Annotated in this window: 55 protein-coding genes and 2 pseudogenes (1 of these 57 only partly in view); 28 read left to right on the top strand and 29 right to left on the bottom strand. The window is 64.5% G+C overall.

The features are described 5' to 3' along the window. Positions 1 to 435: the 5' portion of a PLP-dependent aminotransferase family protein gene (locus tag DIE17_RS32810; protein ID WP_124921673.1), read on the bottom strand. It extends 765 nt beyond the left edge of the window; only the first 435 of its 1,200 coding nucleotides appear in the window; its start codon is at positions 433 to 435; its stop codon lies off the left edge, out of view. 698 nt (positions 436 to 1,133) lie between these two features. Beyond that, complete coding sequence (locus DIE17_RS32805; RefSeq protein WP_124921672.1) at positions 1,134 to 1,322, bottom strand: hypothetical protein; 189 nt, start codon at positions 1,320 to 1,322, stop codon at positions 1,134 to 1,136. Between the two features lie 201 nt (positions 1,323 to 1,523). Here DIE17_RS32805 and DIE17_RS32800 point away from each other — a divergent pair, with 201 nt between their 5' ends. The 6 genes from DIE17_RS32800 (at position 1,524) to DIE17_RS32775 (ending at position 6,848) form a co-directional block, all read left to right on the top strand. Then, positions 1,524 to 2,870 carry an MFS transporter gene (locus tag DIE17_RS32800; protein WP_044849019.1) on the top strand — a complete coding sequence of 449 codons (1,347 nt, stop codon included), beginning with the start codon at positions 1,524 to 1,526 and terminating at the stop codon, positions 2,868 to 2,870. Positions 2,871 to 2,926: 56 nt separating this feature from the next. Continuing rightward, complete coding sequence (locus tag DIE17_RS32795; protein ID WP_124489282.1) at positions 2,927 to 3,898, top strand: dipeptidase; 972 nt, start codon at positions 2,927 to 2,929, stop codon at positions 3,896 to 3,898. A gap of 32 nt (positions 3,899 to 3,930) precedes the next feature. After that, positions 3,931 to 4,455 (top strand): DUF5943 domain-containing protein, encoded by a 525-nt coding sequence (locus tag DIE17_RS32790; protein ID WP_124921671.1) that lies wholly within the window; start codon positions 3,931 to 3,933, stop codon positions 4,453 to 4,455. Positions 4,456 to 4,543: 88 nt separating this feature from the next. Next, positions 4,544 to 5,116, top strand: coding sequence for a PAS and helix-turn-helix domain-containing protein (locus DIE17_RS32785; RefSeq protein ID WP_124921670.1), 573 nt, complete (start codon positions 4,544 to 4,546; stop codon positions 5,114 to 5,116). Between the two features lie 279 nt (positions 5,117 to 5,395). Beyond that, a complete protein-coding gene (locus tag DIE17_RS32780) occupies positions 5,396 to 5,692 on the top strand; it encodes a hypothetical protein (RefSeq protein ID WP_124921669.1) in 297 nt (98 codons plus the stop codon). A gap of 658 nt (positions 5,693 to 6,350) precedes the next feature. After that, positions 6,351 to 6,848, top strand: coding sequence for a hypothetical protein (locus tag DIE17_RS32775; protein ID WP_124668197.1), 498 nt, complete (start codon positions 6,351 to 6,353; stop codon positions 6,846 to 6,848). 106 nt (positions 6,849 to 6,954) lie between these two features. On the opposite strand, the gene DIE17_RS37630 is transcribed toward DIE17_RS32775, so the two are convergent. Beyond that, complete coding sequence (locus tag DIE17_RS37630) at positions 6,955 to 7,125, bottom strand: hypothetical protein (RefSeq protein ID WP_185735414.1); 171 nt, start codon at positions 7,123 to 7,125, stop codon at positions 6,955 to 6,957. A 107-nt stretch (positions 7,126 to 7,232) separates the two neighbouring features. After that, positions 7,233 to 7,463, bottom strand: a complete 231-nt coding sequence (locus DIE17_RS32770; RefSeq protein ID WP_124668196.1) for a hypothetical protein — start codon at positions 7,461 to 7,463, stop codon at positions 7,233 to 7,235. A gap of 926 nt (positions 7,464 to 8,389) precedes the next feature. On the opposite strand from DIE17_RS32770, the pseudogene DIE17_RS32765 reads away from it, so the two are divergent. Then, positions 8,390 to 8,699, top strand: a pseudogene (locus DIE17_RS32765) (transposase family protein); the annotation flags it as partial. Positions 8,700 to 8,815: 116 nt separating this feature from the next. Here the strand turns inward: DIE17_RS32765 and DIE17_RS32760 are convergent. The 4 genes from DIE17_RS32760 to DIE17_RS32745 form a co-directional block, all read right to left on the bottom strand. Continuing rightward, positions 8,816 to 9,988: an FAD-binding oxidoreductase gene (locus tag DIE17_RS32760; protein ID WP_124668195.1), complete on the bottom strand. Its 1,173-nt coding sequence runs from the start codon at positions 9,986 to 9,988 to the stop codon at positions 8,816 to 8,818. 208 nt (positions 9,989 to 10,196) lie between these two features. Further along, positions 10,197 to 11,348, bottom strand: coding sequence for a branched-chain amino acid ABC transporter substrate-binding protein (locus DIE17_RS32755; RefSeq protein WP_124668194.1), 1,152 nt, complete (start codon positions 11,346 to 11,348; stop codon positions 10,197 to 10,199). A 429-nt stretch (positions 11,349 to 11,777) separates the two neighbouring features. Continuing rightward, complete coding sequence (locus DIE17_RS32750) at positions 11,778 to 11,969, bottom strand: CsbD family protein (RefSeq protein WP_124530190.1); 192 nt, start codon at positions 11,967 to 11,969, stop codon at positions 11,778 to 11,780. A 155-nt stretch (positions 11,970 to 12,124) separates the two neighbouring features. Next, a complete protein-coding gene (locus tag DIE17_RS32745) occupies positions 12,125 to 13,660 on the bottom strand; it encodes a helix-turn-helix transcriptional regulator (RefSeq protein ID WP_124668193.1) in 1,536 nt (511 codons plus the stop codon). A 403-nt stretch (positions 13,661 to 14,063) separates the two neighbouring features. Here DIE17_RS32745 and DIE17_RS37625 point away from each other — a divergent pair, with 403 nt between their 5' ends. The 3 genes from DIE17_RS37625 to DIE17_RS32735 are packed head-to-tail and all read left to right on the top strand — an operon-like array spanning position 14,064 to position 14,885. After that, positions 14,064 to 14,228, top strand: coding sequence for a hypothetical protein (locus tag DIE17_RS37625; RefSeq protein ID WP_167357956.1), 165 nt, complete (start codon positions 14,064 to 14,066; stop codon positions 14,226 to 14,228). A 59-nt stretch (positions 14,229 to 14,287) separates the two neighbouring features. Next, positions 14,288 to 14,632 carry a BON domain-containing protein gene (locus DIE17_RS32740; RefSeq protein ID WP_124668192.1) on the top strand — a complete coding sequence of 115 codons (345 nt, stop codon included), beginning with the start codon at positions 14,288 to 14,290 and terminating at the stop codon, positions 14,630 to 14,632. Between the two features lie 55 nt (positions 14,633 to 14,687). Then, positions 14,688 to 14,885 (top strand): CsbD family protein, encoded by a 198-nt coding sequence (locus tag DIE17_RS32735; RefSeq protein ID WP_044849025.1) that lies wholly within the window; start codon positions 14,688 to 14,690, stop codon positions 14,883 to 14,885. A 227-nt stretch (positions 14,886 to 15,112) separates the two neighbouring features. On the opposite strand, the gene DIE17_RS32730 is transcribed toward DIE17_RS32735, so the two are convergent. Further along, the gene (locus tag DIE17_RS32730) at positions 15,113 to 16,141 is read right to left on the bottom strand and encodes a DUF1338 domain-containing protein (RefSeq protein ID WP_124489273.1); all 1,029 of its coding nucleotides are present in this window, start codon (positions 16,139 to 16,141) and stop codon (positions 15,113 to 15,115) included. A gap of 227 nt (positions 16,142 to 16,368) precedes the next feature. Here DIE17_RS32730 and DIE17_RS32725 point away from each other — a divergent pair, with 227 nt between their 5' ends. From DIE17_RS32725 to DIE17_RS32715, 3 genes are all read left to right on the top strand, one after another. Then, the gene (locus DIE17_RS32725; protein ID WP_044848360.1) at positions 16,369 to 17,322 is read left to right on the top strand and encodes a LysR family transcriptional regulator; all 954 of its coding nucleotides are present in this window, start codon (positions 16,369 to 16,371) and stop codon (positions 17,320 to 17,322) included. A gap of 463 nt (positions 17,323 to 17,785) precedes the next feature. Continuing rightward, complete coding sequence (locus DIE17_RS32720) at positions 17,786 to 19,414, top strand: NADP-dependent glyceraldehyde-3-phosphate dehydrogenase (RefSeq protein ID WP_124489272.1); 1,629 nt, start codon at positions 17,786 to 17,788, stop codon at positions 19,412 to 19,414. Between the two features lie 514 nt (positions 19,415 to 19,928). Then, positions 19,929 to 20,252 carry a DNA-binding protein gene (locus tag DIE17_RS32715; RefSeq protein WP_124489271.1) on the top strand — a complete coding sequence of 108 codons (324 nt, stop codon included), beginning with the start codon at positions 19,929 to 19,931 and terminating at the stop codon, positions 20,250 to 20,252. A 36-nt stretch (positions 20,253 to 20,288) separates the two neighbouring features. Here the strand turns inward: DIE17_RS32715 and DIE17_RS32710 are convergent, their stop codons facing one another. After that, entirely contained in the window at positions 20,289 to 21,524 is a 1,236-nt protein-coding gene (locus DIE17_RS32710; protein WP_124668191.1) for an NADH:flavin oxidoreductase/NADH oxidase family protein, read from the bottom strand. A gap of 78 nt (positions 21,525 to 21,602) precedes the next feature. Between DIE17_RS32710 and DIE17_RS32705 the strand changes: the two genes are divergently transcribed. Together DIE17_RS32705 and DIE17_RS32700 are read left to right on the top strand one after the other, a co-directional pair. Continuing rightward, positions 21,603 to 22,070, top strand: a complete 468-nt coding sequence (locus DIE17_RS32705; protein ID WP_124571429.1) for a MerR family transcriptional regulator — start codon at positions 21,603 to 21,605, stop codon at positions 22,068 to 22,070. 190 nt (positions 22,071 to 22,260) lie between these two features. Then, on the top strand, positions 22,261 to 22,581 hold the full coding sequence (locus tag DIE17_RS32700) for a DUF1330 domain-containing protein (RefSeq protein WP_124489268.1): 321 nt from the start codon (positions 22,261 to 22,263) through the stop codon (positions 22,579 to 22,581). Positions 22,582 to 22,605: 24 nt separating this feature from the next. Here the strand turns inward: DIE17_RS32700 and DIE17_RS32695 are convergent, their stop codons facing one another. Continuing rightward, positions 22,606 to 23,442 (bottom strand): NAD-dependent epimerase/dehydratase family protein, encoded by an 837-nt coding sequence (locus DIE17_RS32695; protein WP_124668190.1) that lies wholly within the window; start codon positions 23,440 to 23,442, stop codon positions 22,606 to 22,608. A gap of 113 nt (positions 23,443 to 23,555) precedes the next feature. On the opposite strand from DIE17_RS32695, the gene DIE17_RS32690 reads away from it, so the two are divergent. Continuing rightward, on the top strand, positions 23,556 to 24,659 hold the full coding sequence (locus DIE17_RS32690; protein WP_124668189.1) for a LacI family DNA-binding transcriptional regulator: 1,104 nt from the start codon (positions 23,556 to 23,558) through the stop codon (positions 24,657 to 24,659). 211 nt (positions 24,660 to 24,870) lie between these two features. On the opposite strand, the gene DIE17_RS32680 is transcribed toward DIE17_RS32690, so the two are convergent. Next, on the bottom strand, positions 24,871 to 26,163 hold the full coding sequence (locus tag DIE17_RS32680; protein ID WP_124668187.1) for an MFS transporter: 1,293 nt from the start codon (positions 26,161 to 26,163) through the stop codon (positions 24,871 to 24,873). Between the two features lie 342 nt (positions 26,164 to 26,505). Here DIE17_RS32680 and DIE17_RS32675 point away from each other — a divergent pair, with 342 nt between their 5' ends. Together DIE17_RS32675 and DIE17_RS32670 are read left to right on the top strand one after the other, a co-directional pair. Continuing rightward, positions 26,506 to 27,978: a DNA-3-methyladenine glycosylase 2 family protein gene (locus DIE17_RS32675; protein ID WP_124668186.1), complete on the top strand. Its 1,473-nt coding sequence runs from the start codon at positions 26,506 to 26,508 to the stop codon at positions 27,976 to 27,978. Next, complete coding sequence (locus DIE17_RS32670; RefSeq protein ID WP_124668185.1) at positions 27,975 to 28,508, top strand: methylated-DNA--[protein]-cysteine S-methyltransferase; 534 nt, start codon at positions 27,975 to 27,977, stop codon at positions 28,506 to 28,508. The genes DIE17_RS32675 and DIE17_RS32670 overlap by 4 nt, the downstream gene beginning before the upstream one ends. A gap of 28 nt (positions 28,509 to 28,536) precedes the next feature. Here DIE17_RS32670 and DIE17_RS32665 read toward each other — a convergent pair whose 3' ends face one another. Further along, a complete protein-coding gene (locus DIE17_RS32665) occupies positions 28,537 to 29,355 on the bottom strand; it encodes a helix-turn-helix domain-containing protein (protein WP_124668184.1) in 819 nt (272 codons plus the stop codon). 77 nt (positions 29,356 to 29,432) lie between these two features. On the opposite strand from DIE17_RS32665, the gene panB reads away from it, so the two are divergent. Next, positions 29,433 to 30,284, top strand: a complete 852-nt coding sequence (gene panB / locus DIE17_RS32660; protein ID WP_044848348.1) for a 3-methyl-2-oxobutanoate hydroxymethyltransferase — start codon at positions 29,433 to 29,435, stop codon at positions 30,282 to 30,284. Between the two features lie 19 nt (positions 30,285 to 30,303). Here the strand turns inward: panB and DIE17_RS32655 are convergent, their stop codons facing one another. Continuing rightward, the gene (locus tag DIE17_RS32655; protein ID WP_124668183.1) at positions 30,304 to 30,795 is read right to left on the bottom strand and encodes an Lrp/AsnC family transcriptional regulator; all 492 of its coding nucleotides are present in this window, start codon (positions 30,793 to 30,795) and stop codon (positions 30,304 to 30,306) included. 156 nt (positions 30,796 to 30,951) lie between these two features. Between DIE17_RS32655 and glmS the strand changes: the two genes are divergently transcribed. After that, entirely contained in the window at positions 30,952 to 32,781 is a 1,830-nt protein-coding gene (gene glmS, locus DIE17_RS32650) for a glutamine--fructose-6-phosphate transaminase (isomerizing) (protein ID WP_124668182.1), read from the top strand. Positions 32,782 to 33,046: 265 nt separating this feature from the next. On the opposite strand, the gene DIE17_RS32645 is transcribed toward glmS, so the two are convergent. From DIE17_RS32645 to DIE17_RS32635, 3 genes are read right to left on the bottom strand one after another with little or no spacing between them, the layout of a single operon-like run. Beyond that, positions 33,047 to 33,544, bottom strand: a complete 498-nt coding sequence (locus tag DIE17_RS32645; RefSeq protein WP_124523338.1) for a TPM domain-containing protein — start codon at positions 33,542 to 33,544, stop codon at positions 33,047 to 33,049. A 2-nt stretch (positions 33,545 to 33,546) separates the two neighbouring features. Next, positions 33,547 to 34,401 carry a YgcG family protein gene (locus DIE17_RS32640; RefSeq protein ID WP_124668181.1) on the bottom strand — a complete coding sequence of 285 codons (855 nt, stop codon included), beginning with the start codon at positions 34,399 to 34,401 and terminating at the stop codon, positions 33,547 to 33,549. Beyond that, positions 34,398 to 35,045: a LemA family protein gene (locus DIE17_RS32635; RefSeq protein ID WP_409362715.1), complete on the bottom strand. Its 648-nt coding sequence runs from the start codon at positions 35,043 to 35,045 to the stop codon at positions 34,398 to 34,400. Before DIE17_RS32635 ends, DIE17_RS32640 begins: the two co-directional genes overlap by 4 nt. Before the next feature lie 297 nt (positions 35,046 to 35,342). Here DIE17_RS32635 and DIE17_RS38150 point away from each other — a divergent pair, with 297 nt between their 5' ends. From DIE17_RS38150 to DIE17_RS32615, 4 genes are all read left to right on the top strand, one after another. Continuing rightward, positions 35,343 to 35,768 (top strand): hypothetical protein, encoded by a 426-nt coding sequence (locus tag DIE17_RS38150; protein WP_124668179.1) that lies wholly within the window; start codon positions 35,343 to 35,345, stop codon positions 35,766 to 35,768. 24 nt (positions 35,769 to 35,792) lie between these two features. Next, positions 35,793 to 36,047, top strand: a complete 255-nt coding sequence (locus DIE17_RS32625; RefSeq protein WP_124668178.1) for a DUF2933 domain-containing protein — start codon at positions 35,793 to 35,795, stop codon at positions 36,045 to 36,047. Then, positions 36,031 to 36,687 carry an isoprenylcysteine carboxylmethyltransferase family protein gene (locus DIE17_RS32620; protein ID WP_124523331.1) on the top strand — a complete coding sequence of 219 codons (657 nt, stop codon included), beginning with the start codon at positions 36,031 to 36,033 and terminating at the stop codon, positions 36,685 to 36,687. Before DIE17_RS32625 ends, DIE17_RS32620 begins: the two co-directional genes overlap by 17 nt. A 350-nt stretch (positions 36,688 to 37,037) precedes the next feature. Continuing rightward, a complete protein-coding gene (locus DIE17_RS32615) occupies positions 37,038 to 39,485 on the top strand; it encodes a heavy metal translocating P-type ATPase (protein ID WP_260439283.1) in 2,448 nt (815 codons plus the stop codon). Positions 39,486 to 39,539: 54 nt separating this feature from the next. On the opposite strand, the gene DIE17_RS32610 is transcribed toward DIE17_RS32615, so the two are convergent. Then, positions 39,540 to 40,352, bottom strand: coding sequence for a hypothetical protein (locus DIE17_RS32610; protein WP_124523329.1), 813 nt, complete (start codon positions 40,350 to 40,352; stop codon positions 39,540 to 39,542). A gap of 158 nt (positions 40,353 to 40,510) precedes the next feature. Continuing rightward, a complete protein-coding gene (locus DIE17_RS32605) occupies positions 40,511 to 41,326 on the bottom strand; it encodes a helix-turn-helix domain-containing protein (RefSeq protein WP_124523328.1) in 816 nt (271 codons plus the stop codon). 120 nt (positions 41,327 to 41,446) lie between these two features. On the opposite strand from DIE17_RS32605, the gene DIE17_RS32600 reads away from it, so the two are divergent. Next, a complete protein-coding gene (locus DIE17_RS32600) occupies positions 41,447 to 42,106 on the top strand; it encodes a glutathione S-transferase family protein (protein WP_124921667.1) in 660 nt (219 codons plus the stop codon). A gap of 45 nt (positions 42,107 to 42,151) precedes the next feature. Here DIE17_RS32600 and DIE17_RS32595 read toward each other — a convergent pair whose 3' ends face one another. The 10 genes from DIE17_RS32595 to DIE17_RS32550 form a co-directional block, all read right to left on the bottom strand. Beyond that, complete coding sequence (locus tag DIE17_RS32595; protein ID WP_124668176.1) at positions 42,152 to 43,240, bottom strand: porin; 1,089 nt, start codon at positions 43,238 to 43,240, stop codon at positions 42,152 to 42,154. Between the two features lie 214 nt (positions 43,241 to 43,454). After that, positions 43,455 to 43,790, bottom strand: a complete 336-nt coding sequence (locus tag DIE17_RS32590; RefSeq protein WP_124571446.1) for a Rieske 2Fe-2S domain-containing protein — start codon at positions 43,788 to 43,790, stop codon at positions 43,455 to 43,457. Between the two features lie 3 nt (positions 43,791 to 43,793). After that, complete coding sequence (locus DIE17_RS32585; RefSeq protein WP_044848341.1) at positions 43,794 to 44,105, bottom strand: YciI family protein; 312 nt, start codon at positions 44,103 to 44,105, stop codon at positions 43,794 to 43,796. A 5-nt stretch (positions 44,106 to 44,110) separates the two neighbouring features. Further along, entirely contained in the window at positions 44,111 to 44,986 is an 876-nt protein-coding gene (locus tag DIE17_RS32580) for an intradiol ring-cleavage dioxygenase (RefSeq protein ID WP_124489254.1), read from the bottom strand. Between the two features lie 29 nt (positions 44,987 to 45,015). Continuing rightward, positions 45,016 to 46,083 (bottom strand): maleylacetate reductase, encoded by a 1,068-nt coding sequence (locus DIE17_RS32575; RefSeq protein WP_044848340.1) that lies wholly within the window; start codon positions 46,081 to 46,083, stop codon positions 45,016 to 45,018. A 7-nt stretch (positions 46,084 to 46,090) separates the two neighbouring features. Continuing rightward, entirely contained in the window at positions 46,091 to 47,557 is a 1,467-nt protein-coding gene (locus tag DIE17_RS32570; protein ID WP_124489252.1) for an aldehyde dehydrogenase family protein, read from the bottom strand. 40 nt (positions 47,558 to 47,597) lie between these two features. Further along, the gene (locus tag DIE17_RS32565; protein WP_124489251.1) at positions 47,598 to 48,617 is read right to left on the bottom strand and encodes a hydroxyquinol 1,2-dioxygenase; all 1,020 of its coding nucleotides are present in this window, start codon (positions 48,615 to 48,617) and stop codon (positions 47,598 to 47,600) included. A gap of 42 nt (positions 48,618 to 48,659) precedes the next feature. Then, positions 48,660 to 49,154 carry a hydroxyquinol 1,2-dioxygenase gene (locus DIE17_RS32560; RefSeq protein WP_124523322.1) on the bottom strand — a complete coding sequence of 165 codons (495 nt, stop codon included), beginning with the start codon at positions 49,152 to 49,154 and terminating at the stop codon, positions 48,660 to 48,662. Positions 49,155 to 49,268: 114 nt separating this feature from the next. Further along, the gene (locus tag DIE17_RS32555; protein ID WP_044848336.1) at positions 49,269 to 50,198 is read right to left on the bottom strand and encodes a LysR family transcriptional regulator; all 930 of its coding nucleotides are present in this window, start codon (positions 50,196 to 50,198) and stop codon (positions 49,269 to 49,271) included. Positions 50,199 to 50,329: 131 nt separating this feature from the next. Continuing rightward, positions 50,330 to 51,580 (bottom strand): MFS transporter, encoded by a 1,251-nt coding sequence (locus DIE17_RS32550; RefSeq protein ID WP_124489249.1) that lies wholly within the window; start codon positions 51,578 to 51,580, stop codon positions 50,330 to 50,332. 273 nt (positions 51,581 to 51,853) lie between these two features. On the opposite strand from DIE17_RS32550, the gene DIE17_RS32545 reads away from it, so the two are divergent. The 3 genes and pseudogenes from DIE17_RS32545 to DIE17_RS32535 form a co-directional block, all read left to right on the top strand. Then, positions 51,854 to 52,408 (top strand): hypothetical protein, encoded by a 555-nt coding sequence (locus DIE17_RS32545; protein ID WP_124489248.1) that lies wholly within the window; start codon positions 51,854 to 51,856, stop codon positions 52,406 to 52,408. A 21-nt stretch (positions 52,409 to 52,429) separates the two neighbouring features. Then, the gene (locus DIE17_RS32540; protein ID WP_124489247.1) at positions 52,430 to 55,198 is read left to right on the top strand and encodes a type VI secretion system Vgr family protein; all 2,769 of its coding nucleotides are present in this window, start codon (positions 52,430 to 52,432) and stop codon (positions 55,196 to 55,198) included. An 18-nt stretch (positions 55,199 to 55,216) separates the two neighbouring features. After that, positions 55,217 to 55,875, top strand: a pseudogene (locus tag DIE17_RS32535) (hypothetical protein); the annotation flags it as partial.

The raw sequence follows: 55,875 nt of genomic DNA, 5'->3' as shown, positions 1-55,875 counted from the left end.
TTCGCCGTCGACGGGGATCGTGACGATGCGCGCCTGTTGCAGACGCATCGCCGACAGCGTCGCCGGGTACGCCGGCTGTTCGGTCAGCACGACGTCGCCGGGGCCGACCATCACGCGCAATAGCAGATCGAGGCCCTGCTGCGAGCCGGTCGTGACGAGCAGTTCGGCGGGCGTGCACGTCACGTTGCGGCGCGCCATCAACGCGATCAGTTGCTGCTTCAGTTCGGCGAGGCCGTCGGTCGGGCCGTATTGCAGGCAGCGGACCGGCTGGGCGTATGCGCGTTCGGCGGCGGCGTTCAGGCCGTCGACGTCGAACAGGTCGCTGGCCGGGTAACCGCCGGCGAACGAAATCATCCCCGGCTCGGAGAGGTATTTGAACAGCTCGCGGATCGGCGAACCGGCAGGATTCTGGAATGAAGGCGTGAACGCGTACATGTCGTCGTGAGCTGGATGGCGGCGACGGCCGGGATAGCCGACGGGTGCCGCCCGCCAAGGCGCTTCAGGCGCCAACGGCGGGAATTCGAGCCACGATTGTCGATAGTCATTAACGCTGCGGCAAACGATATCTATGCACTAGGTCTTGCGGTTTGGTCATCAAATGGGCGGCGCTCGCCGTGTTGCTCGGTGGCCCGCATCAACTCCCTTTCCCGCGCTCTCCAGGCAATTCCGAGCGCCCGATCACTTCTCTTCCATTGTCGGCCGTGCCCGTATCCGAGAAGCCGGCGGCTTCAATCACCGATCCCCGAGGCACAAATTGCCATCCGCGATTTTGTATCCCCTGGGATACAAAAATTGATGAAACAGGCACCGATGTAGCCCAATGGCTACAAGATTGCTCAAAGCGATCGATATCGGCAACCGATACCCATATGCATCATGTCTTGCGGTTTGATCATCGATTGAGGGACGTGATGCGGCCGTGCCGCGCGGATAAATAGAGTACGTTCGACGGTTTTCGACCGGTACGTGCTGGCGCTTCACGGCGGCTCGCGGCCGTGGCAGTTGTCACAGGTGACTACAGGTGTGCCGCTACATGCGTTGATGGCCGCACGGAAGCGACGCCGCACCTAGCCCAAGATGCGCGCAACCCGAGGCATCTTCCGTCATCGAGCCCTCGCCGCGAAACTCCCCCATCAGCGGCACACAATATCGACCGCCAGAATCTCATATCCCGGATCGGCGTTCTCGGTCGCCACCTTTTTCGCTTCTTCATACGAAAGAAAGGACATCGCTTCCTCGATCTCCGGTGCCATGCCGATGTCGCCGTCCTCGCCGGTACAGAGGAACTGAAGCCCGGTCTTCACGACATAGATGGTCGTCATGTCTCCCTCCATGGTGTGCATGGGGAACTTCCAGTCTAGCCTCCGCGCTCCCTTATTCAACTCCGGCAACGCCGCCCGGCAGGCGGCCCCCCCGCCACGCCCCCGATTACCTAGGTAATTGACACGTATGGACCTAGGTAATTGGCGTCCCTACGATGTTTTCGACGCGAACCGAACCACACCTACGAAGAGGACACGACCATGACCACCCAGGACGTCGATACCAGCACGCTACGACGCGTGATCGCCGCAGCCTCGATCGGCAATTTCGTCGAGTGGTTCGATTTCGCCGCATACGGCTTTCTCGCCACCATCCTGACGCGCGAATTCTTTCCGAGCGGCGATCCCACGGTCGGTCTCCTGAAGACCTTCGCCGTCTTCGCGGTGGCCTTCGCATTCCGCCCGCTGGGCGGCCTGGTCTTCGGCGTCATCGGCGACCGGATCGGCCGCAAGCGCACGCTTGCGCTGACGATCCTGATGATGGCCGGCTCGACCACATTGATCGGCCTGCTCCCGACCTACGCGAGCATCGGTTATTGGGCGCCGTTGCTGCTCACGATCATCCGCTGCGTCCAGGGGTTTTCGGCAGGCGGCGAATACGCCGGCGCATGCGCGTACGTGATGGAACACGCACCGCGCCGCCGCCGCGCATTCTTCGGCAGCTTCGTGCCGGTGTCGACCTTCTCGTCGTTCGCCTGCGCGGCCGTGGTCGCCTATCTGCTCGAATCGTCGCTGTCGTCGCAGGCAATGGTCGAATGGGGCTGGCGCGTGCCGTTCCTGATCGCGGCACCCGTCGGCCTCATCGGCGTGTACCTGCGCGTGAACCTGAATGAAACGCCCGCGTTCCAGGCACTCGAAGGCAAGCACGACATCGCGCATGCGCCGCTGATGGAAACGCTGCGTTCGCAGTCGCTGAATATCCTGAAGCTCGGCGCGTTCGTGTCCGTGACGGCGCTGTCGTTCTACACGTTCACGACCTATTTCGCGACGTATCTTCAAGTGGCCGGGCACCTGTCTCGCGGCACGTCGCTCCTGGTGACGGTGCTCGCCCTCTTCTTCGCCGCGGCCCTGTGCCCGGTCGCCGGCTTCTTCTCCGACCTCGTCGGCCGCCGCGCGACGATCGCCACGACCGGCCTCTTCATCATCGTGTCGGTGTATCCGGCGTTCTCGCTGGGCGGCTCGGGCGTGCTGTCGCAATCGCTGGCCGGCGTCGCACTGCTGGCCATCGGCGCGGTGTTCTCGGGCGTCGTGACGGCACCGCTGATGTCGGAAGTGTTCGCGACGAAAACGCGCTATACCGCATCGGCGATCACGTACAACCTCGCGTACACGATCTTCGGCGGCACGGCGCCGCTCGTCGCCACGTGGCTGATCTCGGCGACCGGGACCAACCTGTCGCCCGCTTATTACCTGATCGCCGTGTCGATCCTGGCGATGATCGGCGGCCTGTCCCTGCCGGAAACGTCGAAGACGGCGCTCGAAGACGCAGGTCCGGCAACCGCGAGAACCGGCCAGTCCGCCAAGCGCGGCGTCGAAGGCGCGGTTTGAGTACACGCCCCGCTCGTGCAAACGGGGCCGACTAAACCAACGCATGGAGAAACACCATGACGAGCCTTCACGACGCCAGCATCATCATTGACGGCCTGAACATCTCCCGCTTCGAGCGATCGGTGTTCGAAGACATGCGCAAGGGCGGCGTCACGGCCGTCAACTGCACGGTCTCCGTGTGGGAAGACTTCCAGAAGACGATCGACAACATCGCGGAGATGAAGCAGCAGATCCGCGAATACAGTGAAATCCTCACGCTGGTGCGCACGACGGACGACATCCTGCGCGCGAAGAAGGAGAACAAGACCGGCATCATCCTCGGCTTCCAGAACTCATATGCGTTCGAGGACAACCTCGGCTACATCGAAGTGTTCAAGGAACTCGGCGTGAATGTGGTGCAGCTCTGCTACAACACGCAGAACCTCGTCGGCACGGGTTCCTATGAACCGGATGGCGGGTTGTCCGGCTACGGCCGCGAAGTGATCCAGGAGATGAACCGCGTCGGCATCATGGTGGATCTCTCGCACGTCGGCGCGAAAACCTCGTCCGACGCGATCGCCTGTTCGAAGAAGCCGGTCACGTACTCGCACTGCTGCCCGTCCGCGCTGAAGGAACATCCGCGCAACAAGACGGACGAGCAACTGCGCGAGATCGCGGAAGCGAACGGCTTCGTGGGCGTCACGATGTTCATGCCGTTCCTGCGACGCGGCGCCGATGCAACCATCGACGATTACCTCGAAGCGATCGAATACGTGATCGACGTGATCGGCGAGGACAAGGTCGGAATCGGCACGGACTTCACGCAGGGCTACAGCACCGAGTTCTTCGACTGGATCACCCACGACAAGGGCCGCTATCGCCGCCTGACGGACTTCGGCAAGGTCGTCAATCCGGAAGGCATCCGCACGATCGGCGAATTCCCGAACCTGACGGCCGCGATGCAACGCGCCGGCTGGAGCGAGTCGCGCATCAGGAAGGTGATGGGCGAGAACTGGCTGCGGGTGTTCGGCGAAGTCTGGAACGGTTGAATCACACGACACGAACGCACCACGCACCCGCCATGCAGCCACAATTGCCGATCGACGTCGATCCGGACACCGGTGTCTGGACCACCGACGCGCTGCCGATGCTGTACGTGCCGCGCCATTTCTTCACGAACAATCATGTCGCCGTGGAAGAGGCGCTCGGCCGCGAAGCCTACGCGTCGATTCTCTACAAGGCCGGCTACAAGTCGGCCTATCACTGGTGCGACAAGGAGGCGAAGCAGCACGGCATCGCCGGCATGGCCGTGTTCGAACATTATCTGAAGCGTCTGTCGCAGCGCGGCTGGGGCGTGTTCAGCATTGTCGAAGCCGATCCGGCGACGTCGCACGCGCGCATCCATCTGCATCACTCGTCCTTCGTGCTGGCCCAGCCCGACAAGCACGGCAAGCTCTGCTACATGTTCGCGGGCTGGTTCGCCGGCGCAATGGACTGGGTCAACGACACCGCGCCCGACACGGCGAGCAGGGGCCCGCGTGCGCATTCGGCCGAACTCCGGTGCGCGGGCGAAGGGCACGACTGCTGTGTCTTTCACGTCGGTTGAATGTGCCGCAAGCGCTACGGCTACAATCCGACAGGAGCGAACCTGCCCGATAGCCGGGGTCCGAACACGGTTCGGACCCGCCGACCCGATGCCGAACATGACCGACACGATGCCAAGCCTCGACTACGAAGATCTCTTCAGGCATCTTCCCGTCGCCGCGATCGTGGCGAAAGAGCGCATCATGATCGACTGCAACGAGAAGGCGCTGCAATTGTTCAGGGCGACCCGCGACGACATCATCGACCAGTCGTTCGCGAAGCTGTATCCGCAGCAGAAGGACTTCGCGACGACCGGCCGTCGCCTCGCGCCGCTGCTCGCGAAGCGTGCGGGGTTCAGCGACGATCGCATCATGCGCCGCATCGACGGCAGCCATTTCTGGGTCACCGTGTGCGGCTTCGGCTACAACCCGAAGCGGCCTTTCGAGCTGGCCGTCTGGACCTTCACCGACCTGTCGGGCGATGCGAAGCATCCCGACGTCGCCAGCACGTTGACCGAACGCGAGCGCGACGTCGCGGCATTCCTGGTTCACGGGCTCACCAGCAAGGAAATCGGCAAGGAGCTGAACATCAGCCCGCGCACGGTCGATATTCATCGTGCGAGCTTGCTGCGGAAGTACGAGGTGCGCACGACGCACGATCTGATCGCTTGCTTGCTGGCCTGAGTCGCTCGCGCCGGAACGACGCGTCCGGCCTCCCGCTCCGATAAAAAAAGATTCATCGCAGGAAACCGTGTCGCCTTGCATACAGGTGTCGCCCGCACAAAATGCCAAGATCGTTGCCGACTTGCGTCAGTGGCTGGAACGAACTCTACACCGTCACCGTACTAAACGCGGGGAGCAGGTCGCCACACCAAACGAATGAACGCGACGAAGCCACGCGCTGTACGTCGACGCCTGACGAAAGCACAACTTCTCCCGCTACCGACTCGGGATGTGCAGCGCTTGTCGCTCAAGCATCACCGGGCACTAGCTACGCTCCTAACGCGTCGTACCGACGTCGATTCGATAGCGACGTTATTGAATGTGGTGTATCTCGCCTTCTTTCCTCGAGATCCAGACGACGTCGATCTGTCTCGCTATCGTGAAGCAGGAGATGTTCTGAACGCCATCGTCGCTCGCATGCAAAGGAGGAAGTGTGGGCGACCGAGCGAGCATGAGCGGATCGCGCTTGAGCGGGTTGTGATCGAGCACGATGCACAAATGGCGGCCTTAGCGAAATCCCGATTGGTCGACGCATGATCGCGGCTGACACACGTCATTAAGCTCGGCAGCGCCTCTCCGATCCCCGTTGCTGAATAGCGCGACCTCACTTTCAGACTCGTTCAAGCCGGTAGCCATCGGCATAGATGGACGAAGGCCGATAGTCATCAGCGTCCGGGCCATTGGCCCTACGTGGCTGGTTGCAGAACCGCAGTCCTTCACCTTTTCATATGTACCAGCGCGGCATTGCAGCGTGTATCAACGTCGAAATCGATTGAGCTTGTGCTCGACGAGGGAGCTATTGTGAAATGTCAAGGATTGCAAAGTACCCGTCGATTTCATTGCACCTATCTTACGTAGTGCTATACCTTATCAAAGAGAGGGTGCCGCGAATTACCCTCTTTCATTTTAGAAATAACAACTTCTTAATTCGAATTTGGGGCGGACAATTTCTTTCTTACTGCCATGGCGTTAGATCTGTCGTACCGGCGATGAAGTTGATGTCGGTCGACGATTCGTCGATCGAGAATAATAATTATGGGAGTCCACATGCAAAATGGCTGGGGCCGATACTATCCAGGGGTCTAATACCCCGACGTTCGATCAAATTGTCGTTCGTATTTTCATGCAACCGTCTGGTGCAAGACAAATTTCACTTCCATTATGATGGTTGAATGAACCATTCAGGGTCAAATATATGAAAACGTTGATTTCGCTTTTTGCAATTTCAATTCTGGCAAGCACCACAGCCTGTACGCAAATGCCGTCAAGCAGCGGTAATCAAATGGATAAATTTTCACCGAGCTATGTCAGGCAACACATTGTTGTAGGAAAAACCACGAAGGCCGATGTGGTTGCGCTATATGGAGATTCAAATTCCAAGCAAACGAAAGATGATGGCAGGGAAACTTGGTATTACAATGAAAGTACCGCATCGACTCCAAATGTAATGGAACGCATGGGAGGGATGCTTAGTGGAATTACTTCCGGTTTATCTCAAATGGGTTTATCTACGGCTCAAAATACAGTGGGCGCCGTTAGTGATCAAGTTAATGGCGCAAATAGAAGGGTTAACGGTGCCAAAACGATCGCGACTTCCGCTCAGGATGGGAAGGCAGCGAAAGAAAATGGATATGCGCGCCAGTTGTTCATTGACTTTAGCAATAAAGGCATTGTTACTCATTGGTGGAATTAAAATCCATTAACGATGGTCTAAAAATCTCCACCAAACAAAGGGCGACAGAGGAAATCTGATGAGGCCTGCCGATTGTTGACGATAGCCAGATGCCGACTGACCGGTTTTATGCCTCATCTGTGGTGTAGATGTTGTAGCTGATCGGAAGACATCGGATCATCAAATGCAACGCCATCGGAACCAGCACTCCGTCGCCCACAATTCCGACGAATGGAACCGCGAAATTGAAAGGGTTGGCCGCGTACAACGCGACCAAAGCGACGGCGGGAAGCAACATGGAACTGTTCGCTCACGCGGGTAAGTTCGCATTACTGCAAAGCCGTCGCAGGGAAATGCCTGTCCGCATCAAGACAAGTCTGATGCTAAACGCACATGCATCATGCGTTACTTGGCGGCCGCGGAATTCGGCTGCATACTAGCCGAACATTTCTTGGCAGTTATCGCAGGAACCTGCTGATCCAATCCATCCTTGTCGATTCGACGGATGACCGTCGAGCAAGCACGACGCTCAGTGTCCAGAAACACGTCATAGTCCTGCCCGGCAACCGGCGTAAATGTTACCGGCGGCACTTTGCAGCCAATCGTTCCACCATACTGACCCGTGTAGATACTCATCGCCAGTGCCAACGTAATTGGCCTATCAGCGGGTACGACATACTCCCGAATTTGGTCCCGGCCAAAGAGACTTTCAACGCGCATTCCCTTGCGGGGGCTCGGGGGCATCCCAATTACGACGCTACGCGACGAATAGTTCCACGACGATACGAAACCGTCATTGGCTTTCACCGCGCCCTGATCGGATGAGGGTTCGTCGCAGTCTCCTTGCCAGAACGTAACACTCTTTTCCGGGCCGTTCGCCGAGAGGACCCTCATTCTCGCCGACGTTGCGGGATCGTACGTGGGATTTTCCGTATCGACGTTGTGATGCGGCGGTATTACGTAGGCGCACGCGCTCAGAAGCAAAGCGCAGGGTATCGCGCGTACGGTGCTTCGTGCAATCGCTTTATACATTGGGGATCCCGCAAGAATAGTCTTTGAGCTAGCTCGCCGCTTATAAGTGGACGGGCATCGTGCAGTACAACAGATTACTAAAATGAGACTGCACGAGCAGCGTCAGATAGGCAAGCCTTCGATCCGTGATTTTGCATTGATTTACAAGCCTTTCCGACCGGCTGTCGTTTCACCATGCTCTACTGGCCATTCAAGCGGCGTCATACGTCTCGTGATAGCCTGCCGCCGCCGCTGCTGATGACGACGCGCTCGCGGCCGACGCGGTCACGCGTGAGATCAGCGGGTCTGCGTTCAGCGTGATTGGCGCAGCGATACCGCGCGTTTGGGCGTATGCGATGGGGATTTCAACTCATCGGCTACAGTGCAGACGGTGCTGGAGAAAGTTCTAATCTCTAGACACGTGTTCGTGTCTCGCGGCAAGCGAGGTGACTTGCTGAGGTGCTTATATTTGGTTCATCGCAGGAAACCGTGGAGGGTTTTCGAGCGATTGCATAATCTGACACCTGATTTTGAGGAAGTCGGAGGAAGAATTGCTCGATCGCAAGGCACTGCAAGCACTGGGCTGCTGGACAGCTATCGGCTATATCGAGTGGAGTGGCCGCAAGGCGATAGCCGCACGCTGTCGCTCTACCTGAAGCCGGTCAGCAAGGTCATGTACTGCGAGCAGTCGGGTGCACATTACCAGCAGATTCATGAAACGACCGTACGGCGGGTACGTGATCTGCCGTTGTTCGAGTACCGGGTGGTGCTGCACGTGCCCCGACGCCGGGTCTGGTGCGAACGCTGCGGTGGCCGACGCTGGAGAAGCTTGACTGGCCGGGCCGCTACCAGCGGGTGACAGAGCACGGTGGCCGCTTGCTCTGCGATGAACCCAAAAAAAGCCCGGCAAAGCCGGGCCAATCAGATTGAGACACAAGGAGAATCCCGCCCACCACACACCGGGCGGTCACGCCGCGCTACACGACGTTCTTTTCGACGATCGGCCGGTTTTCGAGCACACGCTCCCAGCCGAGCGACGACAGGTCGAGCGATTCGTATCGCCCGCCCAGGATCAGCTCGCTCACTCCACGCCCGGTCGCGGGCCCTTGCTGCAGCCCGTGCCCGCTATACCCGTTCGCGAACACGACGTTGTCGAGCTCGGGGTGATACCCGATGATCGCGTTGTGATCGAACACGTTGTACTCGTAGTACCCGGACCAGCAGTTCTCCACGCGCAGCGCCTCGAACGCCGGCACGCGATTCGCGAGCGTCGGCCAGATCACCTCGTCGAACAGGTCGTGATCGACCTCGTCGAGCGGCAGGTCGTCGGGGTCGCGATCGGGGCTCGGCGACGTCCCGCAGATGTACGTGCGTCCTTCCGGCCGGAAATACACACCGGTCGGATCGATCAGCAGCGGGCAATCGGTGAGCTTCGCCGGCGACGACACGTTGAAGATGCTGCGACGCCGCGCGTACACGGGAATGTCGATGCCCATCATCGACGACAGCGTGCGCGTCCACGCACCGGCCGCGTTGACGAGCGTGTCGCATGCGTAGCGCTCGCCGTCGTTCGTCACCACGTGCGTGATCTTGCGACCATCGCGCACGACGCCGGTCACATCGGCCGGCACATACCGCGCGCCGAGCGCCTGCGCCTTCTTGCGCAGCGCCTGCACGAGCCCGTACCCGTCGAACCACCCTTCGCCGCTCGCGCCATAGGCGCCCGACACGAGATCGTCGACGTTCAGCCAGGGAAACTTCGCGCGCAGCGCGTCGCAATCCATCAACCGGATATCGGCGCCGAGCTTCGTCTGCAGCGCGTGGTTCTCGCGCAGCGTCGCGTCACCAGCCGGCGTCGCGAGAAACAGGTAGCCGCCTTCATGCAGATCGATCGACGGCCGCGTGCCGTCGACTTCGAGCCGCTCGCCGATCGTGCGCAGGAAGTCGATCCCGAACAGCGACATCTCGATCGACAGCGGCGTCGAGAACTGCTGGCGAATCGACGCGGCCGACAGCGCCGACGACGATTTCGCATAGGTGGGATCGCGTTCGATGACGGTGACGGACACCGTCGGATCGGTAGCGCGCAGGAAATAGGCGATCGAGCTGCCGATCACACCACCGCCGACGATGACGACTTGAGAACTCACGACTGACTCCAGTTGCACGTGAAAGGCGCGGCCGGCCGGCCGCGCCCGAAGGTTGTTCGTGCCGCGTCGCGCGCGGCGCCGTGCGCGGCAGACCGTGCCCCCGGCGAGTCGCCCCGACATGCGCCGCGATCGGATCCGATCGCTGTGGCTATTTCAGCACGTCCGGGCTCGCCGCGAAAGTCCGCGCGCATTCGGGTAATTCGGGTACTCAGTCCGCCGTTTGCGTGGTGACGGGCTGCCATGCGGCGTTCTTCACTTCATACAGCGTCGAGCTCGGGTTCTTCAGGTCACCCGTGTTCGTGAACGCGATCGTGCCGGTGATGCCGTCGTACCGCGTGCCCTTCAGCGCGCCGTTGAAATCGGCCGGCTTCGTCGAGTTCGCCTTCTGCATCGCGTTGATCGCGATCCACGTCGCGTCGTACGCGAACGGCGCATACGCGAGCATGTCGACGCCGTACTTCTGCTTGAATTTCGTTTCGAACTGCTTGCCCTTCGCGAGACGCGACAGCGGCTGTCCGTACTCCCACACCGACGCGCCTTCGGCCGCATTGCCCGCGAGCCTGATGAAGTTCGCGTTCATCACGCCGCCGCCGGCCAGGAACTGCGCGCGGATGCCGAGCTGGCGCATGCGCTTGACCAGCATCGCGGACTGCGCGTCGAGGCCGCCGAAGAACACCAGGTCGGCATTCGTGCTCTTGATCTTCGTGAGCTGCGCGCTGAAGTCGACGGCCTTGTCGTTCGTGAATTCGCGTGCGACGATCGTGCCGCCGTTCGACTTCGCGGCCTTCTCGAATTCGTCGGCTTCGCCCTGTCCGAACGCGGTGCGGTCGTCGATGATCGCGATGCGCTTCGCCTTGGTCACGCTCGCCGCATACGCACCGGCATTGCCGGCGTTCTGCGCGTCGGTCGCGATCACGCGGTACACGGTGCCGAGCCCGGCGCGCGTGATGTCGGGATTGGTCGCCGACGGCGTGATCATCGGAATGCCGGCCTTCGCGTAGATCTTCGACGCGGGCAGCGTCGTGCCCGAGTTGAAGTGGCCGATGACGACGGCCACCTGCGCGTCGGTCAGCTGCTGCGCGGCCTGCACGCCGATGCGAGGATCGCTCTGGTCGTCCTGCGACGCGACGACGAATTTCACCGGCTTGCCGCCGATCGTCGGGTGCGCGGCGTTCGCCTCGTCGACGGCCATGCGCACGCCGTTCTCGATGTCCTTGCCGTACGCGGCGCCGCCGCCGGTCAGCGGCACGGCAACGCCGACCTTGACGACGGTTTCCTGCGCATGGGCCGCGCCCGTCTGGAACGCGAGAATCGCAGCGGTCAATGCAATGCCGGAAAGCGAACGAATGCGGAACGTCATCGGCCAATCCTTCTTCTGTGGGTCGGGATGCGACGCGCGACCATCGCGCGCCGGCGACCTCCCGCGTGCCGGTGATTTTTTCTGTCGCCGGGGGCATCGCTCATGGCGCATCGCCTGCCGGTCGATCACCGCGGTTCCGTCTCCGGGGAACCTGTCAGCGCGAAAGAGGTGAACCGATTGTGGGTAGCCAATACGCGTGCAGCAAACGAAATATCGGAACTATGTTGTGAGGAATTGTCATCAAGTGCCCGTGCCACCGATCCGCGGCCCACGCGACGGCGGCCTGGAAGCGAACGCATCGAGCGGAATGGGCGCACGTACCGTTGCCCCAAGGCCGCGCCGGGTCATGCCGATGGAGAATCATCGCCGTGCCGCACGGCGGCAACGCAGCGCACCTCGCGCGATTCGATCAATGGCGCCCGGTGCCGCTCAATGCCGGTCGGTGCCCGTCTGCTTGCGCACCGCATCGGCCGCCTCGCCGGCCTGCTCCTGACGCTTGCCGGCCTGCTGCTCCGCCACGCCTTCCGCTTCCGTCTCGCGGTCGCCCGTCACCTTGCCGAGCGCTTCCTTGACCGAACCCTTCACCTGTTTGAGCTTGCCTTCGATGCGATTCCTGTCCATGGTCGTCTCCTGCGATGAGTTGGGGAGAGAGACAGCGGCACGGCAGCCCGCGCCGCACCGCCGAGTGGACAGGATCGCAGCCGCGCGCCGCGCGCGGCAGATGCGGATGCACCAGCCTGCATGGTGCATTCGCACCGATGGCCCGACGGCCGGCGTCAGTTCTTGCCGTCCTTGTCGGCAGCTTTCTCGCCTCGCGCACCGTTCGTGTCGGACGTGCCGACAATCCCGCGCTCGCGCGCCCACACGATCGCCTCGCCGCGGCTATGCACGTCGAGCTTCGCGTAGATCGTCGCGACGTGATTGCGGACCGTGTTCGGCGCGAGCCCGAGACGGCCGGCGATCTCCTTGTCGGCGAGGCCGTGACACAGCAGGTCGAACACGTCGCGCTCGCGCGCGGTAAGGTCCGACAGCTGCGCGCCCGCGTCCGGCGCATTCGCGCGCCGCACGTTCGCCAGTTTTTCGATCAGCGTGCGGCTGAACCACGACGCATCCTGCATCGCGGTCTCGATCGCATAGACGAGTTCCATCTCGGTGCGCTTGCGATCGCTGATGTCGAGCAGCGCGATCAGCAGGCAATCCTGCCCGTGAATCGCGACCGGCTCGGCCGACACGACGCAATCGCGCACGTCGCCGTCGCGCGTCCGGATCTGCACATCTGCATTGCGCACGTTGCCGTCGCGCGCGAGTTGCGTGTCGATGCACTGCCGTGCGCCGCGTTCGGCCCACAGGCCGATCTCGTCCGCGGACTTGCCGAGCAGGTCGTCGCGCGCATGGCCGGCCATCCCGACGAACGCATCGTTCACGTCGAGCAGCACGAAACCGTCGGCCGTGACGATCGCGGTCGCGACCGGCGCCATCCGGAACGCCTTCGCGAAGCGCTCCTCGCTCTGCCGCAGCGCGAGCTCGGCCTGCTTGCGCGGCTCGAGATCCATGAACGTGAACAGCATGCACGGCTCGCCGTTCATGTCGATCGGCTGCCCGGCGACCACCACCGCCTTCGTGCCGCCGTCCGCGCGCTTGAGCACGGCCTCCATCTGCGGGATCGTCGCGCCCTCGCCCAGCCGCTCGATCGCGAGTTCGCGCCGCTCGGCCTGTTCGAGCACGTCGAGTTCGTAGACGGAGCGGCCGAGCACGTCGTCGCGCGCATGGCCCGTCATCTCGAGGAAGCCTTGATTGACCTTCACGTAGCGCAGGTCGTCGAGCCGGCAGATCACGGCCGGCGCCGGGTTCGCGTTGAACGTGCGCTCGAAGCGGTCCTCGGCGCTCGCCCATTCGGTCGCATCGTGCAGCACGAGCGCGAGACAGTCGGGCTCGCCGGCCGCGTTCGTCAGCACGAGGCTGCGGATCCGGTGAACCCAGCTCACGTTCTCGTCGGCCGCCGATTCGACTTCGACCGTCACGTCGCTGAACTCTTCGCCCGCGATCACGCGGTCCATCGGATAGTGGCCGTCGCGCACCGGACGGTTGTTCCGGTAGCGCAGCCGGAAGCGCTCGCGATACTCGGTGACGTCCGCGCCGAGCGCGTCGAGCTCGGTCACGCCGTGCATCGCGAGCGCGGCCTCGTTCGCCCATACGATGCGCTGGTCGGGTTCGATGAGGATCACGCCCTCGGTGAGCCCCGCGATGATCTGATGCAGCTGGCGCCGGTCGGTATGCGACTTGAGCACCTGTTCGTTGACTCGTTCGTCCATTGATCGGTGGTCCACGTGGTCGATATTGTTGCCGGGCGGGTCGCCGCCGCGCCGATAAGCGCCGACATGTGCGGCCGGCGCGCGCCGCGATGATCGCGTGCGGTCGACGCGGTCGACGCGGTCGAGAGGCACGGATGTACCCTGCGCAATAGTACATTCGCATGCCGCGCCGCCTGCGTGCGCCGTCCCGCCAAGCGGCGCGCGGCGCGCCTCCCGCGTCTGTCGTCCCGCATCGCGCGTGTCACGACGCATTTCCCGTTCCCGCTTCCCCGTTCCGTCCCCGTGCAAACGCACTAGCCGATCCGGTGAATTTGCGCGATGCCCGCGTGCGTTCGCGCCGGTACGCTGGTACTGCATCGGCGCTCACGCGCTGCCCTTCCATACCGCAGAGGAGGACCAACTGATGAAGCTGCATCAGACACCCGATCCGACGCGGCCCGAGCCGGCTCCGGACAATCCGCCCGAACCGTCGCCCGGCACCGATCCGCCGGTGCCGCTGCCGCCCGACGTGCCGCGCCCGGACATGCCGCCGCGCGAGCCCGGCTACGACACGCCGATCGCGCGATGACGCGCGGCGCGCCTGCACCGACTCGCCCATCCATCACGTCAATCGAAGGAGCACATCCCATGAACAAGACCTCGAACCTGTCGGCGTTGCTCGCCGTCAGCGCGGCGTTCCTGCTTTGCGCCGCCCCGCTCACGAACGCACAGGCGTCGTCGTCCGACGACGGCGTGAAGACGGAATCGAACCAGCCCGTGACTGACACGTGGATCACGACCAAGGTGAAGAGCGAACTCGCGACCACCGAGGGCGTGAAGAGTACGCACATCAGCGTGAAGACGGTCGACGGCGTCGTCACGCTGACGGGCGTACTGCCGTCGCGGGTCGCGGTGAAGAAGGCCATCGCCGCGACGCGCTCGATCAAGGGCGTGAAGCACGTCGACGCAGCCGGCCTGAAGGCGAAGGCCTGAGCTATCACGCGGCCGCGTGCCGCACTTTTTTCTCCCCTTATGACAGGAGCGCATCATGAACGAGGACAAGATCAAGGGTCAATGGAAGCAGCTGACCGGCAAGATGAAGGCGAAGTGGGGCAAGCTGACCGACGATGACCTGAAGGTCGCCGAAGGCAACCGCGACTACCTCTCCGGCAGGATCCAGGAGCGTTACGGGATTGCGCGCGACGAAGCCGAGAAGCAGTTGAAGGAATTCGATCGCGAGCTGTAACGCGCCGGTCGTCTCACCCCGCCGCGGCGCATCCCGCGTCGCGGCCATGAAGAGGACAACGACATGGGCAAGTATCTGATCGCCTGGCTGCTCGGCGTACCGATCGGCGTGCTGCTGCTGTTCTATCTGGTGACGCACCTGTTCTGACGATCGCGGCGCCCATTCAACGCAAACGGGCCGGTGGCTATGCTCAGCCACCGGCCCGTTTTTTTCGCGCGGCGTCGCGCTTACTTCGCCGCGTTCGCCGTCATCTTGAAGATGCCCTGCGCGTTGCCCGCATCGAAACGCAGGTCGGTCACCCAGCGGCGCGCCGCCTGGTCGAACGTGCGACGGCGCGTGATGAACTCGTAGAACGAGCCCGGCACGTTGCGCTTCACCGTGCCGCCGTCGCGCGTGCGGAACTCGCGCTCGACGATGTCCGCGCGATACGCGGTCTGGAACACACGGCCCGAACGCGAGCGCTCGACTTCCGGCTTCATCGGCCGCCCCTTCGCCTTCTCGTCGTCGGACAGCTTGAACACGTCGGCCACGCGATCGGTCGCATGGTTGAACGCGTTGCCTTCGGTCGCGATCCACGCCATCTCGGCCGATTCGAGCAGCAGCGTTTCGTAGTCGAGTTCGTTCGGCAGGTCGTGCTGGCGCGCGAACGCACCGACGATCTCGGGCAGCAGCGCATGCGCGGCGTCGAGCGACAGCCAGCCTTCGCGCTCGATCTCCCACAGGAGCGCGACGGCCGCCGGCGACAGCGGATCGCGCGACGAACTCACGACGTTCGTCACGGCCTGCTGGAATTCCTTCGAGAAGCGCTCCGGATGCAGTTCGCTGACGAAGAACTGCGCGATCTCGTCCGGCGCGTCTTCGTGCGCATACGCGCGGCCGGTCATGCCGAGCTTGTCGAGCGGATAGCGGCCGTTCAGGCGGAAGCCGAGCGGACGCAGGATGCGCGTGAACGCGGCTTCGCCCGGCGGCAGCGCGCCCGTGTGCGGCCAGCGCACCGTGCGCAGCGCGCCGTGGTCGAAGTAGACCGAGCCGCCGTTTTCGATGGCATCGGCCGTATATGCGCGGCCGTTCGCCGAACGTTCGAGCAGCCCTTCGAACAGCGCCATGTTCATCGCCTGCGCGATTTCCGCGCGCGTGACGACGTCGGTTTCCCATTCGTCGAGGATGGCCGGCATGTTCAGGGTCGCGAACAGGGCGTCGGTCTTCGCCTGTCCCAGCAGCTTCGTCAGCAAGCTCTCGATATTCGGATTGCGCATCAGGATTCTCGTGTTCGGGGGACCGCCGGCAAACGTGCCGGCAACTCGATTGGCCGGCCGCCCAGCGGGCGCCTGGCCTTGCGTGGGATGCATTATTCAAAGGGTTGCAGCGGGGCGTAAAGCGAGATTAAATTGACACGTGATGAGTTTTTGGAATTATTCGTGGTCCCCACACGCGTCCGACGGCCCGCCGCGGGCCGGTCCGTTCGTCAGACAAAACGAGCATCATGCGCAAATTCAAGATCCCCAACATGGGTGCGCTCGTGGCTTTCGAAGCCGCGGCGCGCCACGAGAGCTTCACGCACGCGGCCAAGGAGCTGTTCCTGACCGAAAGCGCGGTATCGCGGCAGATCGCGACGCTCGAGGCGAGCCTCGGCGTGCGACTGTTCGCGCGCGTGAAGCAGCGCGTCGTCCTGACGCGCGCCGGCAAGCTGTACGGCACGCAGGTGCGGCGCGCGCTGGAGGCGCTCGACCGCGACACGCTGTCGATCATCGCGCACGGCAGCGGCGGCGGCTACCTGGAACTCGCGGTGCTGCCGACCTTCGCGTCGCACTGGCTGATTCCGCGCATCAAGAGCTTCTACGACCGCACGCCGGACGTGCGCGTGAACATGGGCAGCCGCACCGACCTGTTCTCGTTCGAGGACACGCACTTCGAGGCCGCGATCCACTACGGCAAGCCGACCTGGCCCGGCACGTCGTCCGACTACCTGTTCGGCGAGGAAGTCGTGCCGATCTGCTCGCCGGCGCTGCTCGACGGGCCGGTCGAACGCGTGGAGGACCTGCTCGCGTATCCGCTGCTGCACTCGACCACGCGTCCCGGCGCGTGGGCGCAGTGGTTCGAGACGCACGGCGTCGAGGACATCCGCACGATGCAGGGCGTGCGCTACGAGCTGCACACGATGCTGATCAGCGCGGCCGCGGCCGGGCTCGGCGTCGCGCTGGTGCCGAAGTTCTTCGTCGAGGAACAGTTGCAGCAGCTCGGCCTCGTCGTGCCGTGCGACGCAGCGACGGTCGGCGATTCGGCGTACTACCTCGTGTATCCGACGGAGTTCAGCCACAGCAAGCCGCTGGAATCGTTTCGGGCGTGGCTGCTGGAACAGGCGAGCGCGTATGCGGCGCCGGGGCGGGACAGGGAGGACGATGACATGGATGCGGAGGACGACGAAGACGTCGAGTGATCGCGTCGCGTCACCGGAGGTCCGGTGCGCGCCGAGCCGGGCAACCCCGACCCGGCGCTCCGGGCAGCCGACCTCGCTTCGGCAACGCGGCGGACCTTCTCTCTTTTCTTCACTGCGTCTGTTTTCTCTCAGGTTCCGGGCAATTTTTTCTTCGTCGCGCCGGGTCATTATCCGCTCAATGCGGCCGAAGTGAAACGTTTGCGTATGCACCGAGCGGCTTATACCCGCCATTCGGACACAATCCTTCAAATTGTTTACGCGTGGTGCGACAGCATTCGGCAAATCTTGCAATCAGCTCGGCGTTCCTTTTTAATGGAACTGGTTCCATTCCGCGTTTCGGCCATGCCGACGCGTGACGTCCCGTCGTCCGCGCGTCATCATGCCGATTCAGGATCGAGGATCGTTCAGCTCAGGATTCCGCATCGCCCGTCCTTACCGGACACCCCCGTCAAACGAGACCGTCATGCCCGATTCCGCTTCCCTGCAGCAGCTGTTTCCCGCCTATCAGGACATCCCCGCCGAGTTCCGGCTCGCAGCACCGATCCACCAGCGCGTGTCGCTGGTCGACGGCGAGCTGCGTCCGTGGGACGGCACGACCAAGACCGTGCTGTCGCCCGTGTGCGTGCGCCAGCCGGACGGCAGCGTCGCGCAGATGGAGATCGGCAGCTATCCGGTGATGGGCGAGACGGAAAGCGACGCGGCGCTCGACGCCGCGGTGCGCGCGTACGACTCGGGCCGCGGCGAGTGGCCGACGATGAAGGTCGAGCAGCGCATCGCCTGCATGCAGGACTTCATCAAGCGGATGGTCGCGCAGCGCGAGCTGGTCGTGAACCTGATCATGTGGGAGATCGGCAAGAGCCTCGCCGATTCGCAGAAGGAGTTCGACCGCACCGTCACGTACATGACGCAGACGATCGACGCGCTGAAGGAGCTCGACAACGCGAACTCGCGCTTCGTGATCGCGGAAGGCACGATCGGCCAGATCCGCCGCACGCCGCTCGGCGTCGTGCTGTGCATGGGCCCGTACAACTATCCGCTGAACGAGACCTTCGCGACGCTGATCCCCGCGCTGCTGATGGGCAACACCGTGGTGTTCAAGCCGCCGCAGTACGGCACGCTGCTGTTCGAGCCGCTGCTCGAGGCGTTCCGCGACGCGTTCCCGAAAGGCGTGATCAACACGATCTACGCGCCGGGCGCGGTGGTCGTGCCGCACATGCTCGCGTCGGGCAAGATCAACGTGCTCGCGCTGATCGGTTCGAGCAAGGTCGCCGATCACCTGAAGAAGCAGCACCCGAAGTCGCACCGGCTGCGCGCGATCCTCGGCCTCGACGCGAAGAACGCGGCGATCGTGCTGCCCGACGCCGATCTCGACCTCACCGTGAAGGAGTGCCTGCTCGGCGCGCTGTCGTTCAACGGCCAGCGCTGTACCGCGCTGAAGATGCTGCTCGTGCACCGCTCGATCGTCGACGAATTCCTGAAACGCTTCACCGCCGCGCTCGAACAGCTGAAGATCGGCATGCCGTGGGAGAAAGGCGTGAGCATCACGCCGCTGCCGGGCATGCATCGCACCGCGTACATGACCGACGCGATCGACGACGCGAAGGCCAAGGGCGCGCAGGTCGTCAACCACTCGGGCGGCGAGTTCAGCAAGACGCTGTTCTACCCGGCCGTCGTGTATCCGGTGTCCGAAGGGATGAAGCTGTATCGCGAGGAGCAGTTCGGGCCGATCATTCCGGTCGCGACGTTCGACGACGTGGAAACCGCGCTCGATTACGTGACGACCTCGGAGCACGGCCAGCAGGTCAGCATCTTCGGTTCCGATCCGGCGCAGATCGGCGCGCTCGTCGATCCGCTCGTGAACCAGGTGTGCCGCGTGAACATCAACTGCCAGTGCCAGCGCGGGCCGGACGTGTTCCCGTTCGCCGGGCGCAAGGATTCGGCGGAAGGCACGCTGTCGGTGAGCGACGCGCTGCGCGCGTTCTCGATCCGCTCGATGGTCGCGGCGAAGCAGACCGACGGCAGCAAGCAGCTGCTCGATTCGATCGTGTCCGACCACTACTCGAAGTTCATCAACACCGGCTTCATCTTCTGAAGCGCTGAAGCCGGGACGGCGCGTCCGGCGGGCCGCGAAAAAAACGTCTCGGATATGAAACATCCGGCGCATGCGGCGCGCGCCTTCAACGCGCGGCGGGTGGCGTCGCGGCTCGCCGCACGAGACCGTCCCGAGGCCGCGGGGACGCCGCCGACGCCCATGCTCCGCGACCTTGCAGCGCTTCGTCGATCGACACACTCGACCGTTTTCAACCCGGCGTTACGTTACATCGCTGAAGCATTTCGTCCGTCCGGCCCCTGTCGCGCGGCCGACCGCGATCGCGCGCGGCGGATGGGCGCCCTGCCCGATTTTCCGTGCAAGCCAGTCCCGGCGGGACGCGATGACCGTTGCCGCGCCCCGCGTCAACAGTGCTCAACAATCGGATCGAGGGCTGGTACGGAACCTGCATTCGCATTGCAGTGACAGCCGCGCCGACGATCGGCGCGAACACGAACCCGGATCGGGACGTCCCCCGGATACGCCCGAACGATCCACGCAAGCTGCGAGGCACATCATGGATGCGCTGCCCAATTCGTCCGATACGTCGTTCCAGATCTTCCTCGCGAAACTGCTCGAACAGCCGCAGCCCGAATGGACGGAAAAGCAGCAGATGGAACTCGAGATGGCGCGCACGCTGTCGACCCGGATGGTCAGCTACGCGGAAGCCATGCGCGGCGGCAGCGCGGATCTCGCGCACTGCCTCGTACTGCTGCGCTACGCGAAGGTCCTCGACTTCATGCTGACGTCGCTCGCCGCGCACCGCGACATTCATCCGCAGACGCTGCGCACGCTGTTCCGGCTCGCGAACCTGAAGGTCGACGACGCGTATCCGGTGTGAGCGAGCCTCGGGCAGCCCGACGCGCCGCGTGCGCGGCTAGCGCGCCGCCCGCCCCGCCATCCACTTGCGGTACCGCCGCGTCTGGCACTGCGCGGCGAGTTGCTGCGACACCAGCGCGCGCAGCGGCGACACGCCCGGATGCGTACGCCGCCCGACGCTCAACCGTGCGAGCTGGAACTTCACGACGGCCATGTTCGCCAGCGCGCCCAGCGCCTTGTTCTTCCATCGGATCGGCTGCAGCGCCGGCGCGCTGTCCTTGCCGGCCTGCCAGTCGCGCGGCAGGTTCGGCTCGATCGACAGCGCGGTCGCGATGCCGACCATCGCCACGCCGCTCGCGACCACCTGCTCGGCCACCGCGCGACGCCGGATCCCGCCCGTGACCATCAGCGGCATCGCCGCGACCGCCGTGATGTCCCGTGCGAATTCGAGGAAATACGCTTCGCGGGCCAGCGTGCGTCCGTCGCGCGCCTCGCCCTGCATCGCCGGCACTTCGTAGCTGCCGCCTGACAGTTCGACGAGATCGACGCCCAGCGGATTCAGCAGTTCGACGACGCGCTTCGCATCGTCCGCACTGAAGCCGCCGCGCTGGAAATCGGCCGAATTCAGCTTGACCGACACGACGAACGCCGGCGATACCGTCGCACGCACCGCGCGCACGATGTCGAGCAGCAGCCGCGCGCGGTGCTCGATGCTGCCGCCCCACGCATCCTGCCGGCGGTTCGTCAGCGGCGAAAGGAACTGGCTCAGCAGGTAACCGTGCGCCGCGTGGATCTGCACGCCGGTGAAGCCGCTTTGCTCGGCAAGCTGCGCGGCGCGCACGAAGCGCTGCTGCACGTCGGCGATGTCGGCTTCCGTCATCTCCTTAGGCACCGGAAACTGCTTCGACAGCGCGCCGAGCGCGAGCGGCACGGCCGACGGCGCGAGCGTCGTCTGGCCGAGCGCCGCCTGCATCTGGCGCCCCGGATGGTTGATCTGCATCCACACGTGCGCGCCGCCGGAGCGCGCGACCTGCGCCCATCGCCGGAAGCGGTCGAGATGCGCGTCGCTGTCGAGCACGACGCCGTTCGGCCCCGTCATCGCGCGGCCGTCCACCATCACGTTGCCGGTCAGGATCAGGCCCGCCCGGCCGTCGGCCCACGCCTGGTACAGGCGCAGCAACGCGTCGGACGGCGCGTGATCCGCATCGGCCATGTTCTCTTCCATCGCGGCCTTGGCGAGCCGGTTCGGGATCACCGCGCCATTGGGCAGCGTGAGGGGCACAAACAGGTTCATGGTGGACTTCCTCGATTGACGATGCCCAACCATAACTTTAAAGTCAGCTTCAAGGTCAAGCCCCTCTGGAGCACGAGCATGAAAATCGGCGAGCTGGCGCGCACCAGCGGCATCGCGGCGTCGCGCATCCGGTTCTACGAAGCGAGCGGCCTGCTCGAACCGGCGCGCCGGCAGGCGAACGGCTATCGCGAATACGGGCCGGAAGCGCTGACGCGGCTCGCGATCATCGACCGCGCGCAGCGCGCGGGCTTTGCGCTCGACGAGATCCGCGCGGTGCTGCCGCCCGATCTCGGCGCGTGGCCGCGCGACGAACTGCTGGCGGCGTTGCGGCACAAGGTCGACGAAATCGCGCTGCTCGAGCAGCGGCTCGCGCAGAACCGGCGCAACCTGCAGACGCTGATCGACGAGATCGCGAACAAGCCCGCCGGCGAGGATTGCGCGGGCGCCGCACAACGCATGCTCGACAAGCTGTGCAAGGAGGAAGCCGAGTCGGTGCCGGCGCCTGCGCCGATGGCGCACGCTCGGCCGATGCGCAAGCGCGCGTAGGCGCGGCGAGCGCACGCGTGCGCCGGGTCTTGCGGTGTGGTTCACGCGGGGCGGCCCGCGCGCACGGCTGCGCGGATTTGCTTACGTCGCAGGTAATCGACGCGCGCCGCGTGCGCATGGATCATGGCTTCACCGATCAACGACGAACGATCGACGATCGACGCATCGCATCGACACCCCGGAGCCTGCCATGACCGCCTACGCCATCGCCCACCTGCACGACGTTCACATGTGCGACGACATCGTCGAATACCTCGAACGCATCGACGGCACGCTCGCGCCGTTCGACGGCCGTTTCGTCATTCACGGCGCGCGGCCCGACGTGCGCGAAGGCGAGTGGCGCGGCGACCTGATCGCGATCGCGTTTCCCGATCTCGATACGGCGCGCGCGTGGTACGAATCGGACGCGTACCGGCAGATCCAGCCGCTGCGCGCGCGGCACGCGAGCGGCCCGTTGATCCTGATCGACGGCGTGGACGAGCGGCACAAGGCGACGGACATCCTGCGCTGATCGACGTGCGCGAGCCCGCCTCGCTTACTTCGCGTTGCGCTCCATCGGCTCGCCGACGACGAACCCGCCGCCCTGGAAGCGTTGCGCGGGATCGTCGTACTCGGCGCTCGGCGCCGTCACCGGGAACAGCCCGGCGAACTGCTCGGAACTGTCCTGCGGCCGGAAGCCGAGGAAGCCGGCCTTCGTGTTGTCCCACCACTTCACCGGGTTGTCCGACACGCCGTAGACGATCGCGTGGCCGACGCGGTTCGTCAGCAGCGAGCAGCGCACGAGCTCGATGAAGTCGCGATAGCTGAGGAACGTCACGAGCATGCGCGGGTTCTTCGGCACTTCGAACGACGAGCCGATCCGCAGGCACACCGTCTCGATCCCGAAGCGGTCGAAGTAGTAGCGCGACAGCGACTCGCCGAAGCACTTCGTCACGCCATACAGGCTGTCCGGACGCTGCGGCGAATCGGCATCGAGCACTTCCGTGACCGGATGGAACCCGATCGCATGATTCGAGCTCGCGAACACGACGCGCTTCACGCCGTGCTTGCGCGCGGCTTCGTACAGGTTGTACGTGCCGGTGATGTTCGCATCGACGAGATCGTCGAACGGCGCGTCGACCGAAATGCCGCCGAGGTGGACGATCGCGTCGACGCCGTCGACGAGTTCCATCACAGCCGGCCGGTCGGCCAGGTCGACGACCCGGATTTCTTCGTGCGGGGCGGCGTCGCCCAGCGCGGCGATGTCGCTCACGCGCACGACGTCGGCCCAGTTCGCCAGCGCGCCGCGCACCTGACGGCCGAGATTGCCGGCCGCGCCGGTCAGCAGCAGGCGCCCGAACGGCTTGCGTGCGCCGGTGGATGTGGCGTTCATCGAATCTCCTTGAATCTGTTCTGAGGTGTCCTGGACGTTGCCCGAAACCGACGGAGCCGGCAAACGATCGGAAAACGTTTTCCAACTATACGCGGGGAAAAAGCCGAACGTCAATGGTTGAAGCTGTTCGCACCCATCCGCACTTTCCCGATATCGTCCGGCGGCCGGACGCCGGCTTTTTCTGCCACAATCCGGTGCAATCGAACGAAAACGTTACCCTTCCGATGAAAAAAGTTTCCCCGACGATCCGCGACGTGGCCGCGGAAGCCGGCGTGTCGGTCGCGACGGTCTCCAAGTACGTGAACGGCACGCAGCGCTTTTCGCCGACCGTCGAAGCGCGGCTCAAGGAAGCGATCGAACGGCTCGGCTACCGTTCGAACCCGCTCGCGCGCTCGATGATCACCGGGCGCACGCGCACCATCGGCCTCGTGATCCTCGACATCAGCAACCCGCACTTCACGAACGTCGTCAAGGGCGCGAACCGCGTCGCGCTCCAGCACGACTACACGCTGCTGCTCGTCGATACCGAGGAGAACCAGGCGCGCGAACGCTCGCTGATCGAGGCGCTCGCGCAGCGCGTCGACGGGCTGATCGTCAGCACGCGGATGCCCGACGACCAGGCCGGCTGGATGCTCGACCTGCACAAGCCGCTCGTGCTGCTGCGGCGCAGCCCCGGCCTGCCGATTCCGAGCGTCGGCATCGACAACCGGCTCGCCACCTACATGCTTGCGCGTCACCTGCTCAATCTCGGCCATACGCGCATCGCGTACCTCGGCTTCGGGCCCGCGCGCGTGAACGACGAACGGATCCAGGGCGCGCGCGACTGTCTCGCGGAAGCGGGGCTCACGCTCGACGTGCACGACGCGCACGCGCCGACCGCCGAAGCCGGCGAGCGCGCATGCTCGCGCGTGATGCTCGGGCCGCAGCGTCCGCAGGCCGTGATCTGCTACAACGACCTGATCGCGCTCGGCTTCATGAAGGAAGCGGCGTCGCTCGGGTTCCGGCTGCCGCAGGACGTGTCGGTTGCCGGCGTCGACAACGTGCCGTACGGCGCATACGCGGCGCCCGCGCTGACCACCATCGACATCCAGAGCGAAAACATGGGCGAGCTCGCGATGCAGAAGCTGATCGACGCGCTCGCCGGGCGTACCGAGGCGAGCTATTCGACGTTCGAGCCGCGGCTGATCATGCGCGCGTCGACGGCCGCGGTGGGTTGAAGCGCGCATCGCGTTCGATATCCGCTGTATCGCCGTATCGCCGTATCGCCGTATCGCCGTATCGCCGTATCGCCGTATCGTCGCTTCGTCGCTTCGTCGCTTCGTCGCTTCGTCGCTTCGTCGCTTCGTCGCTTCGTCGCTTCGTCGCTTCGTCGCTTCGCAAACAAAAACGCGCCGCCTCCGGGCGGCGCGTTCGCTTGCCGTCACGCGATCACGCGTCGAGCTTCGCGGGCTTCATCTTCGGCGTGAGCATGTGCATGATCGCCAGCGCGAGCAGGTAGGCCAGCGCGCCGATCGCGAACAGCACCCAGTAGTGGCCCGTGCGTTGCAGCACCTGGCCGATCACTTCCGAGAACAGCACGCCGCCGATCGAGCCGGCCATCCCGCCGATGCCGACCACCGACGCGACCGCGCGGCGCGGGAACAGGTCGGACGCCGTCGTGAACAGGTTCGCCGACCAGCCCTGGTGCGCGGCGGCCGCGAGACCGACGATCAGCACCGCGATCCACAGGCTCTGCACCTGCGACACGAACGCGATCGGCAGCACGCAGCACGCGCAGAACAGCATCGCCGTCTTGCGCGCGCCGTTTACGCTCCAGCCCGCGCGCAGCAGCGCCGAGGACAGCCAGCCGCCGCCGATGCTGCCGACCGTCGTCAGCGCATAGATGCACACGAGCGGCAGGCCGATATGCTGCATGTCCATCCCGCGCGACTCGTTGAGCCACTTCGGCAGCCAGAACAGATAGAACCACCACACCGGGTCGGTCAGGAACTTGCCGATCAGGAACGCCCACGTCTCGCGCTTGCGGATCAGTTCGCCCCAGCGCGGCGCGCCGGCATCCGCGTTCGCCGCGTCGAGCGCTTCGGCTTCATCGCGCGGCTCGTCGTATTCCGCGGCGAGCGCGCGCGTGTCGGCCGTGCGATACATCAGCAGCCACACCGCGAGCCATACGATGCCGATCGCGCCGATGATCACGAACGCCGCGCGCCACCCGTAGGCCACCGCGATCGCGGGGATGATCGCCGGCGCGAACACCGCGCCGATGTTCGCGCCCGAGTTGAAGATGCCGGTGGCGAGCGCGCGTTCGCGGCGCGGAAACCATTCGGCCGTCGTCTTGATCGCGGCCGGGAAGTTGCCGCCCTCGCCGATCCCGAGCAGCGCGCGCACCGCCGCGAAGCCCGTCACGGAGCCGACCGCCGCGTGCAGCATCGCCGCGATGCTCCACACCAGCATCGCGACCGCATACGAGATGCGCGTGCCGAGCCAGTCGACGATGCGCCCGAAGCCGAGCAGGCCGATCGCATAGAACGCGGAAAACGCCATCACGATGCGGCCGTACTGCACCTGGCTCCAGCCGATGTCGTGCTGCAGCATCGGCGCGAGCAGGCCGAGGATCTGTCGATCCATGTAGTTGATGACGGTCGCGAAGAACAGCAGCGCACAAACGGTCCAGCGGTAGCGGCTGGCCGCGGTGCGCACGGCACCGACGACGGCGGATTGCATGAATGTCTCCGATACGCGGTCGCGCCCGTCGCGCCGCTGGATTGTGCTGTCCGTGACCGGCGACGGGCGCCGGGGCGGGCGGCGGCCACGCCCCTTGCGTGGCGCGGCCGCTCGTCCGTCGAGTTCTGGAAAACGTTTTTCAAAGGATAGGGCGTGGCCCGGTGCCGTGTCAGTCGGGGATTTCGATGAGTCATCTCAAAATTGGCCGCGCAAAAAGAGATGACTGTTTCGCAGAGTGGCATTAACCGTTTTTCCGGGATTCTCCCGCGTGCGAAACGGGGCCGCGACGCGGGATGGCGCGTCGATACACATGTCCGATTCCAGCCAGAATCGACGGCGCGGATGGTTTACAGTCGTCGCATGCGCCTCGATCCCGACACCTGCTACGACGCCCTGCTCGCGCGGAACCGCCGCTTCGACGGCTGGTTCTTCGTCGGCGTGTCGACGACCGGCGTGTATTGCCGCCCCGTTTGCCCGGTGAAACCGCCGAAGGCGCAGAACTGCAGTTATTACGCGACCGCCGCGGCCGCCGAGAAGGCCGGCTTTCGCCCGTGCATGCGCTGCCGGCCCGAGCTCGCGCCCGGCCACGGGCTGCTCGACCTGTCCGGCAATCTCGCCGACGCGGCCGCCACGCTGATCGAGGACGGTTTCCTGAACGAGCATTCCGTCGACGCGCTCGCGCGGCGGGTCGGCGTGACCGAGCGCCATCTGCGCCGGATCTTCGCCGCGCAGTTCGGCGTGTCGCCGGTCGAGTTCGGGCAGACGCACCGGCTCTTGATGGCCAAGCGTCTCCTGACCGATACCGCGCTGCCGGTGGCGGTCGTTGCCTCGACCGCCGGATTCGGCAGCGTGCGACGCTTCAACGATTTGTTCCGCCAACGCTACGGCCTCAATCCGCTGCGCTTGCGCAAGGGCGCCGGCCCATCCGCCGATGGCGACATGACCTTTCCGCTGCCGTACCGGCCGCCGTTCGCGTGGCCCGAGCTGATGCAATTTCTCGCGCAGCGGCGGATCGGCGGCGTCGAGCGGATCGACGCGCACGGCTATGCGCGCGTCGTCGCGCTGCCGAACGGCAACGGCGACACGCATCTGACGGGCTGGCTGTCCGTCACGCACGTGCCGCAGCGCTTCGCGCTCGCGGTGACCGTATCGCCCGCGTTGACGCCCGTCGTACCGGCCGTGCTCGCGCGCGTGCGGCGGCTGTTCGATCTCGACAGCCGCCCCGACGTGATCGACGCGCATCTCGGCGCACTCGCGAGCGGCTCGCCCGGCTTGCGCGTGCCCGGCGCGTTCGACGGGCTCGAGATCGCGATCCGTGCGATCGCGGGCGAACGACTTGCGGCGACGCAGGCTGGTGAGGTGCTGGCGCGTGTGGCCGAACGCTTCGGCACGCAGGTGGACCACGCGCCGCCGGGGCTCACGCATGCATTGCCTTTGGCAGTAACGCTGGCGAGTGTGCCGCCGGCGGCGCTCGAAGCAACCGGCGTGACGCGTGATGCGGCGCAGGCGATCGTGGCGCTGGCACGTGCGGTCGCCGACGGCACGCTCGCGCTCGAACCGATGGCGCCGCTCGATGCGACGCTCCGCGCGTTGCGCGCGCTACCCGGCTTCGACGAATGCGCGGTGCAGTACGTCGCGATGCGTGCGATGGCCTGGCCGAACGCGTTTCCCGCCGACGACGCGTGGCTTGCTCCGCGCGCCGCCGCCGAGCGTTTGCACATCGCATCATCCGCGCCGCACGCGGCGCACTGGGCGCCGTGGCGCGCGTATGCCGCACTGCATGTGTGGCGCCTTCATGGAGAAGCTTCGCGATGACGCACGCTCATCTGATTCCGAGCCCGCTGGGCGACATCGCCATCCGTATCGAGGACGATGCGCTCACAGGCCTTTTTTTCGTCGGCCAGAAATACTATCCGTCGCTGGCGATCGCGCCGGACGCGGACGTACGCGGCGCGTCGCCGCTCGCGCGCAAGGTGGCCGACGAAGTCGCCGAATATTTCACCGGCACGCGCGAAACCTTCTCGGTGCCGATTCATCTGCGCGGCACCGCGTTTCAGCGCAGCGTGTGGAAGGAACTGCTTGCGATTCCGTTCGGCGAACTCGTGTCGTACGGCGACATCACCGAACGCGTCGGGCTGCCGATGAGCGCGGCGCGTGCCGTCGGCGGCGCGGTTGGCCGCAACCCTGTGTCGATCATGGTGCCGTGCCATCGCGTGATCGGCACGTCGGGCAGCCTGACCGGTTATGCAGGCGGCATCGAACGCAAACGCGCGTTGTTGTCGCTCGAAGGCGCCGGGTTCGCGCGCGGGGAACGTCATCCGATGCAGCAGTCGCTGGCGTTCTGAATCAAGATCCGCGGCGCGCGTTGCCGCGTCATGCGCTCAACGCCGGCCGGCGCGCTTCACGCTTCGCATACGCGCCCGGCGTCACGTTGAACTTCGCCTGAAACAGCGCGATGAACGACGACGTCGAGTCGTAGCCCAGCTGCGCGGCCACCGCGCCGATCGGCTCGCCCGCATCGAGAAGCGGCAGCGCCGCGAGCAGCCGCACGGCCTGCCGCCACTCGGTGAACGACAGCCCCGTGTCCTGCCGGAACAGACGCGACAGCGTGCGCCGTGTCGCACCGACCTGACGGCCCCATTCGTCCAGACTGCGCGTGTCGCCCGGATGCGCATGCAAGGCACGCGCGATTTTGAGCAGACGCGAATCGTGCGGCAGCGGCACCGTCAGCGGCGCGGGCCGCATCCGCGCGATCCGGTCGGCGATCAGGCACACGAGCGCACCGTCCGGCCCCGACTCGTCGTAGTCCACCGGCAACTCGCCGGTCGCGATCACCAGCTCGCGCAACAGTGGCGTCATGCAGAGGATCATGCAATCGTCGGCGGCATCGTCGCGCGCGATCGCATCGTCGAGATACAGGCTGTGGAACGCGACGCAATCGCGCGTCGACACCGCGTGCGGCACGTGCGGCGGAATCCACATCGCATAGTGCGGCGGCAGCAGGTGCCGGCCCGACGGCGTCGATACCTCCAGCACGCCGCTCGTCGCATACATCAGCTGGGCCCACGGGTGACTATGCGCGTCGACGCTCGCGTTGCCGGGAATCCCGAACGCGCGCACGAACAGCGGCCTCGGCAGGCGCGCCATCGGCGGCACCGCGTACGGATCACCCGATTGTCCCGCCAGCGACATAAGACGTCCTCCGAAGGTCATTGCATGCACGATCGCGATGCTACCGTAACGACTCTTCTTTCTCACGGCTTCCGTTCATGAGCGCGCATACCCGCACCACCCGCAAGACCGTCACCGCGATCCGCGCGACGAAAGGCATCGGCAGCCTCGTCTCGCTCACCGCCTATTCCGCACCGATGGCGAAGCTCGTCGACGAAGTGGCCGACGTGATCATCGTCGGCGACTCCGTCGGCATGGTGCTGTACGGCATGCCCGATACGCTGCGCGTCACGCTCGACATGATGAGCGCGCACGGCGCGGCAGTCGTGCGTGGCACCGCGCAGGCGTGCGTCGTCGTCGATCTGCCGTTTTCGACGTATCAGGAATCGCCCGCGCAAGCGTATCGCTCCGCCGCGCGGCTGCTCGCCGAAACCGGCGCGCAAGGCGTCAAGCTCGAAGGCGGCAGCGAGATGGCCGACACGATCCGCTTCCTGACGGAGCGCGGCATTCCGGTGATGGCGCACGTCGGCCTCATGCCGCAGCAGGCCAATGCGACCGGCGGCTTCCGCGCGCAGGGGATGGACCCGCGCTCGGCCGCGCAGGTGTTCGACGCCGCGTGCGCGGCCGAGCGGGCCGGCGCGTTCAGCGTCGTCGTCGAGGGCACCGCGGAAGCGCTCGCGCGCCATCTGACCGAAACACTGTCGATCCCGACCATCGGCATCGGCGCATCGCCCGCATGCGACGGGCAGGTGCTCGTGACCGAGGACATGATCGGCGCATTCGACGCGTACACGCCGCGCTTCGTGAAGCGCTACGCCGATGCGAACGCGGTGATGCGCGACGCGATCCGCCAGTACGCGCACGACGTGCGGCAGCGCGTGTTTCCCGAGCCGGCGCACTGCTTCGGGTACGGCAAGCCGCTGCAACTCGCGGCGGCCGCCGCGGCGTGACGGCTGCGCTTACGCACGACTACGCACGCTTGCGCATCGCATGCGCGACCCGCGCGTTCGCCTCGAACTTCGCGCGATGCGTCGAGAAGAACGTCCGCACGTTGCGCACGTTCGACGCGCCGGTGAACAGCCGCCGCGCGAACGCGTCGTATTCGGCGACGTCGGCCAGATCGGCCACCACCACGAAATCCGGCCCCGGCGACACGCGGTAGCACTGCGTGACTGCCGGCTCCGCGCACACGTAGGCCTCGAACGCGTCGTAGTCTTCGGCCGTCTGCCGGTCGAGGCTGATCTCGATCAACGCCGTGACCGGCGTGCCGATCGCGACCGGATCGAGCACCGCGAACTGGCGGCGGATCACGCCCGCTTCCGTCAGCCGCCGCACGCGACGCATGCAGGTCGGCGGCGACGACAGCGCGCGCTCGGCGAGTTGCAGGTTCGACACCGATGCGTCGTCCTGCAGGATCGCGAGAATGCGCAGGTCGAGATCGTCGAGCGTGATGCCGGCCATGGACGGCTCCTTCCGGTCAGGGTGTGAAATTTAATTTCAACATGATAGACGATCGCGCGCTTGTTTCATCTGTTGATGTATTTTGAAATTTAATTCCATTCGTGCGCCTCTACCATCGCTGTCACGGGTCCAGACAGGACATTTACGGAGCGCGCTATGTGTGGAATTGTCGGGGCGGTTGCCCAGCGGGACATCCTGCCGAACCTCGTCGACGGGCTGAAGCGGCTCGAATACCGCGGCTACGACTCGTGCGGCGTCGTGGTCTATCGCGATCGCGCGCTGGCCCGCGCGCGCAGCGTCGACCGCGTCGCCAACCTGCAGCGCGAGATCGCCGGGCATGCGCTGTCGGGCTACACCGGCATTGCGCATACGCGCTGGGCGACGCATGGCGCGCCCGTCACGCTCAATGCGCATCCGCACTTCTCGCCGAGCGACGACAACGCGCGCATCGCGCTGTCGCACAACGGGATCATCGAGAACTGCGATCAACTGCGCGCGGAACTGCAGGCGCATGGTTATGTGTTCGCGAGCCAGACCGACAGCGAGGCAATCGCGCACCTGATCGATCACCTGTACGACGGCGACCTGTTCGACGCGGTGCGCCGCGCGGTCGCGCGACTACGCGGCAGCTACGCGATCGCGGTGATGTGCCGCGACGAGCCGCACCGGATCGTCGGCGCGCGCGACGGGATGCCGCTCGTCGTCGGTGTCGGGGATGGCGAGAATTTCCTGGCGTCGGATGCGATCGCGTTGTCGGGCATCACCGATCGGATCGCTTACCTCGAGAACGGTGACGTTGCCGATATCCAGCTGCATCGCTACTGGATCGTCGATGCGGCCGGCCAGCGCGTCGAGCGTGCGGTGCAGCGGGTGGCCGCGCATAGCGGCGCGGCCGATCTCGGATCGCATCGCTATTACATGCAGAAGGAGATCTTCGAGCAGCCGCAGGCGGTGGCCGATACGCTGCTCGATGTCGGGTCGATCATGCCGGAGCTGTTCGGCGACGGCGCGTGGCGCGCGTTCAACGACGTCGATTCGGTGTTGCTGCTCGCGTGCGGCGGCAGCTATCACGCAGCGCTGACCGCGAAGTACTGGATCGAGAGCATCGCGAAGCTGCCGGCGAGTGTCGAGATCGCGAGCGAGTTCCGGTATCGCGACAGCGTGCCGAATCCGCGCACGCTGGTCGTCGCGGTGTCGCAGAGCGGCGAGACGGCTGACGTGCTCGGGGCCGTGCATGTCGCGAAGCAGCGCGGGATGCTGCACACGCTCGCGATCTGCAACGTCGCGACGAGTGCGCTGCTGCGCGAATGCGCGCTGCAGTTCGTCACACGTGCGGGGATCGAGATCGGGGTGGCGTCGACGAAGGCTTTTACGACGCAGCTCGTGGCGTTGTTCTTGCTGACGTTGTCACTGGCGCAGGTGCGCGGGCGGTTGAGCGACGACGAGGAGAAGGCGCATCTGCGTGCGCTCCGGCATCTGCCCGATGCGATGTCGAAGGTGCTCGCGCTGGAGCCGCAGATCATGGGCTGGTCGGAGTTGCTCGCGCGACGCGACAACATGCTGTTTCTCGGCCGCGGGATGCATTATCCGATCGCGCTCGAAGGCGCGCTGAAGATGAAGGAGATTTCGTATATCCACGCGGAGGCTTATCCCGCCGGGGAGTTGAAGCATGGGCCGCTGGCGTTGGTCAGTAATGAAATGCCCGTGATTGCGGTGGCGCCGAATGACGTGCTGCTCGAAAAGCTCAGGTCGAACATGCATGAAGTCAGCGCGCGGAACGGCAGGCTTTTCGTGTTCGCGGATGTGGACTGCGGGTTGGTTCCGAGTGAGGGGATCGAGGTGATTCGACTCAATGAGTACTACGGGCCGCTGTCGCCGATCCTGCATACGGTGCCGATGCAGTTGCTCGCTTATCACGCGGCGTTGGCACGGGGGACGGATATTGATAAGCCGAGGAATCTGGCCAAGTCGGTGACGGTGGAGTGAGGGCATATCGTGGAGGGCCGGGCTGTGCCGAGTTCCATTAGTTTCGGTTACGGGCCTTGTTGTGGTTTGGGTTACGGGACGCTTACCTGCCGGCTGCGCCTTACCTGACGAGCGCAAACCAGCATCAAAGCCAAAAGGGGCGCTGGAGCTTTTTTCAGTGCCCCTTTTTTCGGGTGGCCATCTGCTCCTCGAAATCGGGGCGTTTTGGAGTCGACATTTTCTCGGTGTGGACAGGTTCAAGAGGACCGATGTCGAGCTTCGGAACTCATATCACAACGGGCGCACTCGAAAGATCATCGAGCCACGGACCGTGAATCGGAAAGTGTTTTTTCAGCAGCTCCGTAACTTGCTCGATACCTCGCAGAACACCTGACCGATAGTCGCCCTGCTGGAAATGAGCCTCCATGGCTTCGCAAATCGCCTCCCATTCGCGTTGGTCCACTCTGGCGTGTATGCCTCGGTCCACGACAATTTCGACGTCCCGGTCCGCAAGGAGCAGATAGATGAGAATGCCGTTGTTGTGCTCCGTGTCCCAAACCCGGAGGTCCGAGAAAACCTCGATGGCACGGTCCCTCGCAGAGGTGCCCTTCAGCAACGCGCCGATATGCAGCGCCCCTTCCACAGCAAACCTGACCTGACCCACGTGCACGCGATGACTGGCACGTACAGCCTCTTCGATCGAGATCAGCGTCCGCCGTGAAAATGCCTTGTCGACCCGCCAGCGGGTCGCGAAAAGATGTCGGAAGAGACGTTTCAGGTCCATGCTCACCACCGTCCCGATGCGCCACCGCCGCCGAAGCCCCCACCGCCGCCGCGAAAGATGTCGCGATTCGAATCACGGCCGAAACGCCCGCCGCGACCATCGATGAAGCGCCCGTCAGCGGCTCTCATACCGCCCCCCAGCAACGTGAAGAGCAGCGCCATCATTCCCGCCGCGATGGCGACAAAAAGCGCCTGCGATAAGATCCACGCGATTGCCCCGACGACACCGCCGGTCACGACGGCGCCGGGCAGTCGCCCGAACATGGCGCGCAGCAGGCCACCGGCCATGACCGTCAGGAGGAAGAGAACGGGAAGCAACCGTCCGGCGCCGTCGCTTGCCCGAGGTAATCGCCGCGGTGGCGGCAACGCCTCGCCGCTGGCGACGCGTATCATGCCGTCGACGCCGGCGGTGATGCCACCGTAGAAGTCCCCGTTTCGGAACCGCGGAACGATCGCCTCGTTGATGATGCGATTGCTCGCTGCATCGGTGAGCACGCCTTCGAGGCCGTACCCGACCTCGATTCGAAGCGCTCGGTCGTTTTTCGCGACAATCAGGAGCGCGCCGTCGTCCACATTCTTGCGGCCGAGCTTCCATTGCTCGACGACTCGCATCGAATACTGTTCGATGGTTTCGGGCTCCGTGGTCGGAACGATGAGAACTGAAAACTGCGTTCCTCGTTTCGCCTCAAACTCTCTCAACGTCTGCTCGAGGCTGGCCGACTGGTCGCTGGTCAGGGTTCCAGTTTCATCGGTGACTCTCGACGTCAACGGCGGGACGGGGACGTCCGCGAGCGCACCGGCTCCGCCCAGGAGAAACGAGGTTAGAACGACGGCCAGCGCCAGTCGGAGCACGTTCAATTGGATGTCCCGCCTGCAGAGGCCGGCGGCGAGCCGAAGTCGACCCGCGGCGGTCTGGAAATTTCAGCTTCGTTGCTTACGGAGAAGTTGGGGCGCTCCAGATAGCCGAAGGCCTTTGCAGTCAAATTGTTCGGGAACGAACGTATCGTCGTGTTGTACGTCTGAACGGAGCGAATGTATCGGTTTCGGGCTACCGCGATACGATTTTCCGTACCCTCGAGCTGCGCCTGCAGGTCCCGGAAATTCGCGTCCGACTTCAATTGCGGATAGTTTTCCGAAACCACGAGCAGCCGTGATAGAGACGACGTGAGCTGTCCTTGCGCGGCTTCGAATTTTGCGAGCGCCTGCGGGTCAGCAATGAGTTCCGGTGTGGCGCGAATCTCACCCACTTTCGCCCGCGCCTCCGTCACACGGACCAGCACTTCCTTTTCCTGGTCCGCGTACCCCTTCACTGTGTTGACGAGGTTGGGAACCAGGTCGGCACGCCGTTGATACTGATTGAGAACTTCCGACCAGCTGGCCCTCACCTGCTCGTCCTGGCTCTGGATGGCGTTATAGCCGCACCCTGGGAGAGACAGCAAGCTCAGCGCCAATGCGCCTGTCAGAAGTGCGCGGGCCAGACGGCGCCGTGCGGACATTGCCATAGAACTTTTCGACATGGACGCGCCTCTGCCTTGTATTCCCGGCATTCCGCCGCTCACCGGTGCACTGCCTATCGTAAGTAGCTCGGCGGTCGCAGGGTTGATGCACGTCAATGCTGCATTGTCGAGCGCGCCCGGAGCGATGCACCGTCTCGGGCGCGTGTCGGCTCCACGGCCGCGCTACATATGAAGAATTCGGCGCGTGATTCGTTGAGCCACGTCAAGCCATCGAAGGAGCGTCAGCATAGAGTGGTTTCAGGGTTCGACCGGCTCTGAAGAACCATGCTCCTGGAGAACAAGATGGCATTCCTGCACAAACTCGCAATCGCAATTGCGACGCTCGGCATGATCAGTGCCGTTGCAATCGCCGGCACGCCGGTGGCTGCCGACAATGCAGCTCACGATGCCCATCATCCGAATAAGGCAGCCGCAAAAGCGCCGAACAAGTCAAACCGCGAGGCGGACGACCAGATGCAGGCCATGCGCGCCATGCATGTAAAGATGATGAACACGAAGACGCCTCAAGAACACGCCGCCCTGATGGACGAGCAAATGAAAGTCATGCAAAACGGCATGAGCATGATGGAGATGATGGGTGCTCGCTCGTCCGGTATGCCGATGTCGTCGCGGCACGAGAGTATGGAAATGCGGATGGATATGATGCAAATGATGATGCAGGCAATGATGGACCGTCAGGCTGCGCAAGAGCATCCGGCCGAGAAGTGAGACGATGCGAAACGGGAGACAACCATGGATGACAGCTCGCATGGTGCCCGGCCGTTCTGGAAATCACGGTCAGCCATTGCACTCGTAGCATTCACTGCAATAGCGCTATTCCTCCTGCTTTCCGAACACCGCGCCCACTTCCTTGGCGTCTTGCCATATCTGCTGTTGCTCTCGTGCCCGCTGATGCATCTGTTCATGCACCACGGGCACAGGCACGACGGAATGAAAACGACCGGCAGGCGCCCTCATTCGGGAGACGGTCATGACCAGCATCGGTGACGGTTACGGCCTGTGGAGCCTCGTAGCCATCAATTCTCTCGTCTTCATCATCTTCGCGTTCAGCTTCTTCAAGCCAGCGACAAAGCGGGACTGGCGAACGTTCGGTGGATTCTCGGCCTTCATCGTCGCGCTATTCGCAGAAATGTACGGGTTTCCGCTCACCGTCTACTTGCTATCGGGCTGGTTGCAGACGCGATTTCCGCACACGAATTTGCTATCTCACGATGCAGGGCACCTGTGGTGGACCTTGACCGGCAGGCACGGCGACCCGCATGGCGGACTTCCGCATCTCCTCAGCTTCTTCTTCATACTGGGCGGCTTCTACTTGCTGTCCACGGCGTGGCACGTACTGTATGAAGCTCAGCGTGGCAAGGCGTTGGCCACCACCGGACCCTACGCGAAAATCAGGCATCCTCAGTACGTCGGGTTCGTCGTGATCATGCTGGGTTTCCTGCTCCAATGGCCCACGCTCGTGACTTTGGCCATGTTCCCCATTCTCGTTTTCATGTACGTTCGACTAGCCATACAAGAGGAGCATGATTCGGAGGCGCGGTTCGGCACTGCGTGGCGTGAATACGCGGCACACACGCCGCGCTTCGTACCCAGCTTGTTTGGGAAACGCCCGGCTCAAGTGCATTGATTTCAGGCGGCTCACCCGTAGCTGGCACTCCCGAACTCGATCGCAATCTTCCGGGATGAGGGGCTGCCATGAAACCCTTCAAGACTGGCGCGACGCTTTCAGCCACGGTTGTGCTGTTCTTTGCGTGGTTATACAACCGCCTGAGTGGACCGAACTAATGCAATTCCGTACGCCCATACCTCTCTCCCGAACTGCATGTTGCCAGTGTCGGTCTCGGGAATCAGAAGATCGAGGCAACAGCTAGCCTCGATACAGGTAACTCACGTCGTAGCACGGTCGTCACGTCAATATCGAACGCGCAGAGCGACGAGCCTCAATGGAAACGGAACGGGTGAGCAAAGGAGCGTCAAATGAGCGGCCAACCCGGCGAAGACGAGCTTCATCACCAAAGGATGTCCGGGCACTTGTCATCGGACGAACGTCACGGTCGTGAGACGGACGAGCACGCCCCTTTCGCCGGGCATGGACACGACAAGCTTGCTCATCACCATGATGGCCAGGACAAACACGTACGCTCCACGGATCCGCTTCGCGACCCCGTCTGCGGAATGACGGTGACCGATGAGTCACGCTTGCGCCGCGAACACAATGGCAAGTGGTACGCGTTCTGCAGCCAGGCTTGCTTGACGAAATTCGAGGCAGCGCCGTCCAGGTACGTTGAGCCTTCGACCATCGAGCAGCCGCAAGCACTACCCGAGGGCACCATTTACACGTGCCCGATGCACCCGGAAATTCGACAGGACCATCCCGGGCAATGCCCGAAGTGCGGCATGACGCTGGAACCGATTCTGCCCAGCGTCGACGAAGGCGAGAATCCGGAACTGGTCGATTTCCGACGCCGCTTCTGGTGGACGTTGCCACTGACCGCCATCGTTTTCGTGCTGGCGATGTTTGGCCATCGCCTACGATTGATGGGCGCCGGCACCGAAAGCTGGGTTGAGTTCATCCTCTCTACGCCGGTCGTCCTGTGGGCAGGCCTGCCGTTTTTCGAGCGGTGCGTGCGCTCATTCATGAACCGCAGCCCCAACATGTGGACGCTCATCGGGCTCGGGACAGGCGCGGCCTATATCTACAGTGTCATCGCGACCCTCTTCCCCGGCGTGTTTCCCGAAACGTACAGCGCGCACGGCCGGGTCAGCGTGTATTTCGAGGCGGCGGCAGTCATCATTTCGCTGACGCTTCTCGGGCAGTTGCTCGAACTGAAGGCCCGCTCGCAAACGTCCGCCGCCATCAAGGCACTCCTCGGGCTCGCACCCAAGACCGCGCGGCGCATCAACCCGGACGGTTCCGAAGCAGACATTCCGTTGTCCCATGTTCATGTGGGAGACCTGCTTCGCGTGCGGCCGGGCGAGAAAGTCCCCGCGGACGGCGTGGTGACGGACGGCACGAGTTCGCTCGACGAGTCCATGATTACCGGCGAGCCCATTCCGGTCACGAAGCGCGTTGGCGACCACGTCATCGGCGCAACGATGAACGCGACAGGCAGTCTCGTCATCCGCTCGGAAAAGGTCGGCGCCCAGACCGTCCTGTCGCAAATCGTGCAGATGGTCGCGCAGGCGCAGCGCTCCCGTGCGCCCATGCAGCGCATGGCCGACAAGGTGGCCGGGGTGTTTGTCGTCGGGGTCGTCAGCATCGCTCTCCTGACCTTCCTCGTGTGGGGCATCTTTGGGCCTGAGCCCAGTTGGGTATTCGGTCTCATCAATGCGGTGGCGGTGCTCATCATTGCGTGCCCCTGCGCGCTGGGCCTTGCGACGCCCATGTCCATCATGGTCGCGAGCGGCAAAGGAGCCACGACCGGGATTCTCTTTCGCGATGCCGCTGCGATTGAAAATTTGCGCAAGGTCGACGTGCTCATTGTCGACAAGACGGGGACGCTGACCGAGGGGCGTCCTGCGTTCGAGCAGGCCGTAGGCACAAGCGGATACACGACCGACGACGTGCTTCGTCTGGCGGCGAGTCTCGACCAAGGCAGCGAGCATCCGCTTGCTGCAGCCATCGTTGCGGCAGCCCGCGAGAAGAAGCTGACTTTGGACCGCACGGAAAATTTCGAATCCGCAACGGGTATCGGCGTGAGAGGAGTCGTCGCTGGCAGGCGACTTTCACTTGGCAACACCGCGCTGATGCGGACTGACGCCGTATCCGTCGAATCGCTGTCCAGGGAGGCGGATAGCCTGCGTGCGCAAGGCGCGAGCGTCATGTACTTGGCAGTCGATGGCAGTTTGGCCGGACTGCTGGCGGTCGCTGACCCGATAAAGGCGACCACGCCAGAGGCGCTTTCGACGTTGAAGGAGAACGGTATCCGAGTCGTGATGGCGACCGGTGACGGGGTGGTCACTGCCAAGGCCGTGGCCGGGAAGCTCGGCGTCGACGAATTCCATGGCGAGGTGAAGCCTGCCGACAAGCTCGATCTGGTGACACGGCTTCAGCAAGCCCGGCATGTCGTCGCGATGGCTGGCGACGGCATAAACGACGCCCCCGCGCTGGCCAAGGCCGATGTTGGCGTGGCCATGGGAACAGGCACGGATGTGGCAATGAGCAGCGCTCAGGTGACGCTCGTCAAGGGCGACTTGCGCGGTATCGCGCGTGCTCGAGCGCTGTCCGAGGCAACCGTCGCGAACATGAAGCAGAATCTTGGCTTCGCGTTCGTTTACAACGCGCTCGGGGTCCCGTTGGCGGCCGGGGCACTTTACCCGTTCACGGGGCTGCTGCTGTCGCCGATGATCGCGGCGTTGGCGATGAGCCTGAGCTCAGCCTCGGTCATCTCGAACGCGCTGAGATTGCGCAACGCCAAAATTTGAGCATGCGTGCGCCCCGCAAGCCGGTCAGTATCCCCGCCCCGCGCACGAAAACCCCTACTTCGACAACTTCAGCTTTTTCGCCAACACAACCCCGCTCGACGGACTCACCAGCGAGATCGCATTGATATCCATATGCAACCTGGAGATCCGGGTCGTAATGTCCGTCGGCTCGTCGATACTCGGATCGGCATGCTCGACTTGCTCGGTCAGATAAGGCCGAACCAGCCGCCCGGAAAAGACGAGCGCGAAGTCGCCATGCGCTTGAGCGTACACGGCAGGCGAAATCCGCATCCGGCTGCGAACCGTGGTCTTTTTCCCATGCCCGGAATCGAGTTCGATGATGTCGATCTGCTGGATGTACCCTTTCGCTTTCGCTTCGGGGGCGATCACGAGCCCTCGCCCTCGTGGCCCCTTCGTGACCTTCCGGAGCAGGACGCCCGTCCGGTCGCCGTGCTCCGCGTCGAACAGGTCGATGTCCAGCGTCAACAGGTGCCGCTGCGACCGGTACCTCAGCCCGTACTGCACCGGCACCACGAACGTCACGTCGCGATCCAGGCCGACGGCCGCCAGGTCGGGATTCGGGGCATACCGGTCGGTTGCGTCGGAGACCAGGCCGCGAACCCGGTCGCTCAAGGAAGGCGGCGCGGGGCTGATGTGCAGCTTCTTCAGGGCATCCCGAATGGCAACCGGGTCGTCGCCGACGATCGGTCGTGCGGGCGACGCGTCGTGATCGGCAGCAGGCGCGACGTGCGTCGTGCCGTCGACGGCCTCCGCCTCTGCATGCGCCGCGACGGGCGCCAGGATCATCGTCAAAGCGACGACGCACGCGAAGCTCGAACGCCCCAACTTGGATTTCCGATGAAACACGAAGGCTCCTGATTTTCTTGCGGATCGGTCAACGACGAGCACTATAGGGTGGAATGATAGGCAACGCATCCATTGTTTGAAATTCACCGATGCCCTGAGCGCCCCTTCGCCGGTTCATTGTCAGCCGAAAGCAGGCCGACGCCCCCTCATCCGCAACCTCAACCCTGCCGATCCTCCCGCCGATACTCCGCCGGCGCCTTCCCGACCAGCTTGCGAAAATCGCGCGTGAAATGCGCCTGGTCGAAATACCCCAACGCCTGCGCCAGTTCCGCGAGATCGACCGGCTCGCCGCCGGCGAGTTTGTCGGCCGCCTCATGCAGGCGATAACGACAGATCACCCACTTCGGCGTCACGCCCACATAGTCGGAAAAGAGTTGCTGCAGCGTGCGCTCGCTCAACCCCGCGCGCTCAGCCAGATCGCGCACCTGCGTGAGCCCGATATCCTGCTGCAGCATCTGCAAGATGCCATGAATACGTTCGACCTGCGGATCGGCCGGCGGCAGCACCCGCAACAGCAGCGCCTCGGCAACCGCCACCATCCCGGCGTCATCCTCGGCACCGAGCACGGCGTCTTCGGCTTGCGCGTCGCCGCAATCGAGCAGCGTCGACACCGGCAGCACCTTGTCGGTCGACAAATGCACCGGCTTGCCGAAGAACGCCCGAAACGCGCCCGGCCGGAACCGCAAGCCGATCACCCGCCCGGCCCCGGCCAACGTCGTCTCGAACGCCCCCGACACCACGCCGAAGATCCCCGTCCGCCGCCGGTCGAACACCAGATTCACGCACGGATACGGCAGCGTGCGCTGCACATACGCCGGCTGGTCGCGCAGATCCCATTCGACGATCCAGTGGTGATCCAGCACCCCGGCCAGGTCGGCACAGGGGTAATAGCGATTCAGGCGGAAGCGCTGATTGAAGGCTTTCGGGCCGACGACACCTTTGGGCGTGTCGGTCACGTGACGCAAGTCGGCCATGGTGACGAACCGTTGAGGTGACTGCGTGATGATGCACCGCCGCAGCGGATTTTTCCAAGACGAAGCCGCGCGGCCGTCCTATATTGGTCGACCTGTCCCGAATGCACACCGGAGCCCGCGATGCAGCAAGACCGTCACCTGACCCTGTTCCACTCCCCGCGCAGCCGCTCGGCCGGCGCGCGGATGCTGCTGGAAGAACTGAGCGCCGACTATGAACTGCACGCGTTCGACCTCTCCACCGGCAAACATCACGAAGCCGACTACCTCGGCATCAACCCGCTGGGCAAGGTTCCCGCACTGCGTCATGGCGACGTGATCGTCAGCGAGCAGGCCGCCGTCTACATGTACGCGGCCGAGTTGTATCCGGAAGCCGGCCTGTCGCCGGCGCCGGGCGATGCGCTGCGCGGGCCGTATCTGACCTGGATGACGTTCTATGGTTCGTGCCTCGAGCCGGCCATCGTCGACCGCTCGATGAATCGCCCGCCCGCGGCCTACTCGACGTCGCCGTACGGCGACTTCGATACCGTGATGATGCGGATCGATGCGCAACTGGCGAAAGGGCCCTACCTGCTGGGCGAGCGCTTTACGGCGGTCGACGTGCTGTGGGGCTCGGCACTGAACTGGACGACGATGTTCAAGCTGGTACCCGAAACGCCGCGCATTCGCGCGTACATCGATCGCGTGCTGGCGCGCCCGGCGATCCAGCGCGCGCAGGCGGCGGATGCGGCGCTGGCGGCGGAACAGGACAAGGCCAAGGAGGCGGCCGCAGCGGCGCGGTAGCCGGTTGGCGGGCGAACCGCGACGCCGGTCCCGCCCGCCGCGCCATCAGAACATCGTATGCAGGCCGACGCGCGCCACCGCCTGACTCGCTGAACTCGACGCCCCGTTCGGATCGAGCACGCCGTTGATCTGCGCGTTCGCGCCGCTGTTCGCGCGTTGATAATCGGCGGACACGTAGACCATCGTCCGCTTCGTGAACAGGTATTGAAGCGCGACGCTGACCTGATGCGCATGGTTGTCGTTCACGGCTTCGTTGCCCTTCATGTACATGTACTTCGCGCCGAGAAACACGTCCGGCCTGATGCGCCACACGCCGCCGGCCTCGGCCATCCACACGCCGGCGTCGTTGAACGAATTGTGCACGGTGGTCAGGAGTGCCTTCGCGCTCACCGCACCGAAGTCGTAGTGCATCCCGACACCCCAGTTGCGCACGCTGGTCGACGGCGTGCCGGGCGCCGGGCCGTACTTCTCGTTCGTATATGCGGCACCGATGCCGAGCGCGCCGACTTCGTAGTTCAAGCCCGCGCTCACGGCATTGTCCGCGCCGATGGAACCGGCCACGCCGCCGAACGCATACATCACGCCGCCCGACAACCCTGCAATCGTCGGCGAACTGTATTTGACCGAGTTCGCGACTGGCTTGCTGCCTGCCGTGCGATCCCAGTCGAACGCGCCGGTCGGGTTACCGGGTAGCGCGAGACGCTGGAACGGGCCATTCCTGAATCCGTACAGCCCCGAGATGTCCATCGAGATCGCATTCCCCTTCGCAAACAGCGAATCGACCATGAAGTCGTACTGATTCCCGAGCCTGACGCTGCCGAACCGGTCGCTCTCGATGCCCACGTATGCATTACGTCCGAAGATCCCGGTCCCGATGATGCTCCCGTTCGCCATCGAGAACTGGTTCACGAGCGCGAACGTCGCGTGATATCCACCGCTGAGATCTTCCGTGCCGCGAAAGCCGAACAGGTTCGGCGTGAAGATGCCGTCGTCGAACTTGACGTTCTTCCCGCCGCCCTCGTTGCTGACGTACGAGATGCCGCTGTCGATCAAACCGAACATGGTCACGCTGCTCTGTGCGTACGCACCCTGCGCGATGGCCAGCATCGCGAATACTCCAAACCTGAGCTTCATTGCGTCTCCGTCTTTTTTTGAAATTCGAGCCGGTCGCCCGCCACGTCGCGAACGATCCGCTCATGCTTCGTGAAACAACACCTTCCCGCCGGATCAGGCTTGCATCCGGTCCGGCATAATGAGATTTACTTAGCTTTACTTATTGACTGAAACGAATGAAATCCCGCGCACTTCCGATTTCATCCAGCCTGGTGCAATCGGCCCGTCCGCCGATTCAGGCGCTCCGGCAAATCACCCACGCCGCCGCATCCACCTCGACGGCCACGGCTTCCAGCCCGGCACCCGAGCACGGCCCGTCGATACACACACCGTCGTCGAACCGGAACAGCGCACTGTGATGCGCGCACATCAGCACCTGGGATCGATAACAGGAAACGCTGCCCGGCACGAAATCGAGCGGAACCGAGAAATGCGGGCAACGATTCACGTAAGCCCACACCTGCTCCCCGCGCCGCACGACGATGACGGGACGTCCGATGCGCGCCTCATCGACGACCCGCGCGCCACCATCCGGCACATCGGCGAAGCGACAGAGTTGCGTGGCACCCATGACTCACGCTCTCCGCTCGGGATTGCCGAGGCTCCAGTCCCACGGACGCACCTCGACCCGCGAGAACAGCCCTTCCTTCACATACGGATCGTTTCCGACGAACTGCATCACCGCATCGATGTCGTCCGCCTCGACGACGAGCAGCGTGCCGTTCATCGCATCGCCCTGCGGATCGAGCGTCGGCCCGCCGAGCCGCACATACACGCCGTGCTGCGCGGCGGAACGTAGGTAGGTCCGATGCGTCGCCCGCACGCGGTCGCGCACCTCGCGCATCCCGGGCTGGTCCGTCGCAAACACCGCAAAGAATCGCGCCATGTCGGTCAGCTCCGGTCGAGCACGAAGTCGTACGTCGCCTCGCGATACGGGCCGCTCAAGCCGACCCGGCGCGCGAGCTCGTCACCCGCCGCACGCGGGCGATAGGCGACCATCAGCGACGGCTTCACGCCGAAGACGGCATCCGACTGCAGATACGCGTCATTCTCGTCGAACAGATGCGTGACGAGCTTGCGATAACCCGGCGCGTCGATCATGAAATGCAGGTGCGCGGGCCGCCACGGATGGCGGCCGGTCGCATCGAGCATCTTCCCGACCGGGCCGTCGGTCGGAATCGGATAGCTGACCGGCAGGATCGTCGTGATCGCGTAACGACCTTCGGCATCGGTCCGGTAGCGGCCGCGCAGGTTGCCGTGCGGCTGCGCCGTATCCTGCCCGGAATACATGCCGTTCTCGGCGGTCTGCCAGACGTCGAGCACGGCGCCCTGAACCGGCGCGCCGTCGGTAGTGAGCACGCGGCCATGCACGACGACCGGCGTGCCGGGCGTGAACGCCATGTTCTCGCCATACGCGCGCTCGGGCATGCCCTCGATGTAGAACGGGCCGAACACGGTCGTTTCCGTCGCGCCGGTGGCGAAGCGATGGTTGATCGCATCGACCAGCATCGACACGCCGAGCGTGTCCGACAGCAGGATGAATTCCTGGCGCACCACGTCGTCGCACATCTGCCCGGTTTCGGTCAGGAAGCGAATCGCGGCCATCCACTCGGCCTCGGTCAGCTCCGTTTCGCGGACGAACGCATGCAGGTGCCGCACGAGGCTCTGCATCAGCACGCGCAAGCGCGGGTTCGGCGTACCGTCGAAGCTGGCGACGACCTGCTCGGTCAACCGCGTGTCGCCGTCATCATGATGATCATTCGTCACGTTCGTCTCCTTTGTATGCAGCCGGCCGCTCACTGCGGCTCGCGCCCTTCCCACGCATGCTGAAGCAACTCGCGGATCGGCGCGCGCTCGATCGGCCGCGGATTCGCGTACGGGTTCCGGCACGCGAGGTCGGCGGCTTCGTCGAGGCCCGCTTCCGGCATTCCGATGTCGGCCAGCGCCGCCGACAAGCCCAGTTGCCGGTTCAACCGGAACAGCAACGGGCCGGCGTCGGCCGCGTCGGTGCCGCCCAGCGCCCGCGCGACGCGGCGCAGCGCGTCGGGCGCCGCCGCATGGTTGTAGTGCGCGGTATGCGGCAGCATCGCGGCGTGCGTCTGTGCGTGCGGCAGGTTGAAGGTGCCGCCGAGCGTATGACAGAGCTTGTGATGCAGCGCCATGCCGACCGCACCCAGGCACGTTCCGGCGAGCCATGCGCCGTACAGCGCGCGGCTGCGCATCTCGCGATCGTCAGGCGCGCGCACGATCGCCGGCAGCGCTTCGCCGAGCGCACGAATCGACTCCTCGGCCATCAGGCTGATCACCGGGTTCGCATCTTCAGCGTAGAGCGCCTCGACCGCATGCGCCATCGCATTGACGCCCGACGCCGCGGAAATCCCCGGCGGCAGCGACAGCGTCAGGGACGGGTCATACAGCACCGTACGCGGCAACACGCGCGCATCGCGTCCGGTGCGCTTGAGCCGGCCTTCCGTGAGCCCGAAAATCGGCGTCATCTCCGAGCCCGCGTAAGTCGTCGGCACGGCGAGGATCGGCAGCGACGACTCGAGCGCGATCGCCTTGCCAAGGCCGATCGTCGAGCCGCCGCCGATCGCGATGCAGCAGTCCGCGCCCAGCTCGGCGGCCATCTCGCGCGCGGCCCGCGCCACCTCGACCGGCACGTGCATCACGGCCTGCGCGCACACGCCAGCCGCGCGCTCGCCGAGCACGGCCCGGACGCGTTCGGCGAGCGGCTGCTGCTCGGGCGTCGACAGAATCAGCGCCCGCTGCGCGCCGAGCGCGGACAACTCGTCCGGCAGCCGTTCGAGCGCGCCCCATTCGAACACGACGCGGGACGGCGTTCCCTGATAGACGAAGCGCTCCATCTCGGCCTCAGCGCTTGAAGTGCGGCGGCACCTTGCCGTCGACGTTGACCCACACCGAGCGCGCCTCCGTGTAGTCGTGCATCGCCTCGAAACCCATCTCGCGGCCGTAGCCCGACTTGCCGATGCCGCCGAACGGGCTGCCCGGATTGACGCGCTTGTAGCAGTTGATCCAGCACATGCCCGCGTCGATCCGCGACGCCATCCTGTGCGCGCGGGAGAGATCGTTGGTCCAGAGGCCGCTGCCGAGCCCGTATTCGGTCGCGTTGGCGATCGCCAGCGCTTCCTCGTCGCTGCCGAAGCGCAGCACGGTGACGAACGGGCCGAACACTTCCTCCTGCGCGACGCGGTCGGCGGCGCTCTTCGCCTCGATGACGGTCGGGCGCACGTAGTAGCCGTTCGCGAGTGCCGCGTCCTGCGGCACGCTGCCGCCTGCGAGCACGCGGCCGCCCTGCTCGCGCGCGACGTCGACGAACGACAGCACGCGGTCGAGGTGCTGCTTCGACGTCAGCGGGCCCATCTCGGTGTCCGGGTCCAGCGGGTTGCCGACGCGGATCGACGACGCCAGCGACACGAAGCGCTCGAGGAATTCGTCGGCGATGCGCTCATGCAGCACGAGCCGCGAACCGGCGATGCACGCCTGCCCCTGGTTGTGGAAGATCGCCCACGCGGCGCCGTTGATGGCGGCGTCGAGGTTGGCGTCGTCGAACACGATGTTCGCGCCCTTGCCGCCGAGTTCCAGCTGCACGCGCTTCAGGTTGCCCTGCGACGCCTCGACGATCCGGCGGCCCGTCGCCGTCGAACCGGTGAACGCGATCTTCCCGACACCGGGGTGTTCGGCGAGACGCTGGCCGGCCGTATGACCGTAGCCGGGAACGATATTGACGACGCCTTCGGGAAACCCGACTTCGGCCATCAGTTCGACGATGCGCAGCGTCGACAGCGGCGTGATCTCCGACGGCTTGAGCACGACGGTGTTGCCTGCCGCCAGCGCCGGGCCCATCTTCCAGCTCGTGAACATCAGCGGGAAATTCCACGGCACGATCTGGCCGACGACGCCGATCGGCGCGCGCTGCACATAGTTCAGGAAGCCGGTTTCGACCGGAATCACCGAGCCCTGCAGCTTGTCGGCCATGCCGCCGAAGTAGCGGAAGCAGCCGGCCGTGCGCGGCACGTCGAGCGCGCGCGAATCGCGGATCGGGTGGCCGGTGTCCAGCGATTCGAGCTGCGCGAGTTCCTCCGCGTTGGCTTCGATCGCGTCGGCGAGGCGCAGCAGCAGCCGGCCGCGCTCGGCCGCCGGCATCGCCGACCACTTCGGGAATGCGCGGGTCGCGGCTTCGACCGCGAGGTCCACGTCCGCCGCGGTGGCGGCGGCGATCTTCGCGATCAGCGAGCCGTCGTGCGGATTGAGCACGTCGATCGTGCCGCGCTCGACGGCGTCGACGAAACGGCCGTCGATGAAGAGTTGGGTTTGCATGAATCGTCCTCGATGGTGTGCTTGTGCGAGCCGGCGCGGCTCAGAACTCGATCGGATACGGCGCCAGCTCGCCGCTCTCGTATCGCTGCGGAAGGTTCGGCGTCGCGTTTTCCCAGACCAGCAGCATCGAGCGCTTCGTCGAGTAGCCCTGGTGCCGGATGTCGGCAGGCATCGCGCAGATGTCGCCGGCCCGCATCGTGACGCGCGCGCGCGGTGCGCCGGTGTTCTTGTCGCCGATGTCCCACACGATTTCGTCGGACAGTTGCAGGAACCATTCGACGCGGTCGTTGCCGTGGAATACCGGCAGGATGAATTCCTCGGTGGTCGGGCAGAACAGGCTGCGCCCGCACACGGAGGTCACCGACGGATTCCACGTCACGTCCGAACGCGACAGATACTTGAACAGGTTGAACGCGTGCAGCTCGCCTTCGAAGCCCGGTTTCACGTGCACTTCCGGCTCGTCCTGAGCGACGTCGAGAAACGCGCGGTTGACCGGCAGATCGTCGCGCAGCGGCGAGTCGCCTTCGAGGCCCGGCATGCGGCGCGTCGCGATCCGCGTGCGTTCGATCGCGGAGCCGTTCTCGCCGTGCTTGCGCCCGAACGCCGTGCCGGTTTCCTCCGGCGCCGCGAACGGATCGAAGCCTTCGTTGGTCCAGTCGTGCAGCATCGCCTTGAAGGTCGCCATGATCGTCGGCGTTTCGAACGTCTCGGTGTAGTCGACGCCGGCTTCCTTCAGGATACCGTTGAACGTGCCCGCATAGACGTCGACCTTGCCGTAGTGATTGCGCGTGCCGAACACGTGATCGAAATTCACCCAGCCGTAGAAGAAGCCCCACGCGACGTCGCGCATCATCGCGCGCAGGAATGCGTCCGCGGGGATCGCGTGCGTGCGGGTCTGGCCTTTCGCCGGCCAGCTGATTTTCACGAAATACTCGTCGCGCTGGAACGCGAATTCACCGAGGTGGAAGCGGCGGTAACCGGTGACGGCATCGGCTTGCGTGGCCTGCACCAGATCGGCGCCGAAGCCTGCGGAAAGATCGAGGGTCTCGAGGGTGGCCATAACGTGTCTCCTGGAATAGTTGAATCTTCGCGATCGAATCGATCAGTGCAGGCAGATGTCGGCCCACTTCTCGACGGACAGCTCGCCGAGCACGGTCTGCACGAGCGCGACGCCCGGCTTGCTGGCGGTGAAGCGATACGCGCAGCCGGCCGGCAGCAGTGCCTGGTGGCCCTTGCGCAGCACGACGTAGCCCATCTCGCGGCCCGCCGGCTGCGTGCCGGCGTTCACGGTGCCGCGGCCGGTGGCGGGCGGGTTGTCGAGCTTGATGAAGTCGATGCGGACTTCGCCGTCCATCTGGATCGCGAACTCGTCGTGCGCGCACGCGAACCACGGCGACTGGCCTTCGGTGCGCAGCACTTCGATCACGTATTCGAGGTTCTTGCCGGCGACGACCTTTTCGTAGGGGGCCGACTTCGATGCGATCTCGAAGACGTTCGAGAACGCGTAGTGTTTTGCGCTGCCGCTGGTGATTTCGATCTCGCCCTTCGTGTAGCCGTCGAGCGAGCCAAAGACGGTGTGGAATGCCGTGTCGGTCATTGCTGTCTCCTGAGTTGAACCGCTTGTTGGATTCAACTTTAGGGGCGACGACGCCCGTCAACAAGGTAACGGAGCGCGACTACGGCATTTGCGTTTCGCGAATAATCGCTTCGCTCAACGAACCCAGCCGCGCTCCAGCAGCGGGCGATCCCACGGCGACTCGTCGCCGATGTATTCGACGAGGAATTCGACCAGCGCCTTCACCTTCAACGCCTGTCGCTGCGTTGCGGGATAAACGGCGGCGAAGCTCAGCGGCGCGATCTGGAAGTCGGTGAGGATGGGCACCAGCCGGCCCGCGACGAGCGCGTCGCTCGCGACCAGCGTGGGCAGGCACACGACGCCGCCGCCCGTCAGCGCGTACTCGCGCAGCAGGTGCACGGAGTTCGACCGGATCATGCCCGGCAGCTCCATTTCGACGACCTCGTCGCCGCGTGTCAGCGTCCAGCGGTTGCGTGATGGATAACCCGAATACAGCGCCGTGGTGTGCTGCAGCAATTCGCGCGGATGTTGTGGCGCACCATGCGCGTCGAGGTAGGCCGGCGACGCGCAGAACAGGCGTCGGACCACGAACAGGCGCCGCTCGATCAGCGACTCGGATATCGGCGGAAAGATCTGGAACGCGATGTCGAACCCTTCTTCGACAGGGTCCACGACACGGTCATTGACGATGATGTCGAGCTGGATGCCCGGATAGCGGCGATTGAATTCGGCGAGCGGCACGCCGAAGTGATCGAGCGCGAAGCCGGGCAGCATCTGGATGCGCAGCCGCCCGGTCGGCGTCGCGCGCAGCTCGCGCATCTGGTCGGTCAGCTCGTTGACGCGCCCCACGACTTCCGCGCATTCGCGGTAGAAGGTCTCGCCCACTTCGGACAGCCGCACGTGGCGCGTGCTGCGATGGAACAGCGGCGCGTTGACGAACTTCTCCAGTTGCTGGATGCGGTTCGTCACGACCGAACTGGTGACCCCAAGCTGCCGCGCCGCTTCCGCGAAGCTGCTCGCCTCCGCGACCCTGACGAACGCCTCGATGCTCAGAAACCGGTCCATGCCGCACCTTTCCCGAAAGCCAAACCGGCAGTCTAACCGCACCTGCCGGCCGGGTGGGTCACGCCGAACGCGTCACACTGTCACCTGACGGGTGTCAATCCCGCCGGCTGCGCGCATGACCGCGGGGCACGTTACGGCTGCTTGCCCGCCGACAGCTCCGGCTGCACGCCTACGCGGCGCTGCAACACGGCCGGGGCCGTCTCCCGCAGCAGCATGCTGACCACGATGCCGAGCAGCACCGCCCCCATCGGCAGCCACAGAATGTTCTGGATCCCGAAGTGCGCGGCGACGTAGCCGCCCATCGCCGGCGCGATGCCGCCGCCGAAGATCTCGCCGCAACCGACCACCACGCCGATCGACGTCGACACGAGGCCGACGGGCGCGGCTTCGGTCGCGACGGGGCCCGACAGCAGCGACACCAGCCCGAGCGTGAAGAACGACGCGACGAACAGGACAACGAACAGCACGACCGGTTGCGGGCCGAGGCCGCGGAAGATGTAGAGCATCACCGCCGTGCCGGCGAAGCCCGCGATGCTCGCGAGGCGGCGGCCCACCACGTCGGACAGCCCCGGCAGCCCGAACTGCCCGAGAAAGCCGCCGAAGCCGATCGCCGACACCACGAGGCCCATCTTCTGCGTGCCGAGCGCAAGGTAATCCGTCAGGTACAGCGGCAGCAGCGCGCCGAGCACGAACACGCCGGTCATCGCGCAACACAGGGCGGCCATCGCGACGAGGATGTTGCGGCTCTTGAGCACATGGCCGAGCGACGCCGGCGCGTGCTCCGACACGACCTCCTTCGCGCGCTTCGGTTCGCGGATCACGAAGAACATGATCGCGCCGAGGATCAGCCCGGGAATGGCCACGAGCGCGAACACCCAGCGCCACGACACGACGTTGAGCAGTTGGGTCGCGATGATCGGCGACAGCGCCAGCCCGAATAGCGCGAAGCCGCTTTGCTGCAGCCCGAGGTTCAGGCCGCGCCGCCGCGGGTGCGACGCGTCGGCGGTGGCCGCGAAGCTGGTCGGGCAGAACGAGCCTTCGGCGACGCCCATCAGCCCGCGGATCGCGATCAGGCCGAGCAAGCCGCCCGCGAGGCCCGAGAAGCCGGACAGCAGCGAGAACGCGATGATGGCGGGGATCAGGACCTTGCGGCGGCCGACCTTGTCGGAGATGCCGCCCATCAGCGCCGCGAAGATGCCCCACGACAGGCCGAGCACGCCGATGCAGTTGCCGACGTCCTGCGCGCTCAGGTGCAGGTCCTTCATGATCGAAGGGAACAGCGGCGCGATGAGCCAGCGGTCGAGGCCGACCAGGCCGAAGCCGAGCGCCAGCAGCGTCACCGCCTTCCACTCATAGGAGGTATCCCACTCGTTTGCTTTCATGTCTGTCTCCGTGGATTGGTCCGCTTGCGCGCGCCGGGGCGTCCGCGCATCGGCCAGGTCCGTTGTCTTGGGTGTGCGACGCGACGTGAGTCGCGAGGAAGTGGCGGCCGCCTGTCCGGCTTCGTTCCGGTTGCAGGCGTCGAATTCAATCAGCCGACGCCCGAACGATAGGTGCGCGCAGGCGGATCGGGTATGGAACAACCGGCGAACGCGCCATTCGCGAAACGCAAATAATCGGGTGCGGCAGGCGGGAAAGGTCGATGGAGAAGCGCTGTGCGAACGGCGGCAGCGTTGAAGCAGCGCTCCTTCCTCGGTTACGGGGGAATCCCTCATAGACATCAGCGAGGCCCGCACGCGACGCCGCTTGCGCGGCCGATGAACGCGGTTCGGCGCGCCGCCCGGCCGCGCGCCGATCAGGATGCGGCGAATGACGAGACCGGCAACCGGCAGATGCGCTCCGAGCAGGCACGAAGCAATCCGTCCACACGTTTTTCGTCAGCGCAATACGCCGCCATTTTCTTCGATATCAGACGGATCCTATCTTCGAAATCCATAAATCGATTTTATTTAAATAAAAAGACCTGCACGACAACCACACAATCTGACAGAACCACCTTGCGCCCGCCCTTTTTACCGATCAATAAGAGACCTTTCAAAATCATCCGAATCGCCGAAAAAGAAAAATACCGTTTCAAACCAATCATCCAGCCAGACAAAAACAAAAATACATTTATCGAGACCGACAAGCTTGATATTCTCGACGCGAATTTTCGATCCGATTTTTTCAATTCAAACAGGACCACATTTCAAACAAATCCTAATCAATAAAAAAGCAATGAGATTATGGCGATGTCGATAGCAAGAACATTTCGGGAATTTGCGTCCAGTCTGACCGACGGGAACTCGCGACCCGTCGATCTCCATTTCGGCCGGGCGCAGCGCGCGGTCGGCCACTTGCTTGCGCTCCATCACGCCGATATCCGCGAAGGCCTGATGTCCGGCATCGACGGCGAGCTGACCTGCGTGTCGAGCCACGATCATCTGTCGCCGACGCTGTTTCTCGGCCTGCCCGTATCGGTCCGGCTGACGACGGACCGCGGCAGTACGCGCGCGATCAATGCGATCGTGCGTGAAGTGCGAACCGGTCAATCCGACGGCGAACTGACCGTCTATCAATTGCACGTGTGTGACGCGCTGTCGTTGATGGACCGTCGCACCAACGCCCGCGTATTCCGATCGCGCCACGTGACGGAGATTCTCGCGACGCTGATGAACGAGTGGAAACTGCGCAGCCACGCACTCGCGCGCGCATTCGATTTCGACCTGTCCGGCTTGCAGGCCGATCGCTATCCGGTGCGCGAACTCACGCGGCAGGTCAACGAGTCGGACGCTCGTTTCATCCGGCGTCTGCTGCGCCGGGAAGGCATCACGGTCTTCGCGAAGGCCGAGCCGGCCGGAGGCGCGCGCGGCATGAACGACGCGTGGCCGATTCATACGCTCGTGTTCTGCGACGACCCGCATCGCCTGAAGGAAGCGCCGGCCGGTACGCTGCGGCTTCACCCGCGCGACGCCGGAACCGAACAACGCGACACGGTGACGCTTTTTGCGCACTGCCAGAGCGTGTCTCCCGGCCAGGTCCGCCGCGCGTCCTGGGACTACAAGCCAGCCCGTGCAGATGACTCCACCGCTGTCACGGACCTTGACCAGGGCGAAGCCGGGAACGACCTTGCGCGCCTGCTGACGGACGTCGCGATCGACATCCCGCACGTCGGCGACTCATGGCGCGATCACGATCGCATCACGCGCGACCGGATACTGGCGCATCAGTTCGAAGCCGAGCGTTACGACGGAATCAGCAGCGTACGCGACCTGCCCGTCGGCCACTGGTTCACGCTGACGGGCGACCCGGAGCTGGACATGCGGCCGGCCGATCGTCGCCAGTTCGTCGTCACGTCGGTTCGGCACGATATCTGGAACAACCTGCCGAAGCCGCTCGCGGGCCGCGCGCACACATTGTTCGCGGCGAGCCGGAACCTCGCGCAAACGGCTGCGCCGGCACCTGTCGATCTGCCGGAGCAAACCGACACGCGCTATGAAAACCGTTTCACGTGCGTGCGCCGCGGCGTGCCGCTCAAGCCCGCCTATGATCCGAAGGTCGACGTACCGCCGGTGCACCTGCTGACCGGCACGATCGTCGGCGCGCAGGGCGAGGAAGTGTTTTGCGACGGGGCCGGCCGCGTGCGCGTGCTGATCCACGGGCACGATCCGGCCGATCACGCGCACGCGCAAGGCGCCGGAACGAACGGCCGGGCCGGCGACAGTGCGCCGATTCGCGTCGGTACAAGCCTCGCCGGCGGCAACTTCGGCGCGCTCTTCCTGCCGCGCGTCGGCATGGAAGTGCTGCTGGGATGTCTGTCCGGCGATCCGGACCGGCTCGTCATCATCGGCGTGCTGAGCAACGGCGCGAACCCGCCCGTGACGTTCACCCATACGGGCGCGCTCCCCGGCAACCGCTTCCTGTCGGGCATCAAGACCAAGGAAATCAACGGCCGGCGATACAACCAGCTTCGTCTCGACGATACGCCGTCGCAAATCTCGGCGCAGCTGGCGAGCGAACATGCGCATACCCAACTGAATCTCGGCTATCTGACGCAGCCGCGCGAAAGCGGACACGGGAAAGATCGCGGCGAAGGTGCCGAGCTGCGCACCGACGCCGCCGCGGCTCTGCGCGCGGCGCAGGGCATCCTGTTGTCGACCTATGCGCGCACACGGGCCACCGGCGGTCAGCTCGATCGAGACGAACTGATTCGGCTGCTCGACGAATGCACGGCGCTGTTCAAATCGCTCGGCGACTATGCCGGCGAGCATGGCGGACAGTCGGCCGATACCGCCGGTCAGGGCAACGTCGCCGATGCGTTCCGCAACTGGACGCCTGACGGTGCGCGGCCCGGTGCGACCGGCGATGCGCCCGCGTTGATCGCGTTCGGCGCGCAGTCGGGGTCGCTCAACGTCACGCCCAGAACGCACGTCATGTATGCGGGCGAGAACATCGATCAGATCGCGCAGCAACACGTTCAGGTCAGCAGCGGCGAGCGCATCAAGCTGCATGCCGGTCGTGGCGTCGCGATGTTCGCGCACAGCGACGGCGTGTCGGCGATCGCGAATCGAGGGAAGGTCACGATTCAATCGCAGCACGACGATACGCAAGTCGATTCGGCGAAGAACCTTCAGTTGACGGCCAGTGGCGGAAACCTCGTCGGCACGGCGAGCGATGAAGTCGTGTTCGTCACGTCCGGTGGCGCGTATCTCAAGCTGCGCGGCGGGGATATCGAACTGGGATGTCCGGGGACATTCACGGTGAAGTCGGCGGGGCATGTGTGGGACGGGCCTGCGAGCATGAGTGCGGATATGCCGAAGTTTGGTCAGGACACGCTTGGCCGAGTACCGAAGCTGGTCCGATCCACCGACGGCAACGCGGCTGCGGGATTCGAGGGCGAGATCAAAAGGCCGTCCGGACCGCTATCGAACTTGTCGAGCGATGCGGCCGGCCAACTTCCGGCTGTCGATGCTGACCAGTTCGAGAGACTGGCGGTGCAGTTCATCAAAAACAATACATAGGATCGCGAAGGAAACTGCATGACTGATTCATTTCTTGACCCGCCGCTGATGGCGACTGCTCATCGCGACCAACCTGCGGCGAAAGTTAATGCTGACGACGTAGCTGTGTCGCGGCCGGCACCGCCGCCGATCGTCGTCGGCCGGGGCGAAGGCGTGACGATGTTTGCGAAGAACACGCCGCTCATCTGCATCAAGCAATTGCCCTTGCCCGGTATCGTGATCTTCGTGCATGGGGTGAATTCCGAAGGCGAATGGTTCGAGGCGTCGGAGGAAGGGCTGTGCAAAGGCCTGAATCGCAGGCTCGGACGTCTGGACGATCAGATGATGTATCACGGTATCGATGCCGGACAACTGACGCCCGCGAAGTACACGGAGAGTGTGACGCCGGATGGGTTTCTCAATCCGAAGCTCTGGTCCGGAAACTACATCAAGCCCGAGCCGTCGTTCTCGCCCGTCATTCATTTCCGCTGGGGCTATCGCGCGACAGCTGCGGAATTGAAGGAGTACGGCGACAAGATCTTTCTCAACGAAAAAGACTATTGGGGCGGCGGCCCGTTCACGAACGGCTGTGCCAGTCTGCCCGATCTTTGGCACGGCGGGCTGGATGATCGAACGATGGGCTGGATGACCGTGCAAGGCATCAATCCGACCAATCGGCCGCTGTACCGCGCGCCGCC

The organism is Burkholderia sp. Bp9099, assembly GCF_003857805.1.
Classification (GTDB): Bacteria; Pseudomonadota; Gammaproteobacteria; order Burkholderiales; family Burkholderiaceae; genus Burkholderia.
The sequence above is the reverse complement of the archived record's forward strand: the minus strand, read 5'-3'. Positions and strand labels throughout refer to the sequence as shown.

Excerpts from the sequence above, each read along its gene's own strand:
- DIE17_RS32805 (WP_124921672.1), bottom strand. The coding sequence starts at position 1,322 with ATGACGACCATCTATGTCGTGAAGACCGGGCTTCAGTTCCTCTGTACC.
- DIE17_RS32800 (WP_044849019.1), top strand. The coding sequence starts at position 1,524 with ATGACCACCCAGGACGTCGATACCAGCACGCTACGACGCGTGATCGCC.
- DIE17_RS32795 (WP_124489282.1), top strand. The coding sequence starts at position 2,927 with ATGACGAGCCTTCACGACGCCAGCATCATCATTGACGGCCTGAACATC.
- DIE17_RS32790 (WP_124921671.1), top strand. The coding sequence starts at position 3,931 with ATGCAGCCACAATTGCCGATCGACGTCGATCCGGACACCGGTGTCTGG.
- DIE17_RS32785 (WP_124921670.1), top strand. The coding sequence starts at position 4,544 with ATGCCGAACATGACCGACACGATGCCAAGCCTCGACTACGAAGATCTC.
- DIE17_RS32775 (WP_124668197.1), top strand. The coding sequence starts at position 6,351 with ATGAAAACGTTGATTTCGCTTTTTGCAATTTCAATTCTGGCAAGCACC.
- DIE17_RS37630 (WP_185735414.1), bottom strand. The coding sequence starts at position 7,125 with ATGTTGCTTCCCGCCGTCGCTTTGGTCGCGTTGTACGCGGCCAACCCT.
- DIE17_RS32770 (WP_124668196.1), bottom strand. The coding sequence starts at position 7,463 with ATGAGTATCTACACGGGTCAGTATGGTGGAACGATTGGCTGCAAAGTG.
- DIE17_RS32755 (WP_124668194.1), bottom strand. The coding sequence starts at position 11,348 with ATGACGTTCCGCATTCGTTCGCTTTCCGGCATTGCATTGACCGCTGCG.
- DIE17_RS32750 (WP_124530190.1), bottom strand. The coding sequence starts at position 11,969 with ATGGACAGGAATCGCATCGAAGGCAAGCTCAAACAGGTGAAGGGTTCG.
- DIE17_RS32745 (WP_124668193.1), bottom strand. The coding sequence starts at position 13,660 with ATGGACGAACGAGTCAACGAACAGGTGCTCAAGTCGCATACCGACCGG.
- DIE17_RS37625 (WP_167357956.1), top strand. The coding sequence starts at position 14,064 with ATGAAGCTGCATCAGACACCCGATCCGACGCGGCCCGAGCCGGCTCCG.
- DIE17_RS32740 (WP_124668192.1), top strand. The coding sequence starts at position 14,288 with ATGAACAAGACCTCGAACCTGTCGGCGTTGCTCGCCGTCAGCGCGGCG.
- DIE17_RS32735 (WP_044849025.1), top strand. The coding sequence starts at position 14,688 with ATGAACGAGGACAAGATCAAGGGTCAATGGAAGCAGCTGACCGGCAAG.
- DIE17_RS32730 (WP_124489273.1), bottom strand. The coding sequence starts at position 16,141 with ATGCGCAATCCGAATATCGAGAGCTTGCTGACGAAGCTGCTGGGACAG.
- DIE17_RS32725 (WP_044848360.1), top strand. The coding sequence starts at position 16,369 with ATGCGCAAATTCAAGATCCCCAACATGGGTGCGCTCGTGGCTTTCGAA.
- DIE17_RS32720 (WP_124489272.1), top strand. The coding sequence starts at position 17,786 with ATGCCCGATTCCGCTTCCCTGCAGCAGCTGTTTCCCGCCTATCAGGAC.
- DIE17_RS32715 (WP_124489271.1), top strand. The coding sequence starts at position 19,929 with ATGGATGCGCTGCCCAATTCGTCCGATACGTCGTTCCAGATCTTCCTC.
- DIE17_RS32710 (WP_124668191.1), bottom strand. The coding sequence starts at position 21,524 with ATGAACCTGTTTGTGCCCCTCACGCTGCCCAATGGCGCGGTGATCCCG.
- DIE17_RS32705 (WP_124571429.1), top strand. The coding sequence starts at position 21,603 with ATGAAAATCGGCGAGCTGGCGCGCACCAGCGGCATCGCGGCGTCGCGC.
- DIE17_RS32700 (WP_124489268.1), top strand. The coding sequence starts at position 22,261 with ATGACCGCCTACGCCATCGCCCACCTGCACGACGTTCACATGTGCGAC.
- DIE17_RS32695 (WP_124668190.1), bottom strand. The coding sequence starts at position 23,442 with ATGAACGCCACATCCACCGGCGCACGCAAGCCGTTCGGGCGCCTGCTG.
- DIE17_RS32690 (WP_124668189.1), top strand. The coding sequence starts at position 23,556 with ATGGTTGAAGCTGTTCGCACCCATCCGCACTTTCCCGATATCGTCCGG.
- DIE17_RS32680 (WP_124668187.1), bottom strand. The coding sequence starts at position 26,163 with ATGCAATCCGCCGTCGTCGGTGCCGTGCGCACCGCGGCCAGCCGCTAC.
- DIE17_RS32675 (WP_124668186.1), top strand. The coding sequence starts at position 26,506 with ATGGTTTACAGTCGTCGCATGCGCCTCGATCCCGACACCTGCTACGAC.
- DIE17_RS32670 (WP_124668185.1), top strand. The coding sequence starts at position 27,975 with ATGACGCACGCTCATCTGATTCCGAGCCCGCTGGGCGACATCGCCATC.
- DIE17_RS32665 (WP_124668184.1), bottom strand. The coding sequence starts at position 29,355 with ATGTCGCTGGCGGGACAATCGGGTGATCCGTACGCGGTGCCGCCGATG.
- panB (WP_044848348.1), top strand. The coding sequence starts at position 29,433 with ATGAGCGCGCATACCCGCACCACCCGCAAGACCGTCACCGCGATCCGC.
- DIE17_RS32655 (WP_124668183.1), bottom strand. The coding sequence starts at position 30,795 with ATGGCCGGCATCACGCTCGACGATCTCGACCTGCGCATTCTCGCGATC.
- glmS (WP_124668182.1), top strand. The coding sequence starts at position 30,952 with ATGTGTGGAATTGTCGGGGCGGTTGCCCAGCGGGACATCCTGCCGAAC.
- DIE17_RS32645 (WP_124523338.1), bottom strand. The coding sequence starts at position 33,544 with ATGGACCTGAAACGTCTCTTCCGACATCTTTTCGCGACCCGCTGGCGG.
- DIE17_RS32635 (WP_409362715.1), bottom strand. The coding sequence starts at position 35,045 with ATGGCAATGTCCGCACGGCGCCGTCTGGCCCGCGCACTTCTGACAGGC.
- DIE17_RS38150 (WP_124668179.1), top strand. The coding sequence starts at position 35,343 with ATGGCATTCCTGCACAAACTCGCAATCGCAATTGCGACGCTCGGCATG.
- DIE17_RS32625 (WP_124668178.1), top strand. The coding sequence starts at position 35,793 with ATGGATGACAGCTCGCATGGTGCCCGGCCGTTCTGGAAATCACGGTCA.
- DIE17_RS32620 (WP_124523331.1), top strand. The coding sequence starts at position 36,031 with ATGACCAGCATCGGTGACGGTTACGGCCTGTGGAGCCTCGTAGCCATC.
- DIE17_RS32615 (WP_260439283.1), top strand. The coding sequence starts at position 37,038 with ATGAGCGGCCAACCCGGCGAAGACGAGCTTCATCACCAAAGGATGTCC.
- DIE17_RS32605 (WP_124523328.1), bottom strand. The coding sequence starts at position 41,326 with ATGGCCGACTTGCGTCACGTGACCGACACGCCCAAAGGTGTCGTCGGC.
- DIE17_RS32600 (WP_124921667.1), top strand. The coding sequence starts at position 41,447 with ATGCAGCAAGACCGTCACCTGACCCTGTTCCACTCCCCGCGCAGCCGC.
- DIE17_RS32595 (WP_124668176.1), bottom strand. The coding sequence starts at position 43,240 with ATGAAGCTCAGGTTTGGAGTATTCGCGATGCTGGCCATCGCGCAGGGT.
- DIE17_RS32590 (WP_124571446.1), bottom strand. The coding sequence starts at position 43,790 with ATGGGTGCCACGCAACTCTGTCGCTTCGCCGATGTGCCGGATGGTGGC.
- DIE17_RS32585 (WP_044848341.1), bottom strand. The coding sequence starts at position 44,105 with ATGGCGCGATTCTTTGCGGTGTTTGCGACGGACCAGCCCGGGATGCGC.
- DIE17_RS32575 (WP_044848340.1), bottom strand. The coding sequence starts at position 46,083 with ATGGAGCGCTTCGTCTATCAGGGAACGCCGTCCCGCGTCGTGTTCGAA.
- DIE17_RS32570 (WP_124489252.1), bottom strand. The coding sequence starts at position 47,557 with ATGCAAACCCAACTCTTCATCGACGGCCGTTTCGTCGACGCCGTCGAG.
- DIE17_RS32565 (WP_124489251.1), bottom strand. The coding sequence starts at position 48,617 with ATGGCCACCCTCGAGACCCTCGATCTTTCCGCAGGCTTCGGCGCCGAT.
- DIE17_RS32560 (WP_124523322.1), bottom strand. The coding sequence starts at position 49,154 with ATGACCGACACGGCATTCCACACCGTCTTTGGCTCGCTCGACGGCTAC.
- DIE17_RS32555 (WP_044848336.1), bottom strand. The coding sequence starts at position 50,198 with ATGGACCGGTTTCTGAGCATCGAGGCGTTCGTCAGGGTCGCGGAGGCG.
- DIE17_RS32550 (WP_124489249.1), bottom strand. The coding sequence starts at position 51,580 with ATGAAAGCAAACGAGTGGGATACCTCCTATGAGTGGAAGGCGGTGACG.
- DIE17_RS32540 (WP_124489247.1), top strand. The coding sequence starts at position 52,430 with ATGTCGATAGCAAGAACATTTCGGGAATTTGCGTCCAGTCTGACCGAC.